The sequence below is a fragment of the Brachybacterium sillae genome (assembly GCF_025028335.1).
Classification (GTDB): Bacteria; Actinomycetota; Actinomycetes; order Actinomycetales; family Dermabacteraceae; genus Brachybacterium; species Brachybacterium sillae.
In genome coordinates this window covers 2,396,856-2,453,775 of sequence record NZ_JAFEUW010000001.1, presented here as the reverse complement: position 1 = coordinate 2,453,775, position 56,920 = coordinate 2,396,856, and the positions used below count along the sequence as shown (strand labels likewise).

The following is a 56,920-nucleotide window of genomic DNA, read 5'->3' as shown; positions in this document are numbered from 1 at the left end:
ACCGCATGGTGCTGCTGACCGGGGCGGGGCTGTCGGCCCGGGCGGGACTGGGGACGTTCCGCGGGCCCGATGGTCTCTGGGCGCTGGCCCCGGAGGCCGAGGAGGCGATGCACGCCGAGCGCCTGCCCGGATCCCTGCCGATGCTGTGGCGGATCTGGGGTGAGATGGCCAGCCGTGCCCGCGCCCATGGCCCCACGCCGGGGCATCTGGCGGCGGCCCGTCTGGGCGCCCGCATCATCACCCAGAACATCGACGGGCTGCATCAGCTGGCCGGGTCGAGGGAGGTCGCGGAACTGCACGGCAGTGCGCTGCGCGCCGTGTGCCTGACGGACTCCTGCCCCTGGTCGGCCGCGGTCACCCCGGGGCACGGCGACCATGCCCGAGACCACGGCGCCCCGGATTCCTGCCCCCTGTGCGGGGCGCCGACGCGCCCGGACGTGGTCCTGTTCGATGAGCTGCTGCCGACCGACGCCCTGGCGGCGGCCGAGCGCTGGACCGCTGACTGCGACCTGTTCGTCGCGGTCGGCACCAGCGGCACCGTGCACCCGGCGGCCCGACTGGTGCACCGGGCCGCCGCCCACGGCGCGACGACCGTGCTCATCGACGTGGCTCCCAGTGCCGCGGCGCTGGCCGCCGGATACGACCGCGTGATCGTCCGCGACGCCCATGAGGTCCTGCCGGAGTGGGAGGCGCGGGCCGCCGGCCGCCCCCGCAATCCGTTCCTGGAGCCTTTCGGACGGGAGGGCTGAGCCGCACAGCGCCGGCGGCGGCCTCAGATCCAGATCGCCGGATCGATATGGCTCTCCGGCGCCGCGGCATGCGGCCGCACCACCGCGGGCACTCCGACCGCCGTCGCGTCGTCCGGGACATCCCGCACCACGACGGCGTTCGCCCCGATCTGGGCGCCGCGCCCGATGAGCACCGGGCCGAGCACACGCGCCCCGGCCCCGATCGTGACGCCATCGGCGACGGTCGGGTGCCGCTTGACTCGCTCCATCGACCGGCCGCCGAGGGTGACCCCGTGGTACAGCATCACATCATCACCGATCTCCGCGGTCTCCCCGATCACCACGCCCATGCCGTGGTCGATGAAGAAGCGCCGACCGATCGAGGCCCCGGGATGGATCTCCACCCCGGTGATCGACCGCGCCGTCTGCGCCAGCAGCAGCGCCGGGAGCCTCCCCCGGCGCCGCTGCCACAGCGCATGCGCGGCCCGGTGGGTCCAGATGGCGTGCAGGCCCGGCGAGGTCAACGCGACCTGCACCGCCGACTGCGAGGCGGGATCCTTCTCGCAGGCGACGGCGAGGTCCTCGCGGACGCGCTCGGAGAGCTGCCGCGCCCTCTGCACCACACCCATGGCGGTCAGTCCATGTACTCGGCGTACAGCGGGGTGGTGAGGTACCGCTCACCGAAGGACGGGACGACCACGACGATCGTCTTCCCGGCCATCTCCTCGCGGGAGCCGACGCGCACGGCGGCCTCGATGGCCGCGCCGGAGGAGATCCCGACGAGCAGGCCCTCGGTGCGGGCGACGGTGCGCGCGCGCTCCATGGCGGTGTCGGCGTCGATGTCGAGGATCTCGTCGTAGACCTCGGTGTCCAGCAGCGGCGGCACGAAGTTCGCGCCGATGCCCTGGATCTTGTGCGGCCCGGGCTGACCACCGGTGAGGATCGCCGATTCGGCGGGCTCGACGCCGATGATCCGCACGCCGTCCTTGCGCTCCTTGAGCACCTGTCCCACACCGGTGATGGTGCCGCCGGTGCCGATGCCCGCCACCAGGGCGTCGACCTGACCGTCGGTGTCGTCCCAGATCTCCTGGGCGGTGGTGCGGCGGTGGATCTCGGCGTTGGCCTCGTTCTCGAACTGCTTGACCTGCACCCCGCCGGTCTCGGCGGCGATCTCCTCGGCCTTCGCGACGGCGCCCTTCATCCCCTGGGCCGCCTCGGTGAGGACCAGTTCGGCCCCGAAGGCGCGCAGCAGGGCCCGCCGCTCCTTCGACATGGACTCCGGCATGGTCAGCACCACTCGGTAGCCACGGGAGGCGCCGATCATCGCCAGGGCGATGCCGGTGTTGCCACTGGTGGCCTCGACGATGGTGCCGCCGGGCTGCAGCTGCCCCGAGGCCTCGGCGGCGTCGATCATGGCCACGCCGATGCGGTCCTTCACGGAGTGCGCCGGGTTGGTGAACTCGATCTTGGCGAGAACCGTGGCCTTCACGTCCTCACCCAGACGGTTCAGACGGACCAGCGGGGTGCCGCCGACCAGCTCGGAGACGCTGTCGTAGACGCGCATGCTGACTCCTTCCCTGCGGCAGGACCGGCCCACCGCCTCCATGGCGGGCCACCCCGCCAAGTTGTGCTTGGGGCCAGTATAAGGATAGACGATGAGTGGGCGCTGGAACGTCCACCGGTCATCGTGACGTCATCCCCAGCTCACCCCAGCGGTCGTCCGGATGCACCACGTAGGGTCGGGCACATGACGCGCGTCACGCCTGATCCCGCTTCCCGGACCACTCAGGAGACCGGGGCCCGCTCGATGGCGGAGACCCGCCCGGCATCGGCCGTCGCCCTCATGGAGACTCCGTCGAGGGCCCGGCGCCCGCTGACGACCCTTCTGGTGCTGCTGGTGCTCGCGGTGCTGATGCTCCTGCCGACCCCGTGGGCCCAGGCCGCCCCGCCCTCCCGCGTGGACGTCGTCGACACCACCGGCTCCCTCCACCCGGGCCCCCTGACGGAGCGGTTGCAGCAGATCGATTTCCGCGAGGACGTCCACGTGGTCGCCCTGTCGATCGACGTGCAGGACGAGGGGCGCGACCCGCAGGACGATCTCGCGTTGAACGATGCGGTGCTGCTCCACGCCCGTCGGGAGCACCCGGAGTGGATCACCTCCGGTGGGGCGTTCTGGGCGGATGGCCTGGTCATCCTCGCCCTTGACGAGCGCAATCGCTTGCTGGGGGTGTACGCCGGTGAGGACGTCGCCCTCGACGAAGGCGGCCAGCAGGCGGTGCGCGAGGCGATGACCGGACCGGCCCAGGAGGGTGACTGGGACGGGACGATGGTCGAGGGGGCCCGCCGGTACGCCGACCTGCTCGGCCGCCCGTGGTATCTCTCCCCGCTCGTCGGGGTCGGCGCCCTGGGAGCGGGTGTGCTGGGCCTGACCGGCGTCGGCGCGGCACTCGCCCGCCGCTCCTCTTCGCGGACGACGCTGCGTCGGGCCCGAGAGCGCTACACCGCCACGATGATGCTCGCCTCGGAGACGGAGCTCGCGGCACGGACGATCCCGCGGGAGTCGATGTACGGCGAACCGGTGCTGCGCGACTGGGAGTCCTTCACGCGCAGCGCCGCCGAGGCCACGCGCCTGGACGGCCAACTGCCGGCCTCTCCCGGTCCGCTGTGGGGCATCTCGCCGCCCAGCGCGCACCTGGTGTCGCAGTACGCCACGGCCGTCGCGCAGATCGATGACCTGGACGACCGCATCATCCGTGCCAACGACCTGTTGAGCATGAACCATCGTTGGCACCAGGCATGGCAGGTCGAGACCGAACCCCTGCGCGAGTCCCTGGCCCGGACCGATGAGGTGGTGCGGGCCCACCCGGTGCTGGCCGACTCCCCGACCGCTCTGGCGGTCCGCCGCACCGCCGCCGGGATCGCCGCCGCCCTGCCGCGGCTCGAACAGCAGCTCGATGCCCGGTCCATCACCCCCGATCAGGCGCTCGAGACCCTCGATCGCATGACCGGTGATCTGTCCTCCGCCGCGGTCGCCCACCAGGATGCCGTGATCGCCGCGACCGCCCGCTCCGCCGAGGAGGAACGGATCATGCGCTCCGCCACGGCGGGCGACGGTGATCAGTGGTCGCCCACGATCCGCTCACGCCGACGCCACTACTACCCCGCGTCCTACGGCGCCTTCTTTGCCTTCGACCCCCTGCTGTGGCTGTGGACCTGGGACGCGATCTCCCGGCAGAGCATCGAGACGCATCGCACGCCGCCGGTCACCAGCGGCTCGGGCGGCGGTTTCAGCGGCTACTCCGGCTCGATCGGCGGGGGCTTCTCCGGGTCCGGCAGTTCCAGCCGCTTCTGACGCGGGTCGGCACCGACGTGCGACGGGGCCGGGTCAGTACACCATCCCCATGATCTCCCGCACCCGCGCGAGGGTGCGGTCGGCCTCCTCGTTGGCCCGCGCATTGCCGGCACGCAGCACCTCGAAGAGGTGATCCGGTGCCTTCTCGAGCTCCGCGCGCCGCGCCCGAATCGGTGCCAGGTGCTCGTTGAGCGCCTCGGCACACATCACCTTCAGGGTGCCCGCGCCGCGGTCCTCGATCTCCTCGGCGATCGCCTCGGGGCTCCTCCCGATGCACAGCGAGGTGATGGTGAGCAGGTTCGCGATCTCGGGACGACCCTCCGGGTCGAAGGTGATCACGCGGTCGGAGTCGGTCTTCGCCTTGCGGATGCGCTTGGCGGTCTCGTCGGCCGTCATGGAGAGCATGACGCTGTTGCCGCGGGACTTGCTCATCTTGTCGCCGTCCAGGCCCAGGATGGTGGGCGCCTCCGAGAGCAGCGCGTCGGGCTCGCGGAAGTAGACCTCGCCATGGTTGTACCGCTCGTTGAAGCGTCGTGCGATCACCCGGGTCTGTTCGATGTGGGGCAGTTGGTCCTTGCCCACGGGCACCACCTGTCCGTGGCAGAAGAGGATGTCGGCCGCCTGGTGCACCGGGTAGGTGAGCATGAGACCGCCCATGGCGCTCTTCCCCGCCGCCGCGAGTTCGCTCTTGACGGTGGGGTTGCGCTCGAGCTCCGGCTGGGTCACCAGGGACAGGAACGGCAGCAGCAGCTGGTTCAGCGCCGGCACCGCGGAATGCGTGAAGATCGTGGTGCGCTCGGGATCGATGCCCACCGCGAGGTAGTCGGTGAGCAGCTCGCGGACGCTGCCGCGGATGTCACCGATGACGTCCCGGTCGGTGATCACCTGGTAGTCCGCCACGATCACCCAGGTCTCCACCCCGGACTCCTGCAGGCGCACGCGGTTGCGCAGGGTGCCGAAGTAATGGCCGATGTGCAGGGCACCGGTCGGCCGGTCACCGGTGAGCATCCGGACCGACGCCGGGTCCTCGGCGATCCGGCGCTCGACGGCGGCGGACCGCTCCTGCGCGGTGCGGTAGCTGCTGTGGGAGATCTCAGGCTGGTTCTCAGGGTGGTTCACCCCGTCATCGTAGCCAGGGGGGACGACCCCTCGACGGCGTCCGTCCCGGCATCCCGTGGCACCGCGGCCGACCGCGGCGCACAGCTGGAGGGGTCAGCGCCGCAGCGCGGCACCGGTCGACCCCCGCACCACCAGCTGCGGACGCACGGCGAACTCGCTGCGCGGGGCGCGCCGACTGCCGTCCCCTCCTTCCAGCACCGCCCTCACCGCGGCCCGGGAGATCTCGGGGATCGCCTGGCGCAGGGTCGTCAACGGCGGGGTGGTGAGCTGCGCCCAGGGGATGTCGTCGTATCCCACCACGGAGACATCGCCCGGCACGGTGAGACGCCGCGACTGCACGCCCTCCAGCGCCCCGGCGGCCATCACGTCACTGCCAAGGATCATGCCGGTGCATCCCTGGCCCACCAGCTCCCGTGCCGCCTGGTACCCCCCGGCGTAGGTGAAGTCGGTGTACGCCACAGGGGACGCCTCGAGGTCGAGATCGCCCGCCACCGCATGGAAGGCACGGACCTTCTGCTGCACCGGCCAGGTGTGCTCATCGCCGACACCCAGACCGATGCGCCGGTGCCCGAGGTCCACCAGGTGCGTCAGCGCCAGGCGCACGGCCTCCCCATCGTCGGTGGACAGGAAGGTCCCGTCGAGGTCGGGACGCACTCCGTTGACCATGCACAGCGGGACGCCGCGGGCCAGGACGGCGCGATAGTGATCGAGGCCGGTGGGACGCACGGCATGGAAGCCGGAGACGACGATGATGCCGCGGGCCCCGGCACGCAGGAAGCGGTCGAAGGCCTCGGCCTCCCGTTCCTCCGTCCGCACACGCGTGGCGACGATGCCCGAGGCGCCGCGCAGGAACAGTTCGGCCTCGATCCGTTCCACCCACGCCGGGAACACGGGGTTCTCGAGGTCCGGGACCATGATCCCGACCAGCGGGCGAGTGTCCGCCTCCGGGGCCGGATCCCGCCCCAGGCGGCGCGATTCCGCAAGAACTTTCTGGCGGGTCGCCTCCTGGACGCCGCCGCGCCCGTTGAGCACTCGGGACACCGTGGCCTCGCTGACGCCGGACGCCCGAGCGATGTCCACCAGTCGCGGTTTCACCCGCCCCCCCTTCGGTCCGTACCTCGTGAGCACCGCCACGCGGTGCAAGATCTTGCGCATTCTTGCACAGCAGATGCGCGGGGGTCTATCGTCCTTGGTACCGGGGGTGTCCGATGCCCCCGCCCCCGCACATGGTTCAAAGGAGACATCCGGTGCTGATCCGTCGTAAGTCCTTCCTCGCCCTCGGTGCCGCCAGCGCGTCCGCGGCCCTGCTCGCCGCCTGCGGCGGGTCCGACGACACCGCTGCCGGGGGCACCTCCGGTGGCACCGGCGCCTCCGACGCCGGTGGCGCCTCCGATGGCGGCGGTGAGGGCGGAGCCCCCGCCCGCGCCAATGCCGACCTCGTGATCTGGGCCGACGAGAAGAAGGCGCAGTCGCTGCAGGAGCCCGCGAAGGCCTGGGCCGACGCCAACGGTGTCACCGTGGCCGTGCAGACCGTCGCCAACGACCTCCAGGCCGCCTTCATCACGGCCAACCAGAACGGCAACGGCCCGGACATCGTCCTGGGCGCCCATGACTGGATCGGCAACCTCGTGCAGAACGGCGCCATCTCCCCCGTGCAGCTGCCGGCCGACGCCTCCACCGCCCTCGCGCCGATCGCCCTGAAGGCCGTGACCTTCAACGGTCAGACCTACGGCGTCCCGTACGCGGTGGAGACCCTGGCGCTGTTCGCCAACAACGCCCTCACCGATGTGCCCGAGCCGAAGACCATCGAGGAGCTCATCGAGGCCGGCAAGGCCAAGGGCGCCGAGAACGTGCTCGCGCTCCCGGTGGGCGAGGAGGGCGACGCCTACCACATGCAGCCCCTGTACACCTCCGGCGGTGGATACCTGTTCGGCCAGGATGCGGACGGCAACCACGACCCGAAGGACCTGGGCGTGGGCAAGGAGGGCTCCATCGCGGCCGGCGAGAAGATCAAGGAGCTCGGCGAGCAGGGGGTGCTGAAGACCTCCATCGACGGCACCAACGCGATCTCGCTGTTCACCGACGGCAAGGCCGCCTACCTGGTCTCCGGCCCCTGGGCCCTGGCCGACATCGAGAAGGCCGGCATGGACGTCACCCTGAGTGCCGTGCCCGGCTTCGAGGGCATGCAGCCGGCCAAGCCGTTCGCCGGCGTGAACGCCTTCTACGTGGCCTCCCAGGGGCAGAACGCCGCCTTCGCGCAGCAGTTCGTCAACGAGGTCGCCACCGCTCCGGAAATCCCCGAGGCGATGTTCGCGGTCAACCAGCTGCCGCCGGCTCACGCGGCGCTTCAGCAGTCCCTCGCGGGCGACAACCCGGAGATCGTGCAGATCGCCGAGTTCGCCGAAGGCGCGGACCCGATGCCGTCCATCCCCGAGATGGCCGCCATCTGGGGCCCGCTGGGCAAGGCCCAGTCCTCCATCGTCGGCGGCGCCGACCCGGCCTCCACCATGCAGGCCGCCGGTGAGGAGATCGCCTCCCAGATCGGCTGATGCCGTCCGCTGCGGCCGGGGTGCCCCTGAGGCGCCCCGGCCGCGGCATCCCGGCGCTGCTCCGTCCCGCGCCGACCCGCCGCCCCGGCCCCGTGTTCGAAAGGCACCGCCGCCATGACGTCCCTCAACGCCCCCGCGCACACCGGTCGCTCCACCTCGGTGACCGCTCTCCTGGCGCGCGCCCTCCTGCTCGGCCTGGTCCTGGCCCTGCTGATCTGGATCGTCCCGGTGATGATCCGACTGCAGACCTGGATGTGGCTCACGGTGACGCTGCTGGCGGCCGCCGCGATCTTCGTCATCTATTCGACGCGTCGGCTGGTCCCGCTGAAGTACATCTTCCCCGGCACGTTCTTCCTGCTGGTCTTCCTCATCACGCCGATCGTGCTGACCGTCGGTTACTCCTTCACGAACTTCGGTGACGGCACCCGCGGCACGAAGGAACAGGCGATCGAGTCGATCACCGGCAACTCGGTGCAGCAGACCCCGGATGCCCCGCGGTACAACCTCACCGTCGCGACCCAGGGCAGCGCCGCCGAGGGGCCCTTCACGTTCTTCCTGGTGGACCCCGCGACGCAGCAGGTGTTCCGCGGTGATGAGGAGACCCCGCTTGAGCCGGTCCCGGCGGACGAGGTGACCGTCACCGATGGCCGCGTGACCGAGGCCGACGGGTACACCGTGCTCACCCCGCGCGAGATCAACACCGCGTACAAGACCCTCCAGCAGATCGCGGTCCCGGTCGACGAGACCTCCGCGATCCGCATCCTCGGCGTGAACCAGGCCTTCGTGGGCACCAAGAGGCTGCAGTACGACGAGGCCACCGACACCATCACCGACACCGTCACCGGGAAGACCTACACCGTGGGCACCGTCGGCGACACGGAGTACTTCGTCGACGAGAACGGCCAGCGGGCCTTCAGCCAGTCGTGGCTCCAGGGCGTCGGCACCTCCAACTACGAGCGCCTGTTCACCAACCCGAAGATCGCCTCGCAGTTCGGCGCGGCCTTCGTGTGGACCGTCGTGTTCGCGGCGGGCAGCGTTTTGCTCACCTTCCTCGTCGGGTTCGCGCTGGCGCTGATCCTCAACGACGAGCGTCTGCGCGGGCGCAAGATCTACCGGTCGATCCTGCTCATGCCCTATGCAGTCCCCGGCTTCATCGCCCTGCTGGTGTGGTCGAACTTCTACAACCGCGACTTCGGCCTGATCAACCAGACCCTGGGTCTGCATCTGAACTGGTTCGGCGATCCGACCCTGGCGAAGGCCGCGGTGCTGCTGACGAACCTGTGGATGGGTTTCCCCTACATGTTCATCGTCTGCACCGGTGCGCTGCAGTCGATCCCCGAGGACATCAAGGAGGCCGCTCGCATCGACGGTGCCAGCCGCCTGCAGACCACGGTGAAGATCGTCATGCCGCTGCTGCTGGTGGCGGTGTCCCCCCTGCTGGTGGCGTCCTTCGCCTTCAACTTCAACAACTTCAACGCCATCGAGCTGCTCACCGGCGGCGGGCCCTTCGCCCCGGGTGAGTTCATCCGCGGAGGCACCGACATCCTCATCTCGATGGTGTACCGCATCGCCTTCGGCGGCTCCGGAGCCGACTTCGGCTTCGCCTCCGCGATGGCCGTGACACTGTTCGTGCTCACCGGTCTCATCGCCGCCGTGCAGTTCCGTTTCACCAACGTCCTCGAAGACGTCAACTGAGCCCGGGAAGGACCGCCATGACCTCCACCACTCCCTCCCGCCGCCGGATGCCCGTCGGACGCTGGTTCGCCGAGATCGGCTGGCGCCACCTCGTGGGCCTGGCCGCTGTGGCCTTCGCCGTGTTCCCGATCCTCTTCGTGATCTCGGCGTCCCTGAACCCGCTCGGCACGGTCGCCTCCACCAGCCTCATCCCGCGCGACGTCAGCCTGGTGCACTTCAGCACCCTGCTCTCCGGCGAGCGCGGCCCCTTCCTGCGCTGGTACCTGAACACCGCCATCGTCTGCGCAGTGGTCGCCTCCGCCCAGGTGTTCCTCTCCGTGCTCGCGTCCTACGCGTTCAGCCGGATGCGTTTCGCGGGCCGCCGGGTGGGCATGCTGGCGCTGTTGCTGATCATGATGTTCCCGGCGATCATCTCGATGATCGCGATCTTCACCATGATCTCCCGCCTCGGTGAGGTGATCCCCCTGCTGGGTCTGGATTCGCTGCCCGGGTACATCCTGGTGATGCTGGGCGGCTCTCTGGGGCAGGTGTGGCTGATCAAGGGCTTCTTCGACACCGTCCCGAAGGAGCTCGACGAGGCGGCGATCATCGACGGCGCCAGCCACTGGCAGGTCTTCAGCCGCGTGCTGCTGCCCGCCCTCACCCCGATCCTCGCCACCACGCTGCTGCTGTCCCTGGTGGGCGTGATGAGCGACTTCCTCCTCGGCGCGATCATGCTCACCAGTGACGAGAAGAAGACCCTGGCGGTGGGCCTGTACGGGATGCTCTCCGGCGACCGCTCCAACAACCTCGGGGTGTTCGCCGCCGGGTCCGTGATGGTCATGATCCCCGTGATCCTGCTGTACCAGTTCCTGCAGCGCTACATCGTCGGTGGCTCCACCGCCGGTGCGGTGAAGGGATGACGCTTCCCCCTCTCCTGCAGCAGCCTCATCACGACAGCGGCCCGGTCCACGTCCCGCAGCCGCCGCGGCATCTCGGCGACGAGGTGCTGCTGCGGTTGTGGGTGCCGGAGGGGTATCCGCTGTCGGCGGCCGCGGTGCGCACCGTGGTCGACGGGGAGATCTCCTCACGGGTGCTCGGCCCCGTCGAGCAGGTGCCGGGCGGCGCCTGGTGGGAGGCCCGTCTGACGCTCCACAACCCGGTCCAGCCGTACCGTTTCGTCCTCTCCTGTGACCCGCAGGAGGCGGCACGGGCGGACGTGCCGGCGTACGCCTGGCTGACCGCTGCCGGTCTGGTGCCGTGGGACGTCTCCGACGCCCGCGACTTCCGGCTGACGATCCATGAGCACCCCGAGTGGGTGGCCGACGCGGTGGTCTATCAGATCTTCCCGGACCGGTTCGCGCGCTCCACCGGCGCTCCGGTCGACCCCGACGGCCGCCCGCAGGTGGAGGACCTGCCCGAGTGGGCGGAGCCGCGGGCCTGGCACGAGGAGCCCGCGGTGCGCGGCGACATCACCGGCCGCCAGCTCTACGGCGGGGATCTCGACGGCATCATCGAGCACCTGGACCATGTGGCGTCCCTCGGTGCGGACACTGTCTACCTCACGCCGATCTTCCCGGCCGGGTCGGTGCACCGCTACGACGCCACCACCTTCGACCGGGTCGATCCGCTGCTCGGCGGGGACGAGGCCCTGGTGCGGCTCTCGCGGGCCCTGCATGAGCGCGGGATGCGCCTGATCCTGGACCTCACCACGAACCACACCGGGGCGGGGCACGAGTGGTTCCGCACCGCCCAGGCCGATCCCGCCTCCGTCGAGGCCGGTTTCTACCTGTTCACCCACCATCCGGACGGGTACGCCTCCTGGCTGGACGTCCCCTCGCTGCCGAAGCTGGATCACCGCAGTGCCCCGCTGCGCGCCCGGATGTACGAGGGCCCCGGCAGCGTCGTCGCCCGGTGGCTCGATGCCCCTGTCGAGGCCGATGGCTGGCGTATCGACGTGGCGAACATGACCGGCCGGCATGGGGCGGTGGATCTCGCCCATGAGGTGGCCCGGTCGGTGCGTCGCACCCTGGATGAGACGGCACGCCGCACCGGTCGCCCGACGTGGCTGGTGGCCGAGCACGGTCATGACGCCACTGGGGACCTGGTCGGCGACGGCTGGCACGGCACGATGAACTACGCGGGCATCACCCGTCCACTGTGGACGTGGCTGGCCGCCGACGGCTCCGACCTGAACTGGCTGGGGCTGCCGATGTCCGTGCCACGCCTGCCCGGTCAGGCCCTCGCCCACACCCTGTCGGAGTACAACGCCGAGTTGAGTTGGCCGGCGCGCCTGTGTTCCCAGAACCTGCTGAGCAGCCACGACACTCCGCGCCTTCGCACCCTCGCCGGTGACCGCGAGGTGCATCACGTGGGCCTCACCGCGCTGGCGGCCCTGCCCGGCGCGCCGACCCTCTTCGCCGGGGAGGAGCTCGGGGCGGAGGGCACCACCGGGGAGCATTCCCGCACCCCGATGCCGTGGAGCGCCCTGGCGGCGGCCGAACGCACCGGCCGCGACACCCCGGGGGTGGACACCGGCACTCTCGCCCACACCCGGACGATGCTGGGGCTGCGGCGACAGCTGCCGGCTTTGCGCCGTGGCGGTCTGCGCCTGATCCACGTGGAGGAGGACGCGGTGACGCTGCTGCGCACCCACCCCGAGGGTGACGTCCTGGTCCATCTCGCGCGCGCCGCCCACACGGCGGTGACCCTGGAGCTGTCGGCCCTGCCCGGTGCCCCCTCGGCCCGGCTCCTCCACGCCCACGGTGCCGTGACGGCCGATCCCGTGTCCGGGTCCGTCACCCTTCGGGCCGGCGGCCCCGGCGGGGCGGTGCTCTGCCTGGAACGGCCCCTGCCCTGACCCGCTGGCGCGGGGGCGGGGCTGCCCGCCGTGGCCCGCAGCCCGCGCGCTCGCTCCCCTCCGCCTCCCCGGATTCCTGCCCGATCCCCCTCACGGAAAGGATCCCCATGACCACCACCGACCTCACGCCCACCGGGGCCCGCCCCGACACCACAGACCCGCAGGGCGCCGACCATGCGCAGTGGTGGCGAGACGCGGTCGTGTACCAGGTCTACCCGCGGTCCTTCGCCGACTCCGACGGCGACGGCCTGGGCGACCTCGCCGGCATCACCGCACGGCTCGAGCATGTGCGGGACCTGGGTGCCGATGCGATCTGGCTGTCGCCCTTCTACACCTCGCCGCAGAACGACGGCGGGTACGACGTGGCCGACTACTGCGACGTCGATCCGCGGTTCGGCACCCTCGCCGACGCCGATGCGCTGATCTCTCGCGCCCATGAGCTGGGGCTGCGGGTGATCGTCGACATCGTCCCGAACCACTCCTCCAGCGAGCACGTGCTGTTCAAGCAGGCCCTGGCGGCTGCCCCCGGCTCCCCCGAGCGCGAGATGTACATGTTCCGCGAGGGGCGCGGGGAGCACGGCGAGCTGCCGCCCAACAACTGGCAGTCCATCTTCCACGGGGACGCCTGGACCCGGGTCACCGAGGCCGACGGCGCCCCCGGGCAGTGGTACCTGCACCTGTTCGACACCAGCCAGCCCGACTGGAACTGGGAGAACCCGAGGGTCCACGAGATGTTCGAGGGCATCCTGCGGTTCTGGCTGGACCGCGGGGTGGATGGTTTCCGGGTGGACGTCGCCCACGGGATGATCAAGCCGGAGGGCCTGCCGGATTCCGCGCTCGATGAGTCGGGCCGCATGGCGGTGCCGCCGGGGCGCTCCCCGATCTACTTCGACCAGGACCGCGTGGTGGACATCTACCGCGAATGGCGAGCGATCCTCGACTCCTACGAGGGCGACCGAATGATGGTGCTGGAGGCGTGGATCCCGGAGGACCGGATGCCCCGGTACATCGGCGCCGACCGCGCCCATCAGGCCTTCAACTTCGACTTCCTGCAGGCCCGCTGGACCGTCCCGGCGCTGACCCGGGCGATCCTCGAGCCGCTGCGGCTGGCCGACGCGGTCGACTCCCCCACCACCTGGGTGCTGTCGAACCACGATGTGATCCGCCACGCCACCCGCTACGGGTTCCCGCCGGACCATCAGTTCGGGGAGGGTCTGTCGCGCGAGGAGATCCCCGATGCGGCGCTCGGACTGCGTCGTGCCCGCGCCGCGACCCTGCTGATGCTCGCGCTGCCCGGTTCGGCCTACCTGTACCAGGGGGAGGAGCTGGGTCTGCCGGAGGTGGCGGACATCCCCGATGAGCTGCGGGAGGATCCGGCCCATCACCGGGCCGGTGTGCCGGGACGTGACGGCTGCCGCGTCCCGATCCCGTGGGAGGCCGACGCCCCCGCCCACGGGTACTCCCCCTCGGGCCGGTCCTGGCTGCCGCAGCCCGCGGTGTTCGGCACTCTCGCCGCGGATGCCCAGCGCGGGGTGGAGGGTTCCACCCTCGAGCTGTACCGGGCGGCACTTCGGCTGCGGCGCGAACTGGAGCTGGGTCGTCACCGGGACGGTGAGCAGGTCGAGGTGCTGTCCGGCGCCCCGGAGGGGGTGCTGCTGCTGGCCACCGGTGGGATCGTCGTCGCGGTGAACACCACTGCCGATCCGGTGCCGCTGGAGACGCTTCCGCTGCCGGAGGGCCTCGCCCCGGCGGTGGCCTCCGTCCCCGCCGAGGAGGGCGTTCTGCCCGCCGACGCCGCGGTCTGGCTGGTGCCCACCGCCGCGTGACCTGCACGTCGATCGATCGGACCGGGCGGCGCCTCCCCGGGGGCGCCGCCCGTCCTCGTTAGGATCGCCCCCATGGCCACCACGCCCCCTGCCGATCCCGGGTTCGACGTCGTCGTGCTCGGCGCCGGCCTCAACTCGCTGAACCTAACCATCGCCTTCCACCAGCAGTACGGGATGCGCTGCACCACCGTGGTGCGCACCCCGGTGGCGATGAACGAGCACACGGTGACCTCGGACCTGCTGGTCCTCGGCGCCGGGGCGAGCGACGAGGCCATGCGCGACGCCCTCCTCGAGCTGGCGGCGGCGCGACCACAGGGCCGCCCGGCGCTGCTGCTGACCAACGCCGATTCGCTGATCGCCTTCATCGACCGCTTCCGCGCCGACCTCGAGCCGCACTACCTGTTGGCGCAGGTACCCGCCGCCACCCTGGAGCGTCTGGCCGACAAGGCGGAGTTCGCACAGATCTGCGAGGAACTCGGCATCGCCACCCCGCCCACGGTCATCGTGGACTTCTCCCGAGCCGGGGAGCCCGGGTGGAACGGCGAGGAACCGCTGCCGTGGTCGTACCCGTGTGTCGGGAAGGCCGCGAACACCGCCGAGTACCACCACGTCAGGTTCACTGGGAAGAAGAAGGTGTTCTTCCTGGAGAACGCGGAGCAGAAGGACGCCCTGGTGCGGGATCTGCGCGCCGCCGGGTTCACCGGCCGCTTCCTGTTCCAGGAGCTGATCCCGGGCGACGACACCACCCTGCGCTCGGTGACGGCGTACCGTTCCAGCCGCGGCCGCGTCACCCTGCTGTGCGCCGCACAGGTGCTGCTCGGGGAGCACACCCCCGATGCGCTGGGGCGGCCGGCCGCCATGATGACCGGTTCCTTCCCCACCCTCACCGCGGCCGCCGAACGCTTCCTCGACCACGTGGACTACGTCGGCTTCGCGAACTTCGATGTCAAGGTGGATCCGCGCACCGGCGCCGAGTGCTTCTTCGAGATCAACCCGCGCATCGGCCGCAACAACTACTACGTGACCGGTGCCGGGGAGCCGGTGGCCCGGCATGTGGTGGAGGACCGGGTGCGCGGCCGCGACATCGCGCAGGTGGTGGTCACCCGCCCGGTGCTGTATTCGATCCTGCCCACGGCCCTGGTGCTGCGGTACCTGCGTGACCCGCAGCTGCGCGCCACCGTCCGGCGCCTGGCCCGTACCGCCCTGCGCAACCCCTTCCGGTACCGCCCGGAGGGCCTGTGGATGCGCACCTACGCGACGGTGTCCGGACTGAACTTCGTGCGGAAGTACCGCGCCGTCTACCCCCGCCCCACCGACACCGGTTTCTGACGCGGCCCGCCCCCGCGCACCCCAGCCCTCCCGAGGAGTCCCATGAGCATCTCCCCCCGCGACGTCGACCTGGTCCTGCTGGGCGGTGACATCGGTGTGTACGCCCTGGCCCGCGCCTTCCACGAGCAGTACGGCACGGTCTCCACGGTCGTCACCCGCAGCGTGTCCGGGCCGGTGGCGGATTCGCGGATCCTGCGCACCATCGAACTGGGCAAGGACGCCACCGAGGAGCAGATGGCGCAGGCGCTGCTGCGCGTGGGCGAGGAGCACACCGCGCGGCGTCGTGCCGCAGCGGGCGGCTCCCCCGACCCGCGCACCCGACCGGTGCTGCTGGCGAACGCCGACTGGCTGGTGGCACTGATCGGTGCCCACCGCGAGCAGCTCGCGCAGCACTACCACCTGCCGATCCTGTCGCAGCAGTTGTTCGACGCCGTCTCCGACAAGGCGACGTTCTCCCGTCTGTGCTCGGAGATCGACGTGCCGACCCCGCGCACCGTCGTCCTCGATTTCTCGCAGGGCGGGCCCACGGCGGTGCCGGAACTGGACCTCGGCTGGCCGGTGGTGGCGAAGGCCTCCCGGTCCTCCGCGTACACGCATGTGTCCTTCCCCGGGAAGCGGAAGGTGTTCGAGCTGGCCGACCGGGCGGAGCTGGAGGACCTGGTGCGCAGGCTCGACGCCGCCGGGTTCCGGGACCGTTTCGTGGTGCAGGAGATGATCCCCGGGGACGACACCGCCATGCGGTCGGTCACGGCGTACGTCGATTCCGCCGGGGAGGTGACGCTGCTGGGTGGTGCGCACGTGCTGCTGGAGGAGCACACCCCCGGGGCGCTGGGGAACCCGGCGGCGATGATCACCACGGATCTGGGTGAGGTGTTCGATGCGGCGGTGCGGTTCCTGGAGCACACCGGGTACCGCGGGTACGCCAACTTCGACGTGAAGGTGGATCCCCGCGACGGCGTCGCGAAGTTCTTCGAGGTGAATCCGCGGATCGGCCGCAACAACCAGTACATGACCAGCGCCGGGGCGAATGTGGCGCGCGCCGTGGTGGCCGACCTCCTGGAGGAGCGGCGGATGCCGCAGCTGCGACCGAGTGACGAGATCCTCTACTCGATCGTGCCGCGACCGCTGCTGTGGCGGTACGTGCGCGATCCGGAGCTGCGCCGCCGCGCCCGGCGGATCGCCCGCCACCGGACCGTGCACCCCCTGGCGTACGGACCCGAGGGAGTGAAGCGCCGGGCCTACGTCTCCGCGGCCATGGCCAACCAGGTGAAGAAGTTCCTCACTCACTACCCGCGGCCCACCGACGACGGGTTCTGATCCCCCGCGGTCACACCGGTCGGCGGCGAGGGTCTGAGCCGCCACTGCGGACGAGGTCCCGGCGTCCCTTCCCGCCCTCAGCGGCTCTTCCTACACTGGGCCGCATGAGCACCGATCAGAGCACCGCCCCGTCCTCGCTGACCGTCACCTCGCGGGCGGTCCCCGAGGGCTCCGTCATCGCTGCGCAGCAGCTGGTCGAGGACCTCGGCGGCGAGAACCTGTCGCCGGATCTGGCGTGGTCGGGAGCCCCGGAGGGCACGAAGTCCTTCGCGGTCACCTGCTACGACCCCGATGCCCCGACCGGCTCCGGGTTCTGGCACTGGATCGCCTGGGACATCCCCGCCGATGTGACCTCCCTGCCGCTCGGTGTCCCCCGGGATGCCGACACCCTGAAGCAGACCGCGAACGACTACGGCTCCACCGGTTACGACGGCCCGAACCCGCCGGAGGGCCCCGCCCACCGGTACGTGTTCACGGTGCATGCCCTGCCGGTCGAGTCCCTCGGCGTGGAGGCGGGCACCCCGCATGTGCAGGTGCGGTTCGCGATCCACACCCAGCAGCTGGCCTCCGGGTCGGTCACCGGGACCTACCAGGCCGGTTCCTGACCGCCCACTGCGCCCGCTCGGGGTGCGCGGCATCGGCGAACACCCGGGCGAACATCGTCGGAACAATCACCGTGCGTGTGCTGTGTCGCGGTGACGATCCGGGGCGCGGTTGGGCACGATGGTCCCTATGAGTCCCCACCTTCCGGTCACCGCCGAGGCCCCCGTCTCCGACTGCGGGCTGATGCGGTCGAGCCGTGGGGCGGATCCCCTCGGCGCCGGCCTCGGGCACAGTGGGCACATGACCGAAGATCGTCCCCTGCGCGTTCTGCTCACCACCGACTGGTGGGAGCCCGTCGTCAACGGTGTGGTGGCGAGCGTGACCACCCTGCGGCGGGAACTGGAGGCCGCGGGGTGTGAGGTGCGTGTGCTGACCCTCGCCGAGGGCCGCCATTCCTCGCGGGACGGCGACGTGTACCGCCTCGGCTCCCTGAGCGCCTCGATGGTGTACGACCGGGCACGCATCGGGGCGCTGCGCAGCGACCCGATCCGGCGGGAGATCCTGCAGTGGCGGCCGGACGTGATCCATTCCCACTGCGAGTTCTCCACCTATGTGTGGGCTCGCCGGCTGTCGGGCCTGCTCGGGGTGCCGCTGGTCCACACGTACCACACGATCTACGAGGACTACACCCACTACTACTCGCCCAGCCGCGTCATGGGGCGCAAGATGTGCGCGGCGTTCTCCCGGCGGGTGCTGGACCGCACCGACGCAGTGATCGTGCCGACGCAGAAGGTGGCGCGTCTGCTCACGGCGTACGGGGTGCGCACCCCCCTGCACGTGGTCCCCACGGGTTTGGACCTGCGCTCGTTCCGACCCGCCGTGACGGAGGCGGAACGGGCCGATGCTCGCGCGCTGCGCGCATCTCTGGGGATCTCCGAGGACCAGAAGGTGCTGCTGTCGGTGTGCCGGCTGGCGAAGGAGAAGAACCTCGAGGAGGTCATCGCGCACGTGGCCGCGGCCGACCGGGATGACGCCGTGCTGGTGGTCGTCGGGGACGGCCCCTACCGCGGCACCCTGGAGGCATGGGTGCAGGAGCTCGGGGTCGCCGATCGGGTGCGGTTCGTCGGTGTCGTGCCGCCGCAGGAGGTCGCCCGCTGGTATCGGATGGGCGACATCTTCGTCAGCGCCTCGCTGAGCGAGACCCAGGGCCTGACCTTCATCGAGGCCCTGGCCTGCGGACTGCCGCTGCTATGCCGTCGTGACCCGAGCCTGACGGGTGTGGTGCTGGAGGGCCGCACCGGCTGGCTGTACGAGGGCCCCGAGGAATTCCTCATCCGCCTGTCCAACCTGCTGCAGGACACCCGGGGCCGTGCGCAGATGGCGGACGCCGCCGTCGCCCACGCCCGCTCCACCTGTGGTGCCGAGGCCTTCGCTCAGGCCGCGCTCGCGGTCTACTGGTCGGCCCTGGCGCCGGCCGCACCCGCTGCTGCGCTTCCCGCCGGGGTCGCGGCGTGAGCGCGGGGCTGCCGGTGCGCCCCGAGAACCGTCCCGATCCCGTCACCGCACCGCGGTCCGCCGACCGCTCCGCCGACCGCCGCTCCGTCCCCGCCGCGGACGGCTCCGACGCTCTGCGCACCCGGACCCCCCGCCGCATCGACACCCCCCGCATCGAGCCCGATGCTGTGCGCCGTCTGGCCCGGCTGGTCCCGCTGGTCGGGCTTGCGGCGTGCATCGCCATCATCGTGTGGGGGATGGCCACGGGGGTCCTGGAGTCCTCCGATTCCCTGCGATCCTTCGTCGAGGGGCTCGGCATATGGGGCCCCCTGGTGTACGCCCTGGTGAGCGTGGCGGCCGTGGTCTTCCCGATCGTGCCGGGAGGGCTGCTGGTGATCGCGGCCCCGGTGCTGTTCGGGACGGTCGGCGGCACGGTGCTGAACTATGTCGCCGTATGTGCCGGGTCGATGCTGAACTTCGTGATCGCCCGTCACGTCGGCCTCAGCGTTATCGAGCGGTTCGTCGCCCCCGCCACGGTGGAGAAGTATCTCGGGTGGACCCGCAGCCCCCATGCCACGCGGGCGTTCGCCACTGCGATCGTGCTGCCTGTCGCCCCGGATGACCTGTTGTGCTACCTCGCCGGGACCACCCGGATGCGGTGTCGCACCTTCGCGGCGGTGATCCTGCTGGGCAAACCCTGGGCGCTGATCGCCTACGGGCTGGGGATGTCCGCGGTGCTGACCCGGGTGATCGGCTGGTGAGCGCCGGACCGTCCCTGACCGGGGCCCCGGTGCGCGTCCCCGGCGGGACGCTGCAACAGTGGGGGGCGCGAGTCGGCGCCTGGGGCGACCGGACCCTGGAGTCGCTGAGCCCGGGGCGCCGTCTGCGCCGGGATCTCGCCCCGCTTCCCCGCTCCTCAGGCTCCAGTGGGGACCCGACCGGGACGGTCCCGCCGCGCGTATGGTTCCCTCGGGGTCTGTCCCGCCTCGTGGGGCGCTCGGGCATCGGCGCGGCCGTGAGGCACCAGGAGGAGACGGTGCGGCGGCTCGGTGGAACGGTCGTGCATTCGCCCTTCGCCCCGGCGGATGTGGTGCACCTGAACACCCCACTGCCGGACACCCCGCTGATGGCGTGGTGGGCGCGGCGCCGTGGGATCCCGGTCCTGATGTGGGCACACTCCACCGAGGAGGACTTCCGTGGCTCCTTCCACGGCGCGGACCGACTGGCGCCGCTGTTCCGCCGCTGGATCGCCCACCTGTACCGCCTGGGGGACGCCGTGGTGACCCCCACCGCCTACTCCCGCGACATCATCCTGCGCCCCGAGTATCGTCTGCGCCGCAACGTGCACGTGTTGTCCAACGGGGTCGACACCCGCTTCTTCCGGCCCGACCCGACGGCGCGGGAACGCCTGCGGGAGAGCCTCGGATTGGTCCCCGACGCCCCCGTGGTCGTCAGCGTGGGCCTGCAGATCGTCCGCAAGGGCATCCTCGACTGGGTGGAGCTCGCCCGGAGCATGCCCGACGTGACCTTCGTCTGGTACGGCCGGACCGATCCGGCGCTGATCACCGCCCCGGTGCGAGAGGCCATCCAGACCGCTCCGCCGAACTGCCGCTTCCCCGGCCACGTTCCGGCTGAGGTGGTGCGCGAGGCGTACTGCGGCGCCGATGCCTTCGTGTTCCTCACCCACGAGGAGACCGAGGGCATCGTGCTGCTGGAGGCCCTGGCCTGCGCCGTGCCGGTGATCGTGCGGGACATCCCCATCTACCACGACTGGCTGCCCGACGGGCGGGTCACCCACATGGTGCGTGGCGACGGCCCTGCGGTCGTGGCTGACGCCCGTCGGCGCCTGACGGATCTCCTCGCGGGGCGACTGCCGGATCTCACGTCGGCCGGTCGGGCGGCAGCCGAGGCTGTGGACCTCGATCGTGTCGCCGAGGGGCTCAGCCGGATCCACCGTGTCACCGGGGTACGCCCCCGGCGCTGAGGGCTCCGCTCCGGCTCCACCCGGCCGGGTGGTCGTCAGCCCAACGGCCGACATGCCGATCAGCGCAGGCGCGGCCCCTCCACAGCACGAGAGCCCCGCCCGGACGCCGTTCGGGGCGCTCCCCGCGGCGCAGGGCACTGACCTGCCCACTGCTGTCGGCCGCGAAGATGCGGGAGCCGCTACCGCTCATCCGCTGCAGGGCCTCGTTCAGTGCGCGCAGCTCCTCCTGCTGCGCGGCCACCTGATCCTGCAGCTCGAAGATGCGCTTGATGCCTGCGAGGTTGATGCCCTCCTCCTGGGAGAGGTGCTGCACCTGGCGCAGGCGGGCGATGTCACGGGCGCTGTACCGGCGCCCGCGTCCCGAGGTGCGGCGCGGGGAGACCAGTCCCAACCGGTCGTACTGGCGCAGCGTCTGCGGATGCATCCCCGACAGCTCCGCCGCCACGGAGATCACGAAGACGGGCGCGCGTTCGTCGATGCCGTTCATGACTGCTCCTTCCCGTGATGGGCTCCATGACCCGTCGCCCGGTCTCCCCTGCTGGCTCCGGCCGGGCCGGTGGGGTCACCGGCCCGGGGCGCCGTCCGGTCGCATCAGCGCCCGGCCGCCTCCGCAAGCCCGCTGCGGGGATCCTCCCCCGCCAGGGCGTCGCGCAGCTCCTCCACGGCACGTCGTGCACGCCCCTCCACATGCGAGGGCACGGCGACCTGGACGGTCACGAGCAGATCACCCGTGCCCTTCGAGGTCGTGAGGCCCTTGCCCTTCACCCGCAGGATGCGGCCGGACGGGGTACCCGCGGGGATCTTCACCGACACCGTGCCGCCGTCCAGCAACGGCACCTGCACGGTGGCGCCGAGCACGGCCTCGTCGAAGGAGACCGGCACGGTCAGCCTCAAGGAGTTCCCGTCCGCGCTCCACACGGGATGGGACTCGACGTCGAGGGTGAGCAGCAGGTCCCCGGCTGGCGCCCCGTTCGGGCCGGGTTCTCCCTTCCCGCGCAGGCGGATCTTCTGCCCGTCGTGCACCCCGGCGGGGATGCGTGCGGTGACGGGGCGGCCACCGACCGTCAGACGGATCTCCGTGCCCAGAGCCGCCTCCCGGAACGACAGGCGAGTGCGGGCGCTGAGGTCGCGCCCCTTCGCCGGGGCGCCGCCGTACCCACCGGTGCCCTGGCCGAAGCCGCCGCCGTAACCGCCGGCGCCCTGGGGGAATCCACCCCCGGCACCCTGCCCGAACATGGAGAAGATGTCCTCCATGCGGGGGCCACCACCGTTGGTCTGGAAACGCACGTTGCTGCCACCGGGGCCGCCGAACACGGCGGAGAAGACGTCCTCGAACCCGCCAGCGGCGCCCCCGGGACCGGAGGCGAAGCGGGCACCACCGGCACCCATGGCGCGGATCGCGTCGTACTGCTTGCGCTGCTCGGGGTCGTTGAGGACCGCGTAGGCCTCACCGACCTTCTTGAACTGTTCCTCGGCGTTCTTGTCGCCGGGGTGGCGGTCCGGGTGCAGCTTCTTGGCCTTGCTGCGGTAGGCCTTCTTGATCTCCTCGGCGGAGGCGTCCTTCGCCACTCCGAGAGTCGCGTAGAAGTCCTTCTCGAACCAGTCCTGGCCGGTCATGGCGGCCTCCTTCCGATGGGGACGACAGGGGCGGTGGGGCGGGCACCCTCGCGGCGCCCGCCCCACCGATGCTGGACCTCCGGTCCGGCGACCGGGCCGGTCGTGACCGATCAGGGGTCACGGCCTCCGGTGCCCGGCCGGTCAGCGTCCGGTGGTCACTGCGGGCCTCGGGTGCCCACCCGCGCCGGGCGCAGCACGCGCCCGGAGAGCAGGTACCCCGGCTGCATGACGACGGCGAGGGTGGTGGTCTCGGCGTCGTCGGCGGTCTCGTGCATCAGGGCCTCGTGCCGGGTGGGGTCGAAGTCCTCCCCCACGGCGCCGAACCGCTCGAGCCCCTGACCGCGCAGGGCGTCCTCCAGCTTCTGGGTGATCGAGTGGAAGGGGGTGCCCTCGGCGATGTCGCCGTGCTGCCGTCCCAGCTCGATGTCATCCAGGACGCCGATGAGGCTCGTCAGCACCCGCGCGACGGCGGACTCGACGTTCGCCGCGGCGGTGGCCTCGATGCGGCGTCGGGAGTTCACGTACTCCGCCTGGGAGCGCTTGAGCTCCTCGGTGAGGTCCGCGACCTGCGCCTCCAGCTGGGCGACCCGCGGGTCCGGGCCGCTCTGGCCCTCGCCGGTCTGACCCTGGTCACCCTGGGCGGTGCGCTCCTTCTGCGCGGCGGCGAACAGCTCCGCCGCCTCCGCGTCGAGCGGATCACCCGTCTGACCGGCGGCCGCGGGCTGGTCACCCGTGGGCTGCGGGGCCGCGGACTGCTGTCCATCGGCGGCGGGGGCGGGCCCCGACGGACGGACGCTGCCGTCCGTCGGGTCCACCTTGCGCTTGTCGGTGAAGGAGAACCGCGGCTCGCCCTCGGGACGCGGGGCGTCCTCGGGAGTGCTGTGGTCCTCGGTCATCACTTCTTCTCCTCGTCGTCGTCCACGATCTCCGCGTCCACCACGTCGTCATCGGACGACCCGGTGGCCCCGCCCTGGGCGCCGGCGGTGCCGTCGAAGCCCTGGGCGCCGGCGGCGTCACCCTGCTGCGAGTAGATCGCGGTGCCCACCGCCTGCAGGGCGTTGTTGAGGGCGTCGCGCTTGGCCTCGAGGTCGCTGGTGGGGGCGTCCTCCTTGGCGAGGGTCTCCTTCGCGTCCTTGATGGCCGACTCCGCGGCGCTCTTCTCGGACTCCCCGACCTTGTCGCCGTTGTCCGCCAGGAGCTTCTCGCCCTGGTAGACGAGCTGCTCGAGGGTGTTGCGGGCGTCGGCGGTGCGACGGCGCTCCTCGTCCTCGGCGGCGTGGGCCTCGGCGTCCTTGATCATCCGGTCGATGTCCTCCTTGGAGAGGGCGGAGCCGCCGGTGATCTGGATGGACTGCTCGTTGCCGGTGCCGCGGTCCTTCGCGGTCACGTGCACGATGCCGTTGGAGTCGATGTCGAAGGTGACCTCGATCTGCGGGATGCCGCGCGGGGCCGGGGCGATGCCGGTGAGCTCGAAGGTGCCCAGCAGCTTGTTGTCCCGGGTGAACTGACGCTCACCCTGGAACACCTGGATCGCGACGGAGGGCTGGTTGTCCTCGGCGGTGGAGAACACCTCGGAGGTCTTGGTCGGGATGGCGGCGTTGCGCTCGATGAGCTTCGTCATCACCCCACCCTTGGTCTCGATGCCCAGGCTCAGCGGGGTCACGTCCATCAGCAGGACGTCCTTGCGCTCACCCTTGATGACCGCAGCCTGCAGGGCGGCGCCCACAGCCACGACCTCATCCGGGTTCACACCCTTGTTGGGCTCCTTGCCGCCGGTCAGGGACTTCACGACCTCCGTCACGGCGGGCATCCGGGTGGACCCGCCGACCAGGACGACATGGTCGATGTCGTTGACGGAGATGCCGGCGTCCTTGATGACCTGGTGGAACGGAGCCTTGGTGCGCTCCAGCAGATCGCTGGTCATGTCCTCGAACTGGGCGCGCGTGAGGCGCTCATCGAGGTGCAGCGGTCCGTTCTCGGTCATCGACAGGTACTGCAGGGAGATGTTGGTGGAGGTGGAGGAGCTCAGCTCCTTCTTCGCCTGCTCCGCGGCCTCCTTCAGACGCTGGAGGGCGATGCGGTCCTTCGACAGGTCCACCCCGTCCTTGCTCTTGACCTGCGAGATCAGCCAGTCGACGACCTTCTGGTCCCAGTCGTCACCACCGAGGCGGTTGTCACCGGCGGTCGCGACGACCTGGATGGTGGAGCCGTCCTCGTCCTTGCTCACCTCGAGCAGGGAGACGTCGAAGGTGCCGCCGCCGAGGTCGAAGACCAGGATGCGCTCGTCATCCTTGCCCTTCTCCAGACCGTAGGCGAGGGCCGCCGCGGTCGGCTCGTTGATGATGCGCAGTACGTTCAGGCCGGCGATCTGACCGGCGTCCTTCGTGGCCTGGCGCTGGGAGTCGGAGAAGTACGCCGGGACGGTGACCACCGCATCGGTGACGGTCTCGCCCAGGTAGGACTCGGCGTCACGCTTGAGCTTGCCGAGGATGCGGGCGGAGATCTCCTGCGGGGTGTACTTCTTGTCGTCGATCGTGATGGTCCAGTCGGTGCCCATGTGGCGCTTCACGGACGCGATGGTGCGGTCGACGTTGGTGACGGCCTGGCGCTTGGCGACCTCACCGACGAGCACCTCACCCTGCTTGGAGAAGGCGACGACAGACGGGGTGGTGCGGGAGCCCTCGGCGTTCGCAATCACCGTGGGCTGGCCGCCCTCGAGGACGGCGACGACGGAGTTGGTGGTGCCGAGATCGATTCCGACGACACGGGACATGTGTGCCTGCCTTCCTGCGGAGTCTCGCTCCGCGCTGGGTTTCGGAGGCGTCGGGGCGGAGTCCGGTCGATCCGGTGCTCTCGCCTCGACTCCGCCGGCCGCCGAGGCCGGCGGCAAGACTGAGTGATGCGGACTCAACTGTGGTGAGGGGTGGATCGGCTGTCAAACCGCCACGCACCCATGTTGAGCACATTCGACTCAACCTCAGTGGACGGGCGAGTATTCCTCCGCCGGGCGGGAGTGTCCGGCATCACAGCCGCCGGGTGCCGCACAACCCCCGTGCGGCACCCGGTGACCGGGGTTCCCGTCGCGGCATCAGAGTTCGGTGGTGGCGCTTCCACCCGCCGGACGGTCACCGGTGACCTTCGCCTTCACGATCCGGGCGAGGGCGCTGGCCTTGCCGCCCGGCATACCCCAGAACTGGGCGGACTCGGTGGTCACGAGGATCAGCCCGAGCGACGGGTCCTCAGGACCGTCGGCGTAGGCGCTCGCCTCGTCGTTCCACAGCTCGCGCAGGAGCTCGCGGTCCTCCACGAACTGGACGCGGCCGGCGACGGAGAGCCAGCTTCCGGCCTCGGAGACCGCGATGTTCACCTGCCGGTCCCCCCGCAGCGCCTCCACCTGCCCACCCTCGAGGCCCAGGAAGAAGTAGACGTCGGCATCATCGGTGACGCGCTGCGGCACCATCGGATGGGCGAGCAGCGAGCCGTCAGAGGCAGCAGTGGTCAGCATGACGAATCGTGCGTCGCGCAGGGTCGCGACGACCTGGTCCTGGGAGAGCGTCTCAGTGGTCATGCCGACACCGTAGGGGCCGCGTCTGCACACTCCCAGGGGACACCGCTGCGATAGCCCCCCACTCCAGCCCCCTCACCGACATCGAGCCCGGCAGACCTCCACCCTCTTGTTCGTCATTCCGGAGTTCCGATATTGTCGACGCATGGCCGACGTCTCCCGCCCCTCGCCTCCACCGTCACACCAGACTCCCTCCCTCTCGGCCTCCCAGCCCGAGCCGGCCCAGCCCCCCACCGACCCACCCAAGGCGGACCTCGTCGCGCGGATCGAGCGACTCGAAGCCCTCGTCACCCACCTGGCCGACCACTCCGGCACCACAGGGTCCGCGACGGCATCGGCCCGCGCCTCCGATCCGTCCATCGCGGATCCCGCAGGCAACGAGGGCCTGGACCTGTGGGCCGTCGACGGGTTGCGCGACCGTTCCCCGGAGGGTGGCGCCCTCTACGCGGGGTCCGTCACCACCCCGGCCGGGGCCTACGTCTACCAATGGGCGCGCCCCACTCGGGCCCTGCTCGACGCGGATTGGGCAGAGCGCGCCGAGCGCCTCGCGGCCCTGGGGCAGCCCCTGCGCCTGAGCATCCTGCGGCTCCTGCTCGACGGCCCCACGTCGGTGGCCCAGATCGTCGACCAGCTGCAGCTGGGTTCCACCGGGGTGGCCTACCACCATCTGCACGCCCTGCAGTCGGAAGGGTGGGTCACCTCGCCCCAGCGCGGTGTGTGGGAGATTCCCCCGGCACGCGTGGTCCCCCTGCTGGTCATCATGTTGGCGGTGGAACCGTGATCCGGCGCCGCACCGTCCTCGTCTCGACCGGTGCCGCCCTGGCCACCCTCGGCGTCTCCGCCGTCACCGCAGGCCCGCGACCGGCCCTGCTCGGCGATCCCCAGGGGGACGAGGGGCTCGCCACTGCCCTGCGCCCCCACCTGCGCGGGCAACGTCGGGTCGCCGTCGCCCTGATCGACCGGGATCCGGGCCGGGACCGGCTGGTGCGCTTCGGCGCGGAACCGGAGTTCGAGATCGGGTCGATCACCAAGACGGTGAGCGGCGCGGTCCTGCTGAGTGCGGTCGCGCAGGGCGCCCTCTCCCTCACCACCACCGTGGGTGAGCTCCTGCCGGAGGCACGGGGATCGGCCGTGGCGGATGTGCAGCTGCGGGAACTGGCCTCCCACAGCGCCGGGTTCCCCCGTCTCTTCGCGGACCTGCAGCGGGGCGCTCTGCCGGCGGTCCTGCTGCGCAAGGACCCATACACGATGAGCCCGCAGGAGGTCCTGGAGGCCGGGCTCGGGGTGATCCCCGAGGGTCGCGGAGTGGGCTCCTACTCCAATGCGGGAGCAGCCTTCTGCGGGCAGCTCGTGCTGCACACCCTGGGTCAAGACTGGGAGACAGCCGTCGCCGAGCACGTCACCGGCCCCCTCGGGATGGGAGCCACCCGCGCACCGACCACCCGCGACGCGCTGGGACCGGCCCCCCGCGGGGTGACGGCCGCCGGGCTCCCGGCGGAGCCGTGGACGATGGCCGGCCATGCCCCGACGGGGAACGTCCGATCCACCCTGGAGGACATGGTCCGGTACGTCCGAGGCATGCTCGAGGGATCGAACCCGGGGGCGCGGGGGCTCGATGCCGTGGCCTCGACCCGGGAGGGCGACCGGCACTATGCGATCGCCTGGGTGCGAGAACGGCTCCGCGACCGCGACCTCGTCTGGCACAACGGGGGCACCGGCGGGTACGCGAGCTTCGCGGGTTTCGACCCGGCTCGGCGCACCGGCGTGGTGATCCTCTCGGACACCGCCGGGGACCTGCCGACAGCCCTGGGGCGCGGCCTTCTCAGCGGGGAGGTGACCCTGTGAGCGTCTTCGGTGTCGTCGCGCTCTCGGTCCTGGTGGTGGCGACGGTTTCCGTCCTCCTCGTCGGAGGGCGCCTCGCGGTGGCCGGTGCGCATCCGCTGCGGCAACTGCTGGATCTGCTGTCCGCGGTCGCGCTCCTGCTGGTCTGTCAGCTCGCCGGGGTGATGCCCTGGTGGCTGTGGTGGGTGCTGTGGACTGCTCTCGTGATCGGTCTGGGTGTTGGTCTGCTGCGTGCTGTGCGGTCACCGGCCGCCTCTGCGTCACACCGCGTGTCCGGTGCCGCAGAGGAGCCCGCTCGTGTGAGCGACCGGACGCGACTCCCCGGGGTACGCCGCATGCTGACCGGACCCCTGTCACCCCCGCGGCTATGGCGCGTCGTGGTCTCCGCCATGGTGGTCGCCGCTCTCACGGCCCTCATCGTCGTCGGCGGATGAGCCGCGGCGGCGGTGGCCGATCCGTCCGCCCCCGGTCGCCCACACCCCGGGTGCGGCCGTCACGAGAGGGCGTGCTCTCGGATCGACCGGACGACGGCGTCCTGGTCGATCCGGGCCAGCGCCGGGGCCAATCGCGGGTCCCCCGCCAGCACCGCGGCCCAGATCGGAACCATCTCCTGGTGGTACGAGTGTCCGTGGCCACCGGGCAGCGTCACCGACAGCGGCATGTCGGCAGCCAGCTGCCAGAACGTGATCCAGGGGAACCAGCGGATCGCCCTGGTGACGTCCCGGCCCACGCGCTCCCGGATCCACTCCGGTTCCTCCCACAGCACTCTCCACCCCCACCAGACGACCGGGTCGGAGGCGTGCTGCGCATACACGATGCGAGGGTGCTCCCACGGCTCGTAGCGACCGCCCCAGAAGGTGCGCTCGAGCTCCGCGGGACGGGTCACCACCCGCACATGCCGGCCACCGTCCACCAGCGGCGCGATCTGCGGGGAGCCCGGGTCACGTTCCTGCGTCAGCCGACGATGGATCTCGGTGGAGGCCGGGGTTCCGGTCCATACCGCGCCGTCGACCAGACGCAGCATCTCCGGCAGGTCCCGGAAGGCCCCGTGGCCACCGAAGGCTCCGAGGGACTCCCCGGCCACGTACAGTGCGGGCCGCTCCCCCTGCGGCATCTGGTCGATCCGGCGACGCACCGCATGGAACAGAAGCGCTCCGGCACGTCGCGGCAGGGAGCGGTCGGCGAGGAACGCCATGGGGCTGGGGTAGACCGAGTACTGCAGGGACGCGGTGGCACAGTCGCCGCCGGTGAGGAACTCGATCGCCGAGAGGGACCATTCCTGCAACCACCCGGTGCCGGTCCCCGTGAACAGCACGATGGTGCCGCGCTCGAACGCACCGGTGCGTTCCAGCTCCCCCAGCACGGCTGCGACGGTGTCCTCGAGTCCTCGGGCCGGGGCTGTCCCGGCATACACCCGGATCGGTTCGATCGCCGGTCGGCCGTGGGCCGTACCGACCGCGCGGGTGATCGCCTCGGGGGGCGCCCCGGCGGCGACCACGCGGCGACCGGCCGCCCCCAATGACGTCCAGCTCTCGGACGACTGGCTGCTGCCCGACCTCAGGGGACTGGTCGGGCGTGTCAACCCGGGCTGGAACAGCGCGTTGGTCCGCCGTGCACTGGCCACGAGGTCATCGACCAGTCGGCCACAGCCCAGACGCAGGACCAGCAGGGAACCCGCGGTGGTCAGCGCCACCGCCACCGCGGCCGCCACTGACGGCGGCAGGACGGTGCGCAGCATCGAGCCGTAGACCTTCGCCGAGGCACGCGTGGCGCGCACCACCCCGAGAACACAGAGCGCACCGGTGAGGCCGGTGAGGGCCCCCGCCGCGTGGGCGGCCAGCGGCTTGCGCTCGGCGCCGACCAACGCCTCGATCTCCCGCTGCCGCAGCGCCCCGCGAACCCACGAGTAGGCCGTGAGACCGACGAGTCCCGCCCGCACCCATGAGCGCAGGCGATCCCGCCGTTCCGGGACGACCTCGAGACGGACCCCGGCCGATCGGCCGACGTACCGCACCAAGCGGGCGGCAGCCCACCCTGTGGCGTACCCGTAGATCTCGGACATCCCCGTGTTCACCGCCCACATCCACCACGTGCGGGGGATCAGACTCGGCGAGGTGGAGACCCACCCGGCGGCGGCCGCCCCCAGGAAGCCACTGGTGTCGAGCGGCCGCGTGATCTCCCGCAGCTGCAGCCTCCGCGCAACGGGACGCAGGGCGCGGAGGGCGGGCCGGGCGGCCGAGAGAGTGGGCCGCAGGGCGCGCAGAGTGGGTTGGAGGGTGGGGACGAGCGGACGGGGCACAGCCAGGCGCAGACTCATGGCGTCACAGTAGGGGGTGATCCTCAGTGCCCGGTGCGGAGCGATCGCCGGCGCAACGGCGACGACGGCCCACAGCTCTCGCCGAGGCCCCTGATGGCGGTTTACGATCGACGCCTCCCCCTCCCCACCCCACCAGGAGGAACGCCGTGACCACCTCTCAGGAGCTCCTCCCGAGCAACGCCGTCCGTCTCGACGTGCAGGCGGATGATCGCAACGCGGCGATCCGCGCCGCTGGAGATCTCCTCGTCGCCACCGGCGCCGCGGACGACACGTACACCCAGCGGATGATCGACGTGGTGGAGCAACACGGCCCCTACATCGTCATCACCCCGGGGGTGGCCCTCGCCCATGCCCGACCGGACGCATCCGTCCACCGCACGGGGATGTCGGCGGTGCGCCTTGCCCGACCAGTGCGCTTCGGGCATGAGACGAACGACCCGGTCACCCTGGTCCTGGCGCTCGCCGCCGCCGATGACACCGCGCACCAGCAGGCATTGGCGCATCTGGCCAGCCTGCTGGCCGACCCGCAACGTCGCGCGTCCCTCGACTCGGCGGGCTCCGCCGATCAGCTCCATCGCATCCTCTCCGGGGCGCTCGAGGACCGCTCACCGCACACGGCACGCCGCTCCGACGCCGGGCACCTGTTGCTGACGGTATGCGGGAACGGGTTGGGAACCAGCCTGTTCCTGAAGAGCACGCTGGAGCAGGTCCTGGACCGCTGGGGCTGGACCCCGCACGTTCGAGTCGAGGCCACAGACACCATCTCCGCACGGGGCCGCTCCCAGGAGGCCGCGGCCATCCTCACCTCCGGGGAGATCGCCCGCACCCTCGGCAGGCTCGACATCCCCGTCGAGGTCGTCTCCGACTTCACCTCAACACGTGAGGTCGACGCGGCCCTACGACGCATCTACGACGTCTGATCCCACCCGGGCCTGTCCCGGATCCCCTCACCGTCCGTCCCCCTCGTCCCTCTTCCCCACCTCTGCTCGGAGGCCCACATGAATCCCTTCGTCGCCCTCGCCCAATTCGTGGTGAACGAGATCCTGGCCGTCCCCGCCTTCCTCATCGGCCTCATCACCGCCGCAGGCCTGCTCGCCCTGCGCCGGCCCGCAGGCCAGGTCGTCGGCGGTGGCATCAAGGCGACTCTCGGGTTCCTGCTGGTCGGTGCCGGCGCCGGACTCGTCGTCGCCTCGCTCGGTCCGCTGGGGGTGATGATCCAGGGCGCGCTCGGCGCCCAGGGCGTGGTCCCGACGAATGAGGCGATCGTCGGCATCGCCCAAGAACAGCTCGGAGCCCGGGTGTCGTGGCTGATGATCCTCGGGTTCGTCGTGGCGCTGATGCTCGCCCGGTTCACCCCGCTGCGGTACGTGTTCCTCACCGGCCACCACCTGCTGTTCATGGCGACTCTGCTGACCATCGTGCTGTCCACGACGGGACTGTCGGCACTGCCGGTGGTGGGGATCGGAGCCCTGCTGCTCGGCGTGCTGATGGTCGCGACACCGGCGCTGGGGCACGTGTGGACGCGGAAGATCACCGGTGGGGATGCTATCGCCATCGGCCACTTCGGCACCGCGGGATATGTGACGGCGGGAGCCGTGGGGCGCCTGGTGGATCCCCGTGGGCGCAGCCGCTCCACGGAGGATCTGCGCGTGCCGGAGGGCCTGCGGTTCCTGCGGGACTCCATGGTCGCCACGGCCCTGTCGATGGTGCTGATGTATCTGGTCATCGCGATCCTGTTCCTGCTCCGCGCGGGGCAGGAGGAAGCCTTCGCGGCCTTCGCCGCCGCCGACGGTTCGGGGGGCGCCGCGAACGTGGGCAACTACCTCATGCGCAGCGTCACCCAAGGCCTGCAGTTCGGCATCGCGGTGGCCGTGATCCTCTTCGGGGTGCGCACCATCCTCGGGGAGCTGGTGCCCGCCTTCCAGGGCATCGCCGCGAAGGTCGTGCCCGGGGCGGTGCCGGCGCTGGATTGCCCGATCGTCTTCCCCTACGCACAGAACGCGGTGCTGATCGGCTTCCTGTCGAGCTTCGCCGGTGGCGTGGTCGGGTTGTTCGCGCTGGGTGCGCTGCTCGGCCCCGCCTTCGGGCTGGCGCTGATCCTGCCGGGCCTGGTGCCGCACTTCTTCACCGGTGGTGCGGCCGGGGTGTACGGCAATGCGACCGGTGGTCGTCGCGGGGCGGTGCTCGGCGCGTTCGCCAACGGTCTGCTGATCACGTTCCTGCCAGCGCTGCTGCTCCGGGCCCTGGGAAGCTTCGGCGAGGCGAACACCACCTTCGGTGACACCGACTTCGCCGTCATCGGCATCCTGCTGGGCGCGGGCGCCGGGTCGGGGGCGCTCATTGGAGCCCTCACGGCACTCGCGCTCGCAGCGGTCCTGCTCGGTCTCGCGGTATGGGTCCAGATGCGGCTGGTGGATCGCGGCTGGGATCCCGCGCCCGCGCGGCAGACCGTTACGGCCGGGACGACCGCCGATCTCGAGGAGACGGGGGCTGCCGCAGCTTCGACGACCGGCCCGACCGGTGGGACGCCCCGCCGTCGGATCGCTCCCCCGGCCGGCGCACCGACCCCGCCGCCCGCCGAGGGCTGACGCGCGGAGCCGCTGCGCGGATCTGTCGCGCGGAGTCAAGGGCCGTCAGGCCAGCCGGTCGCGCAGCAGCCGCAGGGCGGTACTGACCGGGCCGCCGCGCCCGGCGTCCTCGTCGATGCTCTCCGGGTGCTTCCACGTCGCGAAGTCGGTGGTCCCGTCCTGTTCGCGGGTGCCGAGCATGCCTCCGACGATCGTCGCCGCGTAGTACAGCCGCACGCCCTTCCACGGCCGACGCCCCGGGCCGGGCGCGGGGTCGGTCAGGGTGTCGGCGGCCAGGAGCGGCCCGACCATGACTTCGTACCCCGCTTCCTCGAGGACCTCCCGGGCGACGCCCTGCTCCGGGGTCTCGTCGTAGTCCACGCCGCCGCCGGGCAGTGACCAGGACGCCGGGCCCCAACCGGACCCGTTGTACCAGGTCACGAGCAGTCGGCCCTCCTCATCGGTGATCACGGCATAGGCGGCCAGTCGGGTGTCGTACTCGGTGAACTCCACCCCGGAATCGTAGGCCTCCATCGGGCCACAGGTGTCGGCGTCCTCGTCTGTCGGGGGGTGCCCGTAGCGTCCGGACCGTCCCCAGGAAGGAGGCGCCATGAGCGACCCGGTTCCATCCAGCACCCGTCCGCACCACCCCCGGCCCCGAAAGATTCCCGACCGCCGCCAGGGGGTCCCGGTCGATGCTGAGCATCAGGCGCAACAGGTGGCCGCTGCGCTGCAGCGCCTGCGTCCCGACCTCGCCCGCACCGTGCAGCGCGGGGTCGGAGGCTCCCTGCTGCTGCCCCTTCCAGGCGGGCGCGGGGTGGAGATCGGGAGGCTGCGGCACCATGGCCGGCTGCGGTGGGTGGTCGTCGCACCCCGCCCGACGGCACCGCGGTGTTCGACAGAGATCACTGGGCGGCCGGAGGTCGAGATCCGTACGGCCGCCGGTTCGGAACGACTCGCCCGCCTCGCGATCGAGCTGTGGGAGCGCGCCGCACTGACCGTCGTCGCCGACGGGTCTCCCGCGGCGTGGATGCGTCTCGACACTCGAGGCGGCCGCGTGGGAGCGTAGGCGCATGCCCCCCGTGCCCGGGAATCGCCCGGTGATCCGCCCCGCCCGCGCCGAGGACGTCCCCTTCCTGTGGGAGATGCTCGACCATGCCGCGAACTGGAACACGATGCGTGCGCGCTCGGATGTGCGCACAGTCCCCGAACTGTCCCACTACGTGGAGGGGTGGACCCCAGACCAGGGTGGAGTGGTCGCCTCCCTCGGGGGTCGCGACGTCGGAGCCGCGTGGCTGCGGTATCTGCCGTTCACCGACCCCGGGTACGGGTATCTGGAGGAGGACGTCCCCGAGCTGACCATCGGCCTGGATCCAGTGGCCCGCGGCCGCGGGATCGGTCGGGCGCTTCTGCAGGCGCTGACCGATCAGGCGATCGAGCGGGGCGTGGAGCGGGTCAGCCTCAGTGTCGAACCGCAGAACACCACCGCGATGGTGCTGTACCTCTCGGAGGGCTTCACCCGCACCGGCATCGTCGTCGGCGGCAGCGACATCCTCGTCAAACGCCTGCGCGGCGCACCGAGCTGATCGCTGACCCCTGACTCTCTGTCGTCTGCCCACCGCTTCTGCCCCGCCGGCGACGGGCGGGGCCGAGGGGCACGCGGATCAGAGTTTGCGGGCGAGCACCGTGATGATGTGCCAGTGCTTCTTGCCGACCCAGGAGCGGCCGTCCTCGTCGCGCACCTCCCGGTGCAGCACGGAGAATCCGCGGAACATCTCGTCGATCTGCCGCTGATCCAGTGTGGCGATGTCGTCGCGATCGGCCCAGGTGTCGCGATCACCGAACAGGTCCACCGCGGCGATCCCCCCGGGTCGCAGGGCGTCGACCAGCCGCGGCCAGGTCTGCGCCAGACCCTCCGGGCCCAACATCGGCAGGGCATGGCCGGAATAGAGCACGTCCGCGGTCGGGAAGCGCTCCACGGTGGTGGCGTCGGTGTGATGGAAGCGGAGGGTCCCCGCCATGCGCTCGTTCTCCACCAGACGCGAGGCGAGGGTGTCATCGATGTCGTAGGCGTGCACCGTCCAGCCGTGCCGCACGAACTCCAGGGCGTCCGATCCACCGCCGGCGCCGATGTCCAGGGCCACGCGACCCGGCCGGTCCCCACCGGCCGCGGCGATCGCGCGGGAGATGATGCGGCGCGGCGGGCGCCCCGAGGCCGTGGCGTTGAACACGTGCCAGTCGATGCCCTCGGTCATGGTTGTCATGCTGCTAGCATGCCCGCTTTTCTTTAAGTTTTCAACCGTTATGGGTGGCTGTCCGCAGTCGGCGAACGCGTCCCGCGCATCACGGTTGGCCCCGGGCCATCCGCTCGAGGGGGCGGTCGACCGCGGGATGCGGGGCGGATCGACCCCTCGACGTGGGGGGGAGGGTCAGATGTCGAGGTCGACCACTGTGCCCAGGTGATCCGAAGCGGTGCGCATCCGCGCCGCGGGAACTCCCGGGGCGGAGCGCAGTGCCCGCGCCGTCCGCACCCTCAGGCCGGGGGTGACCAGCACCGCATCGATGCGACGCCGCGGCCGGGTTGCGGGGAAGGTGTGCTCCGTCGGTTCCGCAGGATCGCGCAGCACCTCGTCGAGGATCCGGCGGGCGGGCCCGTCGGCGGTCTCATTGAGATCCCCGCCCATCACCACCGGGCAGCCTGCGCGGCGCACGCGCTCCACCGCCTCACGGGCGTGGGTCACCCGGTTGTCCTGCTGCAGCGCCAGATGGATCGTCGAGACCATGAGCTGCCCACCACCGGGCACCGACAGACGCACGGCCGCGATCCCCCGCGGGTAGACCGCCTGGGGATCCGACAGCACCTGCGCCACCGGTTCCATGCCGCGGCGGACCACCCGCGCGGCCACATCGTCGGTGGCGAGGATCGCCAGACCGCGGCCGAAACGTCCCCCTGCAGCACCCGCAGGCCGACGCGCCGCGCGAACCGCTCCAACCGCATCTGCGGCAGCACCAGGCGCGGGGCCTCCTGCAGAAGCAGCACATCCGGGCGGACCGCTCGGACTGCCTCGACCAGGGCGTCGACGTCACCGCGCAGTTCGCACACGTTCCAGCTCAGCACCCGCAGGTGCCAGGGCGTGCGGGTCATCTCCCGGCCTCCTCGCTCTCGGGACCTCCGGGCGATGTCCTCGAGGTGCGCCCGGGGATGTCCTCGGCGTCGGCGGGCAGAGCCCGTTGCACCAGCGCCACCAGATCATCGGCGTCGTACCCGGGCCACCCGTGCAGGTCGCGGCGCCACTCCGGCGGCACCGCACCGGGGCCCACCGCGGCCCCGGCGAGGGACCCTGCGATGCAGCTGACGGTGTCGGTGTCGAACCCCGAGCGCACCGCGGCGTCCAGCACGTCCACCAGCCAGGCGCGCTGCGCGAAACGTCCCTCGGGAACGGGGCCGGCGCGATGGATCGCGGACCAGGCCGCCTGCAGCGCCCGCACCACCCACCCATTGCGTCCGAGCTCCGCGGGATCGGAGGCCTCCGCGCGGGCCAGACGCTCGCACCACACGTCCCGACGTTCCTCGGGCAGCCTTTCCAGGCCGCTGCGCACATCCAGACGGCCCGTCAGGATGGCCTCGCGCACCGCGAAACCCCACAGCACACAGGCCTCCTGCGCCTCGGGATCGGTGTGCGTGAGGCGACACAGCGCCAGCACCGACTCCTCGAGCACGTCATCCTCCGCGGCGAGCGCGGGCAGCACCCCGGCGTGGACCCGCAGCAGGGCACCGTTGCCACCGGAGCGGTCGAGCTGCTCATGCACCTCCTGCGCCGCGCAGCGCAGATCCGTCGCCGCGGGCACGGCGCGCCCGGACGCCGCGGCGAGCTCCCCGGAGCGCCGCATCACCGCAGAGGTCAGCACGCCGATGTCGGCGGCGCCGATGGACCAGGTGAACCATCCAGCGGCGATCGCATCCAGGACCGTCTCGTCGGTCAGGGGCCGCCCCGGGGCGTCCACGGCCGCGCGCAGCACCACCACCGCCAGCGCGGTGTCGTCGGTCCACTCCCCTTCGGCCCACCCGAGCAGGCCACCTCCGACCATGTCGACGTCGTCCGTCGCCGGGATCGGCGCCAGGAACTCGTAGGGCGCTCCGAGGGCGTCCCCGACGGCGGCCGCCAGGGCGCTGCCGATCGCACGCTCTCGCACGCCCCTCACTGAGCGCAGCGCATCCCCCGGGGGCACCACCACATCCATGCCTCCCATCGTCCCACGCCGGTAGTCTGGCGGTCGACGAAGGAGACCGTGTGACGACCCCTGCCCCCGAGACGACCGCCGCCTGCTGCAGCAGCGGTGATCCCCACGACCACAGCGGTCATGACCATCCGCGCACCGGCGCCGAGGTGGTGCGCGGCCTGGTGCGCGCCCTCAGCGTGGTCGCTCTGGTGCTTCCCGCCCTAGTGCTGGTGACGATGATGGCGGCCCTCGCCGCCACGCCGTCTTCCCCCGCGGTGCTGTTCATCGGCATCGCGCTGGGGGCGTTGCAGATCGCGGCGCTGGGCCTGTCCGCGGCGCTGCTGACCCGCGCCCCCGGTGTCCGGCCCGACGGGCTGCGGGTGCTGGTCACCCGCTCTGTCGTCGACGAGGTGTTGCGGCTGGCGGCGGTTCTGTTGGCGCTGGTGCTGTGGCCGACGGACGCCCGTGGCCCCCTCGGCCTGTGGGTGGGTGTCGGTGCAGCGACCGTGTGGGGCATCCTCGCGACCATCCAGACGGTCCTCACCCGCAAGCGGTTGGCACGGCCCTCTGCCTGGGGGGAGGAGACGGTGATGGCGATGCTCGCCGACCGCACCGGTGTCGCCCGGGTCGCGGCGATGCGCGTGGTCGACGTGGTGGCGGTGATCTGCTTCCAGCTGGGTGCGAGCGTGCTGGTCGCGACGGCCCCGGTGATGACCGTCGCCACGATCGTGCTGTCCCTCGGCTCGGGGCTGGCCACCCTGATCCTCCATCGCCACGCCCCGGCCGAGCGACCCGCCTCCCCCTGGGCCTGGGCGCCCGCGGCCATCGGCCTCCTGCTGCTGGTCCTGGCGCTGACCCTGCCCGCCGCCGGCGCCGGCGCCCTCTGATCGACACCCTCCCGTCTGAAGGACCCCACGCATGATCACCTCCGTCCCGACCCCCCGCTCCGGCCTCGACCTGTCCTGGTCGGATCCCTCCATCCGTCCCCAGGACGACCTGTTCGGATTCGTGAACGGCCGCTGGCTGCAGGAGTACGTCATGCCCGGGGACCGCGCCGCCGACGGGGAGTTCCGTCGGCTGCGTGACCTCTCAGAAGACCAGGTGCGCGTGCTCACCGAGGAGGCCGCCACCGAGGTCGAGGAAGCCCCCGATCCCTCCCGGCTCTCCCGCGACACGCTGCTGATCGGCACCCTGTACCGCTTGTTCATGGACGCCGAGGCCGTCGAGAACGCCGGGGCGGAGCCCCTCGAGCCGGTTCTCGCGCCGCTCCTGGCGGCAGAGGACCTGCCCGCCCTGGTGGCGCGCAGCGCCCACCCGGAGAGCGGCACCGGTCCCCTGCTGGCGTACGTCTGGATGGACGACGCCGACTCCTCCCGCTACCAGGTGAAGCTCCATCAGGGGGGCTTGGGCCTGCCCGATGAGTCCTATTACCGGGAGGACCGCTACGCGGAGGTCCGCGTGGAGTACGTGAAGCACCTGGCGGCGCTGGCACGCCTGGCGTCCCTGGAGGGCCGCGCAGGGATGCTGCCCGGGGATGCGGAGACCATCGCCGAGGCGGTGATGGACTTCGAGACCCAGCTGGCGGCCTGCCATGTCGACGTGGTGCGTCAGCGCGACCGCGAGAAGTCATACAACCCGCTGGATTCCGCAGGGCGCCGTGAGCTCGCCCCGCAGTTCCCCTGGGACGCCTTCGAGGAGGGCACCGGAGCGCCCACGGAGGCACTCGAGGTGATGTGCGTGAGCCAGCCGGAGTTCGTCACCCGCATGGCCCCGCTGCTGGCGGGCACCGACCTGGCGGTGTTGCGCTCCTGGCTGGTGCTGCACACCGTCGCCTCGTACTGCCCGTACCTGTCCTCAGAGTTCGTCGACCAGGACTTCGCCTTCACCGGCCGAGTGCTCTCCGGCGCGGAGGAACTGCGGGAGCGGTGGAAGCGCGGCGTCGGACTGGTCGAGGGGTCGCTCGGGTTCGCCGTCGGCCGCCTGTATGTGGACCGCCACTTCCCCGCCGAGCACAAGGAGCGGGTGGAGGCCCTGGTGGATGCACTGATCGACGCCTACCGGGCGTCCATCTCCCGCCGTGACTGGATGACGCCCGCCACCCGCGACCGCGCCCTGGACAAGCTGGCACTGTTCACCCCGAAGATCGGCTACCCGGAGAATCCCCGCGACTACGCGGAGCTCGACCTCACGGGCCTGGACCTGGTGGAGGCCGTGCGCGCCAGCCGTCGGGCCGACGCCGAGCACGAGTACTCCAAGGCGGGCCACCCGGTGGATCCGGCCGAGTGGCATATGACCCCGCAGACCGTCAACGCCTACTACAACCCCAGCGCCAACGAGATCGTGTTCCCCGCCGCGATCCTGCAGCCGCCGTTCTTCGACGCGGAGGCCGACGACGCCGTGAACTTCGGCGGCATCGGCGCGGTGATCGGCCACGAGATCGGCCACGGTTTCGACGACCAGGGCAGCAAGTACGACGGCAGGGGCAACCTCGTGTCGTGGTGGACCGCGGTGGACCGGGCCGAGTTCGAGGCCCGTGCCGCGAAACTCATCGACCAGTTCTCCGCGCTCTCCCCCCGTGATCTGGATCCGACGCACCATGTCAACGGCGCCCTGACGATCGGGGAGAACATCGGTGACCTCGGGGGGCTGTCGATCGCGGTGTCGGCGTACCTCGCCACCGCTGAGGATCCGCAGGCGAAGATCGACGGCTGGACCGGCCTGCAGCGCCTGTTCCTGTCGTGGGCGACGGTGTGGCGGGGGCGTAATCGTCCCCAGGAGGCCATCCGCCGGCTGGCGACCGACCCGCACTCCCCCCGGAGTTCCGCTGCAACATCCCGCCGCAGCACGTCCCCGAGTTCTACGAGGCCTTCGGGGTGACGGAGAGCGACGCCCTGTTCCTGCCGCCCGAGGCGCGCGTGGAGATCTGGTGACGCGTCGCCCGCGGGCGTCCTCCGATCGGACCGCCCACCAGGACATGCCCTTCTACGTCGGCGCCACCCGCCCCGGCGCCGTCGGCTGGACCCGCATCCTGCTCACCCTGGTGATGGGGGCGGTGCTGGTGGTGCTGCTGCTGGTGCGGCCGCTCACCCCGGGTCCGCTGATGCCGGTGATGGCGGCGCTGCTGTTCGTGGGGTATGCGCTGTGGACGTGGATGCGTCTGGCCACCCGGTTCATCGTCGACGGCCACGGGGTGACGGTCTCCTGGGGCGGGATGCTGCCGCAGCCGGTGTGGCCGCTGGAGGAGATGCGCACCGTGCAGCTGCGGGAGATCCCCGCGGAGACCCTCGGCGTGACCGTCGGTGGGGTCGGCTGGCGCCGCGGCCGGGTGATGTCCGGCGATCCCGGTGAGCGCCGACCGGTCGGTGACCGTCGCGTCTGGACCACCGGGCACACCCAGGACCCGTACGTCAGCCTCGTCACCCGCCCCGGCACCGCGGTGGAGATCATGGGCCGCGAGAACCGTCATTTCCTAATCACCCCCGTGGACGTCGACGCCACCGCCGCGGCGATCGACCAGGCGCTGCGCGCGCGCCGCTGACCGCACCACCCTCCCCTGCGCGGTAGGATCGGACGGTCATCCGCAGACAGGGGAGCACCATCGGGTGCTGAGAGTGCGCACAGGGCGCAGACCCTTCGAACCTGACCCGGTCAGCACCGGCGTAGGGAGTCGGGATACCTCCGGTGGAGCCATGCGCCCCACCGCCCTTCCGAACGGAAGGAGAGACGGCATGACGACCACCACCACCCCCACCGGCCGCGGTGAGGAGCTCGCCTCCCGCCCCCTCGCCCGCCACCGCACCGTCGACCTGATGGTCACCGTCGCGATCGGCGTGGCCTTCGGCATCGCGTTCCTCGGTTACGGCGCGCTGTACACCCTCCTCACCCCGCTCACCACCCTGTTCCCGCCGTCGGTGGGGATCCTCGCCGGGATCTGGTTCCTTCCGGCGGTGCTCGCGGGCCTCATCGTCCGACGCCCCGGCGCCGCCCTCCTGGCGGAGGTCATCGCCGCCGTGGTGGAGATGATGCTCGGAGCCCAGTGGGGGTGGGCCACCGTCGTGTCGGGCCTGATCCAGGGCGGCGGCGTGGAGCTCGTGTTCGCACTGACGGCGTACCGCCGGTTCCGACTGCCGGTGGCGATCGCCGCGGGCATGGTGGCCGCCGCCTTCGAGTGGGTGTACGAGCGGTTCTTCTACTACCAGGAGTTCTCCACCGCCGCCGGGTTGTGGCTGCTGCTGCTATTCCTCGTCTCCGGCGCGCTGCTCGCAGGTCTGCTCGGCTGGGGGCTCACCCGGGCGCTCGCGGCCACCGGCGCGTTGAACGCCTTCCCCCCGGGGCGTGAGCACGCCCGCGCCCACCGCGTCTGATCGCGCGGTTCCTGCCTGTGACCTCTTCCGTGCCGCCCGCCTCCCCGGCCCCGGTCCCACCCGTGGGGGAGCCCGCGGACCCGCCCGCGGGGCCCCTGCTGTGTGTGGACCATCTGCGGTGGACGCCGCTGGGCCGCTCCGCACCGACGCTCGACGACGTCACCGTGCGGATCGGAGCCGGTGAGCGGGTGCTGCTGGTCGGCGCCAGCGGCAGCGGCAAGAGCACCCTGCTGCGGGCGCTCGCCGGTCTTCTCGACCCGGAGGCCGGTGAGCTGAGCGGGCACGTGACCCCGCCTGGCCGTTCCGGGGCGTGTGCGCTGCTGCTGCAGAACCCCGCCCATGCGATGGTCGGGGCGACCGCCGCGCGGGACACGGCCTTCGGGCCCGAGAACCTGGCGCTGGGCCGCGCGGCCATCCAACAGCGCGTCACCGCGGCGCATGACGCCGCGGCGGTGGACCTCCCCGCCGATCGGGCTCCGGTGGATGCCTCCGGCGGGCAGCAGCAACGGCTGGCGCTGGCGGGTGCGCTCAGTCTGGAACCGGAGGCGCTGCTGCTCGACGAACCCACCGCGATGCTCGATGCGCCGACCGCCACCGCGGTGCGGCAGGCGGTCCTGGAGACCGTCGGCCCCCGCACCCTGGTGGTCGCCGACCATCACGCCGAGGCGTGGCTGCCGCAGGTGCACCGGGTGATCGTGCTGGGGCCGCAGGGCCGGGTCCTCGCCGACACCGACCCGGACACCGCCCGGGACCGGTACCCCGAGCTGCTCGGTCTGTCCGCCGCCCCCGCCGCGGAGGCCCTCAGGCGTTCCCTCTGCTCCCCCGGGACCCGCCCGGACGCCGGCGCCGCTGCGGGCCCGGTGGTGCTGCGGGCCCGGGGGCTTCGGGTCGCCCGCACCGCCCTCGACGGCCTGGACCTGACGCTGCACGCCGGTACCCTCACCGCGGTCACGGGCCCCAGCGGCGCCGGCAAGACCAGCCTGCTGCGGGTGCTGCTGGGATTGTCGCGACCGGCTCTCGGGAGCGTGGAGCGACCCACCCGGGTGGCGTTCGTGCCGCAGGATCCGGAGTCGTCGTTCGTCGCCCGCACCGTCGACGAGGAGGCCCGCGCGTCCGTCGGCGCCGACCCGGAGCTCGCGCAGCGTCTGCTGCGCACCACGGGGCTGGACGCTCTCGCGGCCGCGAACCCCTACACCCTCTCCGGTGGGGAGCAGCGCCGCCTCGCGATCGTCGCGGCGCTCGCCTCCCGGCCGCAGCTGCTGGTGCTCGACGAACCGACGGTGGGGCTGGATGATGCCCGCGCCCGCGACATCCTCGACCTTGTGGAGGAGGCGAGGGATTCCGGTGCCGCGGTGATCGCCGGCAGCCACGACCCGCGGTTGATCGACCGTGCCGGGCAGCAGGTCACGGTCCCCGCCCCGCCCCCGACCCCCGGGGCCGCTGACACCACCCTCCGGCCGGTGTCCCACCAGCCGTCCGCGCCCAGCGACCGCCTGAACCCCCTCACGGCGATCGTCATCGCCACGCTCAGCGCGGTCGGCTCCCTCGCCGTGGACACCTGGCAGATCGGTCTGCTGTCGCTGCTGCCGATGCTGCTGCTGGCGCCGCTGACGATCCGGACCCTGCGCGGCACCCTGCTGCGTCTGCTGCCCGCCGCGGTCGGGGCGCTCGGCCTCGCCTGGTCGACGATGCTGCTCAGCGACGCGACGCTGTTCTCCCCGCAGGCGTGGGCGGTGTCCGCGAAGGAGGGGCTGCGGATCTGGCTGTTCGTCGCCCCCGGGGTGTTGGCCCTGACCGGGATCGACCCGACCGCACTCGGTGACGCCCTCGGTGGGCGGCTGCGGTTGCCCGCCCGGCCCATCGCGGCGATGGTGGTGGGCCTCGTGCGGATCAGTCAGGTGCAGCGGCACTGGCTGACGATCACCCAGACCCGGGAGCTGCGGGGTCTGGGACCGCAGGTGCGGTGGCGGCACCCGTGGCGGTCCCTGCGTTCGACGATCGCGGCGCTCAGCGGCTCCACCCTCGCACTGCTGGTGCAGGAGATCCGTGGCGCCGAGCAGAGCGCCACCGCGATGGACGCCCGCGGGTTCGCGACCGCGCAGCGCCGCACCTGGGCGCTGCCGAGTCGGTTCACGGGCGCCGACGGGATCGGCCTCGCCGCCGGGATGCTGCTGATGGCCTGGCCGTTCGCGATGCGGGCCATCCTGGGCGGCTGACCGCCCCGGCAACACCCCGGGGTGCGGCACCGGGCACAGCACTCGCGCCGACGCCCCTACGCTGGAGGGCATGACCGACGACGACCCGGCCCTCGCCCTCGCCCAGCAGATGATGGACGCCGCCCGTCAGGGCGCCACCGCGCAGCTCACCCCGGTGCTGGACCAGGGGGCGCCGCTGGAGATGCGCGACTCCGCCGGCAACACCATGCTGATGCTCGCCGCGTACCACGGGCACGCCGGGCTGGTGGCGGAACTCGCCCGCCGCGGCGCCGATGTGGACGCCCTCAACGACCGTGGTCAGTCCCCCCTGGCCGGTGCGGTGTTCAAGGGCTTCACCGATGTGGTGGAGACGCTGGTCGCCGCCGGAGCGGATCCCGACGCCGGCGCGCCCTCGGCCCGTGACAGCGCCCGGTTCTTCTGCCGTGAGGAGATGCTGCGGCTGCTGGAGACGCCCGGCGCCTGAGGGGTCAGCGCGGTGGCGTGCCGGGGTGCTGGTACGTCATTGCGACATGCTCCAGGCTCGCCTCGAGGAACACCTCGCCGTGGCGGACGAAACCCTGCGCTGCATACCAGTCCTCCAGATACGCCTGGGCGTCGATCTCCACCGGCCACTGCGGATGCCGTTCCCGGGCCCGCTCCAGCGCCAGCCCCATGAGGCGCCGCGCGAGACCCTGATGCCGGTGATCGGCGCGGGTCGCGACCCGGCCGATGCGCACCTGTTCGCCCGGGCCCTCCAGGATCCGCAGATGCGCCACGGGTTCTCCGCCGGCGCTGATCCACAGCAGCTCCGAGCCGTCCTCGAGGTCCCGTCCGTCGAGGTCCGGGTCGGTGACCTGCTGCTCGGTGACGAACACGTCCTGCCGCAGGCGCAGCAGCCTGTACAGGGTCACCGGGTCGATATCCCCCACCCGGGCCCGATGCTCGACCAGCGAAGGCTCCCCCGCCTCGGGCCGATCCGCGGCGGCGCGGTGCGAGCGGGGCGCGGGCGGTTCGGTGACGTCGTGCTCCGCAGCAGACCGGGCATCAGAGGTGTCAGGGGTGGTGGGCATGGCTCGACCGTACATACCCGGCCCCGGTGTGGCACCTGTCCACCTGTCCGGCGCGAGGGAGGGGCGGTCACCGGGCGGTGAGACGCTCCATCGCCTGCGCCCAGGCGCGGACCATGGCGGGACCGCCGTGCCCCTCGTCCTCCACCACCACGAGGTCACTGCCCGGCCAGGCCCGATGCAGCTCCCAGGCGGTCAGCAGGGGGCCGGAGATGTCCCGCCGCCCGTGGATCAGCACCCCGGGGATGCCCGCGAGGCGGCCCATCCCACCGAGCAGTCCACTGCCGGGTGCGGCACCATGGGGCACGGCCCAATCGGCGACGAACCCGTCGTGCGCCCAGTAGTGCGTCACCAACCGCGCGAGGCACCTCTCCTGCTCCGTCACCGTCGGATGGGCCCCGGGCAGCGGCACCGGGTGGGTCCCGCCACCGCCGAGGCGGATGTGCTCCTCCTCCCAGGCGCACCAGGTGGCGGCCGCGGTGTCCACGAGCTCTGGATCGTCACTGAACACCATCCGGCGGTAGGCCTCGACCAGGCGCAGGCGCCCGTCGGACCGATCGGTGCGGTCGAATCCGGTGTGCTGCTCGGCGAGGGTGGCCAGGGCATCCCAGGTCTCGGGGAAGACGGCGCCGATGTCCTCGGTGATCCAGTCGACCTCCCGCCGGAACGTGCTGGTGACGGCGAACAGGACGATGCCGAGCACACGCTCGGGATGCCGCTGGGCATAGGCGAGGGCGAGGGTGGAGCCCCAGGAGACCCCCTGGAGGATCCACGCCTCGATGTCCAGGTGCTCCCGCAGCGCCTCCAGGTCCGCCACCAGTGCTCCATGGTGAAGGCCGAGGGGTCCGGGGCGTGGGTCCGACCGGCCTCCGGGAGGCTCCCCGGGCTGCCGCGCTGGGCGAGGGCGATCATGCGGGTGCGCTCCGCGGGAGAGTTGCGCCGGTGCCCGGCGGTGAGGCGCCCGCCGGGGCCGCCGTGCAGATACACCGCGGGCACCCCGTCAGGCGCTCCGGCCTCCTCCCACAGGATGCGGTGGCCGTCCGACACGGGGAGCATGCCGCGGGCCGTCACCGGGGGTGGGTCCCCGATCCTCGGGGTTCCCCCGGCGGAGCCGACCGCGGAATGGGTACTCACTCCAGTGCCCAGGCGTCGGCGGGATGCTCGCGGGACCAGGGGGAACGGCGTGTGCGGACCCGCTGGCAGCGCGGACACCAGTAGACGGTGCGCCCCGCCATCGCTGACGAGCGGACGGGAGTGTGACACAGGCGGCACGGCAGCGTCTGCCGGTGGTACACGTAGAACGCCTGCTCGCGGGGGACGGCGGCGGGATCGTCATCGCCGTTCTGGCGGGCGCCACCGGGCCGCTCCATAAGGCGCGCCTCGAGGTGACGGTGCTCCACCTGGGTGGTGACGATCCGTCCGGTGCGCTCCCCGTACCGGATCAGCGGCACCAGGTCCTCCCACAGGCCCTCGACGAGGCCGGCGGTGAGGTCCCGGCCGGGCACCCACGGGTCCACGCGGGCGCGGAACAGCAGCTCGGCCCGGTAGATGTTGCCGATGCCCGCCACCACCGCCTGGTCCATCAGCAGTTGACCGATGGGGGTGCGGGAGCGACGCACCCGCTCCACGAACACCCTCGACTCCGCATCGCCCCGCAGGGGATCGGGGCCGAGGCGCTGGAGCAGGGCTGTGCGACCGGCCGCATCGATGACCTCGCAGGCCGTGGGGCCGGTCAGGTCCGCGAGCGCCCGTTCGCCGAGGATCCGCAGCCGCACCTGACCGCGCGGAGGGGTCTGCCGCCAGTCCCCCGGGGCGGAGGTGTCGGTGACGGCCTGCTCCCGCTCCCCGACCCGCACCCGCGGGGCACCGATCGCGTGCGCGAGCGCGGAGCCCTGCCCGCCGACGTCAGGATCTCCTGCGAAGGTCCACGAGCCGTACAGCCCGAGGTGCACGTGGATCATCAGCGCCGAGTCCGAGCCCTCGGGGGCGTCGGGGACGGGCGCCAGATGCAGCAGCAGGTGCTTGCCGGCCGCTTCGACATCGGTGAGCCACCATCCGTCCAGGCACGCGGCATCGGCGGCGAACCTCCCCTGGGGGCTGCTCAGCCGCACCCGCTGCCCGGCGAAGACCTCACGGAAGGTGCGGGCGAGGCGGTGGACGGTGTGGCCCTCCGGCATCAGGCGGGAGCGCCGGAGGCGTCGTCCGCCGCGTAGCCGCCGGTGCGCTCGTACCGCGCCACCAGATCGATGCGTCGCTGGTGCCGCTCGTCCCCGCTGAACGGCTCCGCCAGGAACACGTCGATGAGGTGCTCCAGCTCCTCCTCGGAGTGCTGGCGGGCGCCCACGGAGATGACGTTGGCATCGTTGTGCTCCCGGGCCAGGCGGGCGGTGTCCTCATTCCAGACCAGGGCGGCGCGCACCCCCGGCACCTTGTTCGCGGCGATCTGCTCGCCGTTGCCGCTGCCGCCGATGACGATCCCGAGGGACCCGGGCCGGGCGACGACGGCCTCCCCGACCGCGGTGCAGAACGGCGGGTAGTCATCCAGGGCGTCGTACTCGTGGGCACCGTGGTCGGTGACCTCATGGCCCTTCGCGGTGAGGGAGTCGACGAGGCGGTTCTTCAGCTCGAAACCGGCGTGATCGGTGCCGATATGGATCTGCACAGGAGCGTCCTTTCGCGGGGGTGCGGCACGGGGTCAGGAGAAGTCGATACCGCCGGTGCGGCTGCGCTTGATCTCGTAGAAGCCCTCGGTCTCGGCGAGGGTCGCGAGGGCATCGAGCAGCTTCCCCGCGGCCTCCCCCTTGGGGGCCGGGGAGATGACGGGGCCGAAATAGGCGGTGCCGGCACCGAAGGAGATGACCGGGGTACCGACCTCATCACCCACCAGGTCGATCGCCCCCTGGTGGGAGGCGCGCAGCGCGCGGTCCGTCTCATCACCGGCAACGTTCTCGTACACCTCGAGGGCCTCCGTGCCGACCCCGCTGGCGGCCACGGCATGCTCCGTGGCGGCGCGACGGTCGTGGGAGCCGCCGACGTGGTAGTGCTCACCGAAGGCGGTGTAGTAGGCGGAGAGGGCGTCCTGCCCTCCCAGCTGTTCCACCCGGATCGCCACCCGGGCCGGCCCCCAGGACTGGTCCATCGCCGCGCGGTACCCGGGGTCGAGATCGCGGCCCTCGTTGAGGACGGACAGCGACATCACGCGGAAACGGGGCTCCACGTCGCGCACCCGGGCGGCCTCCAGCAGCCAGCGACTGGTCATCCAGGCGAAGGGGCAGGTGGGGTCGAAGAACAGGTCGACACGGCGGGCGGTCATCTCTGGTGCTCTCCTTCTGTCCGGGTCCGGCTGTCAATGTCTGGTGGTCCCACGCGGCGGGGCCCGGGAGGTCCGGGACGCCACGGGGTGACGCTGCCATTCTGGCACCCCCGCCCGACACCGGACCCGGCCGGGGGCGCAGCTCCGCTGGCCCTCCCCCGTCGACCGCGGGCGGGGACCGGCTATGACGGGTGCGCACGGAAAACGCTTGCCCCGCCGGGTCGGGTGGGTTGGGATATGCGGGTGCCCTCCCCCGACTCCCCTGCGCTCCCCACCGCATCCCCCGCCGCGATCACCTCCCCCGACACCCCGCGCGGTGCACCTCCCGGCGTGCTGCGCGAACTGCTGCGCCGCCATCCGCGGATCCTCCTCGTGGCTCTTCCCGCCTCCGTGCTGTCCGAAGGCAACGAACTGCTGATCCCGATCCTGCTGGGGTACGTGATCGACGCCGGTATCGTCGCCGCCGATCCGCGCGCCCTGCTGTGGGGCATCGTGCTGCTGGTGGGGATGCGTCTGGTGGGGCTGGCGTGCTGGGCCACGGGGTTCCGCATCGTCCAGCGGGCGCGGATGACGGAGCGTCACCGACTGCGGGTGCAGGTCACCGCGGCGGTGCTGGATCCGAGCTCGCGCCCGCTGGAGCGACCCGCCGGTGAGGTGCTGTCGATCGCCACCTCCGATGCCGACAAGGCCTCCGACGTGTTCGAGGTGCTCGGTTGGGCCATCCCGGGGAGCCTCGCGGTGATCGGGGCGGGAGTGTGGCTGACCTGGGTGGACCCGGTGCTCGGCCTGACGCTGCTGGTGGGCCTGGCGGCGATGGTGGTCATGGTGCGGGTGGTCACACCGGTGCTGTCAGACCGTTACGACCGGCAGCAGTCCCGGGCAGCCGACGCCGCGGCGACCGCCACCGACCTGGTGCACGGCCTGCGGGTGCTGCAGGGCCTGGGGGTGCAGGCCCGCGCCCGCGCCCAGTACCGCGCCCGCTCCCGCACCGCCCTCGACGCCGCTCTGGTGAACGCCCGGTTCTCCGGAGTCGCCACCGGGCTCACGACGATCATCACCTCGGTGACGCTCGCGGCGGTGGTGCTGATCGCGGCGCAGCGCGCCCTCGACGGGCAGCTGTCCCTGGGCACGCTGATCGCGGTCGCCGCGGTGCTGCGCGCCATCATGGGTTTCCTCCACGGTCTGTCCGAGGTGCCGACATGGTGGGCGGGCGTGTCGACCTCGGCCCGTCGCGTGCGGGATCTGCTGGCGGATCTCGGCCGGCGCGTCGACGACCTCGGCGGCCTGGAGAGCGGCGCGAGCGCACCCGCCCCGCGACGCCCGGGAACCGGCGGTCTGACGATCCCGGTGGCCGGCCACCCGGTGCATATCGCCGACGGCGAGGTGGTCGCGCTGGTCGCCCCGGATCCCTCGGTGGTCGATGACGTCCTCGCGGCGCTGCAGGGCGGCGGCGGAGCGACCCTCGGTGACCGCCCGATCGCCGCGGTGGATCTGACCGAGCTGCGGAGGGACCTGCTCGTCGAACCCCATGCGGTGGACCTGTTCGACGGCACCCTGCGCGACCAGCTGGCCACGCGCGCCCCGGCCGGGACCGCCCGCGACGGCTCCGACGACGAGTGGGCCCGGCAGGCTCTGCATGCCGCCGGGGCCGAGGACCTGCTGGAGATCCTCCCCGACGGATTCGACACCCGCATCCTCGACCGCGGGGCGAATCTCTCCGGCGGTCAGCGCCAGCGCATCGCCCTGGCCCGCGCGGTCGCCGCGGACCCGCCGGTTCTGGTGCTGCAGGATCCGACCACCGCGGTCGACGCCGTCACCGAGGCCCATATCGCCGAGGCGCTGGTCGCGGTGCGACGCCGTCCCGACCGGGCGACCCTCCTGCTCACCCGCGCCCCGGCGCTGCTGCGCGCTGCCGACCGGGTGGTGCTGGCCACGCCCGCGGGCCCCCTCCCCGGCTCCCACACCGACCTGCTGGAACGACCCGACTACGCCGAGGCGGTGCACCGATGAGCGTGCAGCTCGACCGGGAACTCGACGAGATCCTCTCCGCAGACGCGACGGCGCAGCGCCAGTTGGATCAGCACGCCGCCCTGCTGCCGATCGCCGATGGTCGCACCACCTCCCACCACCTGCTGGGGGAGTTGCGACGCCGCTGGCTGCATGCGGTCGCGACGGTCCTGACGATGGCGGCGTCGGCCGCCTGCACCGCCATGCTGCCGCGGCTGATCGGCCGCAGTGTCGACACGGTCGTCGCCGGCGGGTCGGCGCGGGAGCTGTGGATGATCGCCGTCTGGACCGTCGTGTACGGCGTCCTCGGCGCGGCACTCGGTGCTCTCGGCTTCGCGCTGGTGAGCGCCCTGGGGCAGCGGATCCTCGCGGGCATGCGCGAGGAGGTCATCGACCGGGCCCTCGACCTGCCCGCCCAGACCCTGGAGCGCTCCGGGATCGGCGATGCCCTCTCCCGCGTCGCCGACGACGTGGATGTCACCGCCCGTGCTGTGAACAACATCGTGCCGTTCCTGGTGCAGACGGTGATCATGGTCGTGGTGACCCTGGCCTCGATGATCCTGCTCAGCCCCTGGCTGCTGCTGGTGCTCGTGCCGGTGCTGCCGATGTATGCCGTGGCGGGCCGCTGGTACCTGCGGCGCACCGGCCCGATCTATCGCACCGAACGCGTGGCGATGGGTGCCCGCGCGCAGGGTCTGCTGTCGGCGATCCACGGCACTCCCACCGTGCACGCCTACGGCATCGAACGGCGCGAGACCGAGCATGTGGCGGTGCTGTCGCAGGCCGCCGCCGCCCTGGGGTGGCGGGTGATGCGGCTGGTCGTGCGGGTGTGCCTGATCCTCGCGATCCCCGAGAACCTGGCGCTGGTGCTCGTGCTCCTGGCCGGGTACCTGCTGGTGAACGTCGCGGATCAGCCCGTCGGCACCGCGGCTGCGGCCGGGGTGTACCTGCTGAGCCTCATGTGGCCGATGCTGATGGTGATCTTCTCGCTGGACGATGTGCAGTCGGCCGCGGCGAGCCTCACCCGCATGGTCGGGGTGATCCGGTCGATCCCCACCGCCACCTCCCCCGGGTCCCTGGTCCCGGTGGATGGGTCCCTGCGCCTGGAAGGGGTCTCCCACGCCTACGGCACCCGTGCCGACGGTAGTGAGCACGTGGTGCTGCAACCGCTGGATCTGCACGTCCCCGAGGGTTCGACACTCGCCCTGGTGGGGGCCTCCGGCGCCGGGAAGTCGACCCTGGCGAGCATCCTCGCCGGGACCCTCACGCCCCGGCACGGTCGGGTGCTGCACGGCGGTGCCGACCTCACCCGGGGTGATCTGGAGGCCCTGCGGGCGAACGCCAGCATCGTCAACCAGGACGTCCACGTCTTCCGCGGCACCCTCGCCGAGGACCTGCGCCTGGCACGTCCCGACGCCACCGAGGACGAGCTGCTCGCGGCCCTCGACCTGGTGGGCGCGCGGGGCTGGGCGCAGCGCCTGCCGAAGGGCCTCGAGACGGAGGTCGGGGAGAAGGGCGAGAGGTTGACGGCCGAGCAGTCGCAGCAACTGGCGCTGGCCCGCATCGCCCTGCAGGATCCACGGGTGCTGGTGCTGGACGAGGCCACCGCCGACGAGGGCTCCGCGGGAGCACGGACCCTGGAACGGGCGGCGCTGGCGGTGTCGGCCGGACGGACCACGGTGATCGTGGCCCACCGCCTCTCGCAGGCGCGGCAGGCCGACCGGATCCTGGTGATGGAGCAGGGCCGCGTCGTCGAGGACGGCAGCCACGAGGAGCTGGTGGCACGCGGTGGCAGCTACGCCCGTCTGTGGTCGGCATGGGAGGGGTGAGGCCCCCGATGGTCGTGGGCCTGAACCGCGCCTGAGCGCCGGGCGGGACACCCCGGGGTATGGTCGAGGCATACACCTTGCCCCCCGCGGGAGCACTACCGTCCCCTGCCGGTCGGCCGGACGGCGCCGGGACGGCCGCGGGGCCTACCCCGGCCGGGACGAGACCATGCACAGCTCTGCGCGATGGTCACCTGGGGATCAGGTGACCTGGACCTACTACACCCCTCAACACTCCACCCGCACCGTCCGACCCGGCACGGTGGTGCTCGACGACGACCGCGGCATCGTGGTGTGGATCGCCCCCGGCACCGAGGTCCTGCTGCCGGTGCTCCCCAACGGCGCGGCCCTGCGACGCGCCGGGGACGAGGGCATGTTCACCGAACGCCGTGTCCAGTCCAAACAGCTGTGGACCGGCAACGGCATCCTCATGATCGGTCTGCCCGACACCCCGTACTCGGTGTGGCTGTTCTACAAGGACGACGGCTCCCTCGGTTGCTACTACGTCAACCTCGAGACACCGTACGAGCGCACGGAGGAGGGCGTGCGGACCCGCGATCACGTGCTCGACCTGGTGGTGCTGCCTCGGCGGGACTGGCACTACAAGGACGAGGACGAACTCGAGGGCGCCGAGCGCGTGGGGTACTTCGATGCCGAGGAGGTCGCCGCGATCCGTGAGGCCGGCCGCCTCGCCGTCGACCACATCTCCCGCTGGACCTACCCCTTCGGCGCCGGGTTCGAGCATTTCTTCCCGGACCCGTCCTGGGGCATCCCGCCACTGCCCGCGCACTACAGCTGGGACCTGGACCTGACGCACCGCTGATCCCGGGGCGGACCCGGCACTGCACCGGCGCTGATCCGGGTGTCGGGGACTCTGCTTGGATAGTGGCATGTCCACCGAGAACCTCACGCGCGACGAAGCCCGAGAGCGGGCGTCCTTCCTCAGCACCCAGGCCTACGACGTCCGACTGGACCTCACCACCGGCCCCACCACCTTCCGCACCGAGACCACGATCCGCTTCACCTCCACCGAGGCCCGCGGCACCTTCGTGGATCTGCTGGCCCCCGCGGTGCACGAGATCGAGCTCAACGGTGAGCTGCTGGAGGATCCGGCGTCCCGCTTCGACGGCGCCCGGGTGACGCTGCCCGAGCTGGTCGTCGGCCCGAACGAGGTGCGCATCCTCGCCGATGGCGCCTACACCAACACCGGTGAGGGCCTGCACCGCTTCGTCGACCCCGTCGACGACGAGGTCTACCTGTACACCCAGTTCGAGGTCTCCGACGCCCGCCGCATGTTCGCGTGCTTCGAGCAGCCCGACCTCAAGGCCACCTTCCAGTTCACCGTCACCGCACCGGAGCACTGGCGCGTCATCTCCAACTCCCCCACCCCGCAGCCCGTGCCGGTCGAGGGTCGCGACGGCGTCGCCACCTGGGAGTTCGCCCCCACGGAGACGCTCTCCACGTACCTCACCGCCCTGATCGCCGGGAAGTACGAGGGCGGGGAGGGCACCATCCGCACCCGCGACGGCCGCGACATCCCCGCCGGGGTGTACGCCCGCGCCTCCCTCGCACAGCACCTCGATGTGGAGCCGATCCTCGCCGTCACCCGCGCCGGTTTCGAGTTCTACGAGAAGGCCTTCGACTGCGACTACCCGTTCCCCAAGTACGACCAGGTGTTCGTGCCGGAGTACAACATGGGCGCGATGGAGCACCCGGGGGCCGTCACCTTCGTCGAGTCGTACGTCTTCCGCTCCGATGTCTCCGACGCCGTGCGGGAGCGCCGCGACCTCACGATCCTCCACGAGCTCGCCCACATGTGGTTCGGCGATCTGGTCACCATGCGCTGGTGGGACGACCTGTGGCTGAACGAGTCCTTCGCGGAGTACGCCTCCACCCTGTGCTCGGCCGAGGCGACCCGCTGGACCAACGCGTGGACCACCTTCGCCGGATCCGAGAAGGCCTGGGCGTACCGCCAGGACCAGCTGCCCTCCACCCACCCGATCGTCGCGGACATGGTCGACTTCGACGCCGTGGAGACGAACTTCGACGGCATCACCTACGCCAAGGGCGCCTCCGTGCTGCGGCAGCTCGTCGCGTACGTCGGCCAGGACGCGTTCTTCGAGGGCCTGCGGGCGTACTTCCGCAAGCATGCCTGGGGGAACACGGAGCTGGGTGACCTGCTCACCGAGCTGGAGGCCACCAGCGGTCGCGACCTGCGGACCTGGTCGGCCCTGTGGCTGGAGAAGGCCGGCGTGACGCTGCTGCGCCCGATCGTCGAGAAGGACGGTGACGGTGCCATCACCCGGTTCGCCATCGCCCAGGAGGCCCCGGCCGATTACCCGACGCTGCGCCCGCACCGTCTGCGCGTGGGCGGGTTCCGTCTGCAGGACGGTGCCCTGCGCCGCACCACCCAGGTGGAGATCGACGTCGACGGTGACCTCACGGAGGTCCCGCAGCTGCAGGGTGAGAGCGCCGACCTGTGGCTGGTCAACGACGACGACCTCACCTACGCGAAGGTCCGCCTGGATGAGGACTCGCTGCGCGTGGCGATGGAACACCTGCGTGACCTGGACGACTCCCTGGCCCGCACCCTGCTGTGGTCGGCCGCGTGGGACATGACCCGTGACGGTGAGATGCCCAGCCGCGACTTCCACGCGCTGCTACTGGCGAACCTCACCGGGGAGCACGAGTCCAGCGTCGTGCGGAACCTGCTCTCCCAGCTGCTTGCCGTCACGACCCGCTTCGCCGCCCCGCAGGATCGGGCCGAGCGCACCCGTGCCACCGCCGATGCCCTGTGGTCCCTCACCCAGGGGGCCGAGGCCGGATCCGATACCCAGCTGCAGCTGGTGGAGGCCTTCGCGCGCCTGGCGAGCACCCCGGACCATGCCCGCACGCTGCAGGGCCTGCTCGACGGCACTCAGGAGCTGGCCGGCCGCAGCATCGACACCGATCTGCGCTGGAAGCTGGTGACGGCACTGGCGTCCCTCGGGGAGGCCGACGACGCCGCGATCGCCGCGACCCTCGCGCAGGACGACACCCAGTCCGGCCGCAAGGCCGCCCTCACGGCCCGCGCGGCCCGTCCCACCGCAGACGCGAAGGCCGAGGCATGGCGCGTGACCGTCGAGGAGGACACCCTCGCCAACGAGTCCATCACCGCCGTGGTGCAGGGTTTCTGGCGGGTCCAGGACCGCGAGCTCGTCGGCCGGTACGAGGAGACGTACTTCGCGATGCTCGACCAGGTGTGGGCGAACCGCTCCAATGAGATCGCGAACCGGCTGATCCAGGGGTACTTCCCGATGGAGTTCCCGAGTCAGGAGGTCGTGGAGCGCGCTGACCGCTGGCTGGCGGAGCACCCGCAGGCCCCGCTGGGCCTGCGCCGCCCGGTGATGGAGGGCCGCGACGACACCGCCCGCGCCCTGCGCGTCCAGGAGGCCGACGTCACCCGCTGACGGTGAGGGCGCCCCCGGCTGGTTAGCCTCGACGCATGCAAGGTTCCGAGATCCTCGATTCCATGCTCGCGTGGCTGCTGTCCGGGGGCGTCCGCATTCTGCTGATCCTGCTGCTGGCGGTGGTGGCCCGGGCCGCCGGTGCGTGGCTGATCCGCCGCGTCGTGCGGGGGGTGGTCGACTCCGGGACCGCGCTGTCCAGCGTCACCCAGCATGTGGTCCGCCGCAGTCGTCGCGACGCGGAGGCCGCGGCGAAGCGGCGTGAGCAGCGCGCCGCGACCCTCGGCACCGTGGCGGTGAACATCCTCTCCGCCGGGGTCTTCATCGTCACGGTGATCATGATCCTCTCGGAGATCGGCGTCGACGTCGGCCCGCTGCTGGCCTCCCTCGGGGTGGTGGGTCTGGCCGCCGGCATCGGCGCTCAGACCATCATCAAGGACGTCATCGCCGGGATGGTGCTGCTGCTGGAGGACATCGTCGCCGTGGGCGACTGGGTGGATCTGGAGCATGCCGAGGGCACCGTCACCAACATCAACCTGCGCGTGACGCAGGTGCGGGGCCTGGACGGCACCCTGTGGACCGTCCGCAACGGAGAGATCATCCGCATCGGCAACAAGTCCCGCGGTTACTCCACCGCGGTGGTGCTGCTGGACATCGACTCCCAGGCCGACAATGCCGTGGTCTCCCAGGTGTTGGATCAGGTGGCGCAGGAGATCTCCGCTGATGAGGAGTGGGCCCCGCTGCTCCGCGACGACGTGCAGATCTCCGGGATCCTCGGTGTGGACGGCACCCGCTTCCGGCGCCGGGTGATGGTCAAGACCGACCCCGGGGAGCAGTGGAGCGTGGAGATGGAATTGCGGCGCCGCATCCGGGTGGCGTTCCAGCGGGCCGACATCCCCTTCGCGCTGCCGAAGTACGCCGAGACCCAGCAGGGCTGACGCCCTCCGCCGCGCTCCGACCCCTGAGAGGATGACGCCATGACGATTCCCCTGCACCCCGAGGGCCCCGGGACGGCCGGGCCCCAGCAGACGTTCTACGAGGCCGTCGGGGGCCACGACACCTTCGTGCGCCTGGTCGACGCCTTCTATGCCGGTGTGGCCGCGGATCCGCTGCTGCGGCCGATGTACCCGGAGGAGGACCTCCAACCGGCGAAGGACCGCCTGCGGATGTTCCTGGAGCAGTACTGGGGCGGCCCGAAGACGTACGGTGAGCAGCGCGGCCACCCGCGATTGCGGATGCGCCACGCCCCGTTCCCCGTCTCCCCCGCCGCCCGCGACGCCTGGCTGCGGCACATGCGCGCGGCGGTCGAGTCGCTGGACCTGCCGCCGCTGCTCGAGGGCACGCTGTGGGACTACCTGGAGCGAGCCGCGCATTCGCTGGTGAACACCGTCGACGGTGGCGAGGCCCCGATGCCGGGCGCGCAGCTGCCCGGCCGCATGGCCTGAGCGCCGGGCCCGGGTTCAGCCGCGGAAGCTGAGCGGCTCCCCCTCGTACTCCGCGACCGCGGCACGCGCCTCGTCACCCAGTCGCACCGGACGCTGCGTCTCACGATCCACGATCACCACGGTGGTCCGGGCCTTCACGTACGGGGCAGCGGCCTCGGCATCGTCGCGCTGCAGGATGAGGTAGTCCACGTCGAAGCTGGCCCCACCCAGCCGCGACAGCCACAGCCGCACCACCACGCCGTCCCGGCGGTGCTCGATCGGCCGAAGGTACTCCAGGCGCTGGGAGGCCACCAGGGTGATCACCGGCGAGTCGGTGGTGCCGAATCCCGCCAGGGCCGTCGGCGGCACGTCCA

Annotated in this window: 51 protein-coding genes, 1 pseudogene and 1 riboswitch (2 of these 53 only partly in view); of the genes and pseudogenes, 32 read left to right on the top strand and 20 right to left on the bottom strand. The window is 71.7% G+C overall.

Going from position 1 to position 56,920, the window contains the following annotated elements; genetic code table 11:
• Positions 1-749, top strand: partial view of an SIR2 family NAD-dependent protein deacylase gene (locus JSY14_RS11305; protein ID WP_259559182.1) — the 3' portion only. Its footprint begins 34 nt before the window's first position; the window shows 749 of its 783 coding nt (coding positions 35-783); its start codon lies off the left edge, out of view; it ends in the stop codon at positions 747-749.
• Between the two features lie 23 nt (positions 750-772).
• Here JSY14_RS11305 and epsC read toward each other — a convergent pair whose 3' ends face one another.
• Both epsC and cysK read right to left on the bottom strand, forming a co-directional pair.
• Positions 773-1,357, bottom strand: a complete 585-nt coding sequence (gene epsC / locus JSY14_RS11300) for a serine O-acetyltransferase EpsC (RefSeq protein WP_259559180.1) — start codon at positions 1,355-1,357, stop codon at positions 773-775.
• A gap of 5 nt (positions 1,358-1,362) precedes the next feature.
• The gene (gene cysK / locus JSY14_RS11295; protein ID WP_259559178.1) at positions 1,363-2,292 is read right to left on the bottom strand and encodes a cysteine synthase A; all 930 of its coding nucleotides are present in this window, start codon (positions 2,290-2,292) and stop codon (positions 1,363-1,365) included.
• Between the two features lie 183 nt (positions 2,293-2,475).
• On the opposite strand from cysK, the gene JSY14_RS11290 reads away from it, so the two are divergent.
• Positions 2,476-4,080 carry a DUF5129 domain-containing protein gene (locus tag JSY14_RS11290; RefSeq protein ID WP_259559175.1) on the top strand — a complete coding sequence of 535 codons (1,605 nt, stop codon included), beginning with the start codon at positions 2,476-2,478 and terminating at the stop codon, positions 4,078-4,080.
• Positions 4,081-4,113: 33 nt separating this feature from the next.
• Here the strand turns inward: JSY14_RS11290 and trpS are convergent, their stop codons facing one another.
• Complete coding sequence (gene trpS / locus JSY14_RS11285) at positions 4,114-5,199, bottom strand: tryptophan--tRNA ligase (protein WP_259559173.1); 1,086 nt, start codon at positions 5,197-5,199, stop codon at positions 4,114-4,116.
• A 93-nt stretch (positions 5,200-5,292) separates the two neighbouring features.
• A complete protein-coding gene (locus JSY14_RS11280; protein WP_259559171.1) occupies positions 5,293-6,294 on the bottom strand; it encodes a LacI family DNA-binding transcriptional regulator in 1,002 nt (333 codons plus the stop codon).
• A gap of 152 nt (positions 6,295-6,446) precedes the next feature.
• Between JSY14_RS11280 and JSY14_RS11275 the strand changes: the two genes are divergently transcribed.
• The 11 genes from JSY14_RS11275 to JSY14_RS11225 all read left to right on the top strand — a co-directional run bounded on the left by JSY14_RS11275 (position 6,447) and on the right by JSY14_RS11225 (position 20,775).
• Positions 6,447-7,748, top strand: a complete 1,302-nt coding sequence (locus tag JSY14_RS11275) for a sugar ABC transporter substrate-binding protein (protein WP_259559169.1) — start codon at positions 6,447-6,449, stop codon at positions 7,746-7,748.
• Between the two features lie 114 nt (positions 7,749-7,862).
• Entirely contained in the window at positions 7,863-9,443 is a 1,581-nt protein-coding gene (locus tag JSY14_RS11270; protein ID WP_259559167.1) for an ABC transporter permease subunit, read from the top strand.
• A 17-nt stretch (positions 9,444-9,460) separates the two neighbouring features.
• Positions 9,461-10,345: a sugar ABC transporter permease gene (locus JSY14_RS11265; protein WP_259559166.1), complete on the top strand. Its 885-nt coding sequence runs from the start codon at positions 9,461-9,463 to the stop codon at positions 10,343-10,345.
• Entirely contained in the window at positions 10,342-12,282 is a 1,941-nt protein-coding gene (locus JSY14_RS11260; RefSeq protein ID WP_259559164.1) for a glycoside hydrolase family 13 protein, read from the top strand. Before JSY14_RS11265 ends, JSY14_RS11260 begins: the two co-directional genes overlap by 4 nt.
• 107 nt (positions 12,283-12,389) lie before the next feature.
• Positions 12,390-14,108, top strand: a complete 1,719-nt coding sequence (locus JSY14_RS11255) for a glycoside hydrolase family 13 protein (RefSeq protein ID WP_259559161.1) — start codon at positions 12,390-12,392, stop codon at positions 14,106-14,108.
• Between the two features lie 72 nt (positions 14,109-14,180).
• Complete coding sequence (locus JSY14_RS11250) at positions 14,181-15,437, top strand: carboxylate--amine ligase (RefSeq protein WP_259559159.1); 1,257 nt, start codon at positions 14,181-14,183, stop codon at positions 15,435-15,437.
• A 42-nt stretch (positions 15,438-15,479) separates the two neighbouring features.
• Positions 15,480-16,754 carry a carboxylate--amine ligase gene (locus JSY14_RS11245; protein ID WP_259559157.1) on the top strand — a complete coding sequence of 425 codons (1,275 nt, stop codon included), beginning with the start codon at positions 15,480-15,482 and terminating at the stop codon, positions 16,752-16,754.
• A gap of 104 nt (positions 16,755-16,858) precedes the next feature.
• The gene (locus tag JSY14_RS11240; RefSeq protein WP_259559155.1) at positions 16,859-17,359 is read left to right on the top strand and encodes a YbhB/YbcL family Raf kinase inhibitor-like protein; all 501 of its coding nucleotides are present in this window, start codon (positions 16,859-16,861) and stop codon (positions 17,357-17,359) included.
• Between the two features lie 238 nt (positions 17,360-17,597).
• Entirely contained in the window at positions 17,598-18,812 is a 1,215-nt protein-coding gene (locus JSY14_RS11235) for a glycosyltransferase (RefSeq protein ID WP_259559153.1), read from the top strand.
• Positions 18,809-19,552 carry a TVP38/TMEM64 family protein gene (locus JSY14_RS11230; protein WP_259559150.1) on the top strand — a complete coding sequence of 248 codons (744 nt, stop codon included), beginning with the start codon at positions 18,809-18,811 and terminating at the stop codon, positions 19,550-19,552. Before JSY14_RS11235 ends, JSY14_RS11230 begins: the two co-directional genes overlap by 4 nt.
• Entirely contained in the window at positions 19,549-20,775 is a 1,227-nt protein-coding gene (locus JSY14_RS11225) for a glycosyltransferase family 4 protein (protein ID WP_259559149.1), read from the top strand. Before JSY14_RS11230 ends, JSY14_RS11225 begins: the two co-directional genes overlap by 4 nt.
• Here the strand turns inward: JSY14_RS11225 and JSY14_RS11220 are convergent.
• From JSY14_RS11220 to JSY14_RS11200, 5 genes are all read right to left on the bottom strand, one after another.
• On the bottom strand, positions 20,750-21,262 hold the full coding sequence (locus JSY14_RS11220; RefSeq protein WP_349773613.1) for a heat shock protein transcriptional repressor HspR: 513 nt from the start codon (positions 21,260-21,262) through the stop codon (positions 20,750-20,752). The two genes, JSY14_RS11225 and JSY14_RS11220, sit on opposite strands and share 26 nt — an antisense overlap.
• Positions 21,263-21,366: 104 nt before the next feature.
• A complete protein-coding gene (locus JSY14_RS11215) occupies positions 21,367-22,392 on the bottom strand; it encodes a DnaJ C-terminal domain-containing protein (protein ID WP_259559147.1) in 1,026 nt (341 codons plus the stop codon).
• Positions 22,393-22,547: 155 nt separating this feature from the next.
• Positions 22,548-23,288, bottom strand: a complete 741-nt coding sequence (locus tag JSY14_RS11210; protein WP_259559146.1) for a nucleotide exchange factor GrpE — start codon at positions 23,286-23,288, stop codon at positions 22,548-22,550.
• Entirely contained in the window at positions 23,288-25,165 is a 1,878-nt protein-coding gene (dnaK, locus tag JSY14_RS11205) for a molecular chaperone DnaK (RefSeq protein WP_259559143.1), read from the bottom strand. The genes JSY14_RS11210 and dnaK overlap by 1 nt, the downstream gene beginning before the upstream one ends.
• 315 nt (positions 25,166-25,480) lie before the next feature.
• Positions 25,481-25,960: a pyridoxamine 5'-phosphate oxidase family protein gene (locus JSY14_RS11200; RefSeq protein WP_259559142.1), complete on the bottom strand. Its 480-nt coding sequence runs from the start codon at positions 25,958-25,960 to the stop codon at positions 25,481-25,483.
• 142 nt (positions 25,961-26,102) lie between these two features.
• Here JSY14_RS11200 and JSY14_RS11195 point away from each other — a divergent pair, with 142 nt between their 5' ends.
• From JSY14_RS11195 to JSY14_RS11185, 3 genes are read left to right on the top strand one after another with little or no spacing between them, the layout of a single operon-like run.
• Positions 26,103-26,738: an ArsR family transcriptional regulator gene (locus tag JSY14_RS11195; RefSeq protein WP_259559141.1), complete on the top strand. Its 636-nt coding sequence runs from the start codon at positions 26,103-26,105 to the stop codon at positions 26,736-26,738.
• A complete protein-coding gene (locus tag JSY14_RS11190; RefSeq protein WP_259559140.1) occupies positions 26,735-27,802 on the top strand; it encodes a serine hydrolase domain-containing protein in 1,068 nt (355 codons plus the stop codon). The genes JSY14_RS11195 and JSY14_RS11190 overlap by 4 nt, the downstream gene beginning before the upstream one ends.
• Positions 27,799-28,233, top strand: coding sequence for a hypothetical protein (locus JSY14_RS11185; protein WP_259559138.1), 435 nt, complete (start codon positions 27,799-27,801; stop codon positions 28,231-28,233). The genes JSY14_RS11190 and JSY14_RS11185 overlap by 4 nt, the downstream gene beginning before the upstream one ends.
• Before the next feature lie 59 nt (positions 28,234-28,292).
• Here the strand turns inward: JSY14_RS11185 and JSY14_RS11180 are convergent, their stop codons facing one another.
• Entirely contained in the window at positions 28,293-30,116 is a 1,824-nt protein-coding gene (locus JSY14_RS11180; RefSeq protein WP_259559136.1) for an alpha/beta hydrolase, read from the bottom strand.
• A 146-nt stretch (positions 30,117-30,262) separates the two neighbouring features.
• Here JSY14_RS11180 and JSY14_RS11175 point away from each other — a divergent pair, with 146 nt between their 5' ends.
• Together JSY14_RS11175 and ulaA are read left to right on the top strand one after the other, a co-directional pair.
• Positions 30,263-31,036 carry a PTS sugar transporter subunit IIA gene (locus tag JSY14_RS11175; RefSeq protein ID WP_259559133.1) on the top strand — a complete coding sequence of 258 codons (774 nt, stop codon included), beginning with the start codon at positions 30,263-30,265 and terminating at the stop codon, positions 31,034-31,036.
• 78 nt (positions 31,037-31,114) lie between these two features.
• Positions 31,115-32,704: a PTS ascorbate transporter subunit IIC gene (gene ulaA / locus JSY14_RS11170; RefSeq protein ID WP_259559132.1), complete on the top strand. Its 1,590-nt coding sequence runs from the start codon at positions 31,115-31,117 to the stop codon at positions 32,702-32,704.
• Between the two features lie 45 nt (positions 32,705-32,749).
• On the opposite strand, the gene JSY14_RS11165 is transcribed toward ulaA, so the two are convergent.
• A complete protein-coding gene (locus JSY14_RS11165) occupies positions 32,750-33,196 on the bottom strand; it encodes an NUDIX hydrolase (RefSeq protein ID WP_259559131.1) in 447 nt (148 codons plus the stop codon).
• A 97-nt stretch (positions 33,197-33,293) separates the two neighbouring features.
• On the opposite strand from JSY14_RS11165, the gene JSY14_RS11160 reads away from it, so the two are divergent.
• Both JSY14_RS11160 and JSY14_RS11155 read left to right on the top strand, forming a co-directional pair.
• A complete protein-coding gene (locus JSY14_RS11160; RefSeq protein ID WP_259559130.1) occupies positions 33,294-33,752 on the top strand; it encodes a hypothetical protein in 459 nt (152 codons plus the stop codon).
• Positions 33,753-33,756: 4 nt separating this feature from the next.
• Entirely contained in the window at positions 33,757-34,269 is a 513-nt protein-coding gene (locus JSY14_RS11155; protein ID WP_259559124.1) for a GNAT family N-acetyltransferase, read from the top strand.
• A gap of 78 nt (positions 34,270-34,347) precedes the next feature.
• Here the strand turns inward: JSY14_RS11155 and JSY14_RS11150 are convergent, their stop codons facing one another.
• From JSY14_RS11150 to JSY14_RS11140, 3 genes are all read right to left on the bottom strand, one after another.
• Entirely contained in the window at positions 34,348-34,938 is a 591-nt protein-coding gene (locus JSY14_RS11150) for a class I SAM-dependent methyltransferase (RefSeq protein ID WP_259559122.1), read from the bottom strand.
• Between the two features lie 174 nt (positions 34,939-35,112).
• Positions 35,113-35,589: an endonuclease/exonuclease/phosphatase family protein gene (locus JSY14_RS11145; protein WP_259559119.1), complete on the bottom strand. Its 477-nt coding sequence runs from the start codon at positions 35,587-35,589 to the stop codon at positions 35,113-35,115.
• A gap of 235 nt (positions 35,590-35,824) precedes the next feature.
• On the bottom strand, positions 35,825-36,934 hold the full coding sequence (locus JSY14_RS11140) for an ADP-ribosylglycohydrolase family protein (protein WP_259559116.1): 1,110 nt from the start codon (positions 36,932-36,934) through the stop codon (positions 35,825-35,827).
• 41 nt (positions 36,935-36,975) lie between these two features.
• On the opposite strand from JSY14_RS11140, the gene JSY14_RS11135 reads away from it, so the two are divergent.
• The 6 genes and pseudogenes from JSY14_RS11135 (at position 36,976) to JSY14_RS11110 (ending at position 43,947) form a co-directional block, all read left to right on the top strand.
• Positions 36,976-37,791, top strand: coding sequence for a hypothetical protein (locus JSY14_RS11135; RefSeq protein WP_259559115.1), 816 nt, complete (start codon positions 36,976-36,978; stop codon positions 37,789-37,791).
• A gap of 31 nt (positions 37,792-37,822) precedes the next feature.
• Positions 37,823-39,834 (top strand): annotated as a pseudogene (locus JSY14_RS11130) (M13 family metallopeptidase).
• Positions 39,831-40,442, top strand: a complete 612-nt coding sequence (locus tag JSY14_RS11125; RefSeq protein WP_259559113.1) for a hypothetical protein — start codon at positions 39,831-39,833, stop codon at positions 40,440-40,442. The pseudogene JSY14_RS11130 and the gene JSY14_RS11125 overlap by 4 nt, the downstream one beginning before the upstream one ends.
• 38 nt (positions 40,443-40,480) lie before the next feature.
• Positions 40,481-40,587: riboswitch (TPP riboswitch) on the top strand.
• 45 nt (positions 40,588-40,632) lie between these two features.
• A complete protein-coding gene (locus JSY14_RS11120) occupies positions 40,633-41,268 on the top strand; it encodes an ECF transporter S component (RefSeq protein ID WP_259559111.1) in 636 nt (211 codons plus the stop codon).
• Between the two features lie 17 nt (positions 41,269-41,285).
• The gene (locus JSY14_RS11115) at positions 41,286-43,484 is read left to right on the top strand and encodes an ATP-binding cassette domain-containing protein (protein ID WP_259559109.1); all 2,199 of its coding nucleotides are present in this window, start codon (positions 41,286-41,288) and stop codon (positions 43,482-43,484) included.
• A gap of 70 nt (positions 43,485-43,554) precedes the next feature.
• Positions 43,555-43,947, top strand: a complete 393-nt coding sequence (locus JSY14_RS11110; RefSeq protein WP_259559106.1) for an ankyrin repeat domain-containing protein — start codon at positions 43,555-43,557, stop codon at positions 43,945-43,947.
• 4 nt (positions 43,948-43,951) lie between these two features.
• Here JSY14_RS11110 and JSY14_RS11105 read toward each other — a convergent pair whose 3' ends face one another.
• From JSY14_RS11105 to JSY14_RS11085, 5 genes are all read right to left on the bottom strand, one after another.
• Entirely contained in the window at positions 43,952-44,533 is a 582-nt protein-coding gene (locus JSY14_RS11105) for a GNAT family N-acetyltransferase (protein ID WP_259559104.1), read from the bottom strand.
• 67 nt (positions 44,534-44,600) lie between these two features.
• Entirely contained in the window at positions 44,601-45,347 is a 747-nt protein-coding gene (locus tag JSY14_RS11100; protein ID WP_259559101.1) for an alpha/beta fold hydrolase, read from the bottom strand.
• A gap of 313 nt (positions 45,348-45,660) precedes the next feature.
• Positions 45,661-46,707, bottom strand: coding sequence for an Fpg/Nei family DNA glycosylase (locus tag JSY14_RS11095; protein ID WP_259559099.1), 1,047 nt, complete (start codon positions 46,705-46,707; stop codon positions 45,661-45,663).
• Positions 46,707-47,192 (bottom strand): ribose-5-phosphate isomerase, encoded by a 486-nt coding sequence (locus tag JSY14_RS11090; RefSeq protein ID WP_259559096.1) that lies wholly within the window; start codon positions 47,190-47,192, stop codon positions 46,707-46,709. Before JSY14_RS11090 ends, JSY14_RS11095 begins: the two co-directional genes overlap by 1 nt.
• 33 nt (positions 47,193-47,225) lie before the next feature.
• Positions 47,226-47,843 (bottom strand): DsbA family protein, encoded by a 618-nt coding sequence (locus tag JSY14_RS11085; protein WP_259559093.1) that lies wholly within the window; start codon positions 47,841-47,843, stop codon positions 47,226-47,228.
• A 243-nt stretch (positions 47,844-48,086) separates the two neighbouring features.
• Between JSY14_RS11085 and JSY14_RS11080 the strand changes: the two genes are divergently transcribed.
• The 6 genes from JSY14_RS11080 to JSY14_RS11055 all read left to right on the top strand — a co-directional run bounded on the left by JSY14_RS11080 (position 48,087) and on the right by JSY14_RS11055 (position 56,567).
• Positions 48,087-49,853, top strand: coding sequence for an ABC transporter transmembrane domain-containing protein (locus JSY14_RS11080; RefSeq protein ID WP_259559091.1), 1,767 nt, complete (start codon positions 48,087-48,089; stop codon positions 49,851-49,853).
• On the top strand, positions 49,850-51,679 hold the full coding sequence (locus tag JSY14_RS11075) for an ABC transporter ATP-binding protein (protein ID WP_259559083.1): 1,830 nt from the start codon (positions 49,850-49,852) through the stop codon (positions 51,677-51,679). Before JSY14_RS11080 ends, JSY14_RS11075 begins: the two co-directional genes overlap by 4 nt.
• A 202-nt stretch (positions 51,680-51,881) precedes the next feature.
• Positions 51,882-52,499 (top strand): ribonuclease FAU-1 family protein, encoded by a 618-nt coding sequence (locus JSY14_RS11070; protein ID WP_259559082.1) that lies wholly within the window; start codon positions 51,882-51,884, stop codon positions 52,497-52,499.
• A 67-nt stretch (positions 52,500-52,566) separates the two neighbouring features.
• The gene (gene pepN / locus JSY14_RS11065; RefSeq protein ID WP_259559081.1) at positions 52,567-55,125 is read left to right on the top strand and encodes an aminopeptidase N; all 2,559 of its coding nucleotides are present in this window, start codon (positions 52,567-52,569) and stop codon (positions 55,123-55,125) included.
• A gap of 35 nt (positions 55,126-55,160) precedes the next feature.
• Entirely contained in the window at positions 55,161-56,060 is a 900-nt protein-coding gene (locus JSY14_RS11060) for a mechanosensitive ion channel family protein (RefSeq protein WP_259559080.1), read from the top strand.
• 39 nt (positions 56,061-56,099) lie between these two features.
• Positions 56,100-56,567, top strand: coding sequence for a globin (locus JSY14_RS11055; RefSeq protein WP_259559078.1), 468 nt, complete (start codon positions 56,100-56,102; stop codon positions 56,565-56,567).
• Between the two features lie 15 nt (positions 56,568-56,582).
• Here the strand turns inward: JSY14_RS11055 and JSY14_RS11050 are convergent, their stop codons facing one another.
• Positions 56,583-56,920, bottom strand: partial view of an acyl-CoA thioesterase gene (locus JSY14_RS11050; RefSeq protein WP_259559077.1) — the 3' portion only. The gene runs 148 nt beyond the window's last position; only the last 338 of its 486 coding nucleotides appear in the window; the start codon falls outside the window, past its right edge; it ends in the stop codon at positions 56,583-56,585.

What these genes read in the sequence shown, in the direction of transcription:
- epsC (WP_259559180.1), bottom strand. Translation starts at nt 1,357, where the DNA reads ATGGGTGTGGTGCAGAGGGCGCGGCAGCTCTCCGAGCGCGTCCGCGAG.
- cysK (WP_259559178.1), bottom strand. Translation starts at nt 2,292, where the DNA reads ATGCGCGTCTACGACAGCGTCTCCGAGCTGGTCGGCGGCACCCCGCTG.
- JSY14_RS11290 (WP_259559175.1), top strand. Translation starts at nt 2,476, where the DNA reads ATGACGCGCGTCACGCCTGATCCCGCTTCCCGGACCACTCAGGAGACC.
- JSY14_RS11270 (WP_259559167.1), top strand. Translation starts at nt 7,863, where the DNA reads ATGACGTCCCTCAACGCCCCCGCGCACACCGGTCGCTCCACCTCGGTG.
- JSY14_RS11265 (WP_259559166.1), top strand. Translation starts at nt 9,461, where the DNA reads ATGACCTCCACCACTCCCTCCCGCCGCCGGATGCCCGTCGGACGCTGG.
- JSY14_RS11260 (WP_259559164.1), top strand. Translation starts at nt 10,342, where the DNA reads ATGACGCTTCCCCCTCTCCTGCAGCAGCCTCATCACGACAGCGGCCCG.
- JSY14_RS11255 (WP_259559161.1), top strand. Translation starts at nt 12,390, where the DNA reads ATGACCACCACCGACCTCACGCCCACCGGGGCCCGCCCCGACACCACA.
- JSY14_RS11250 (WP_259559159.1), top strand. Translation starts at nt 14,181, where the DNA reads ATGGCCACCACGCCCCCTGCCGATCCCGGGTTCGACGTCGTCGTGCTC.
- JSY14_RS11245 (WP_259559157.1), top strand. Translation starts at nt 15,480, where the DNA reads ATGAGCATCTCCCCCCGCGACGTCGACCTGGTCCTGCTGGGCGGTGAC.
- JSY14_RS11240 (WP_259559155.1), top strand. Translation starts at nt 16,859, where the DNA reads ATGAGCACCGATCAGAGCACCGCCCCGTCCTCGCTGACCGTCACCTCG.
- JSY14_RS11235 (WP_259559153.1), top strand. Translation starts at nt 17,598, where the DNA reads ATGACCGAAGATCGTCCCCTGCGCGTTCTGCTCACCACCGACTGGTGG.
- JSY14_RS11220 (WP_349773613.1), bottom strand. Translation starts at nt 21,262, where the DNA reads ATGAACGGCATCGACGAACGCGCGCCCGTCTTCGTGATCTCCGTGGCG.
- JSY14_RS11215 (WP_259559147.1), bottom strand. Translation starts at nt 22,392, where the DNA reads ATGACCGGCCAGGACTGGTTCGAGAAGGACTTCTACGCGACTCTCGGA.
- JSY14_RS11210 (WP_259559146.1), bottom strand. Translation starts at nt 23,288, where the DNA reads ATGACCGAGGACCACAGCACTCCCGAGGACGCCCCGCGTCCCGAGGGC.
- dnaK (WP_259559143.1), bottom strand. Translation starts at nt 25,165, where the DNA reads ATGTCCCGTGTCGTCGGAATCGATCTCGGCACCACCAACTCCGTCGTC.
- JSY14_RS11200 (WP_259559142.1), bottom strand. Translation starts at nt 25,960, where the DNA reads ATGACCACTGAGACGCTCTCCCAGGACCAGGTCGTCGCGACCCTGCGC.
- JSY14_RS11195 (WP_259559141.1), top strand. Translation starts at nt 26,103, where the DNA reads ATGGCCGACGTCTCCCGCCCCTCGCCTCCACCGTCACACCAGACTCCC.
- JSY14_RS11180 (WP_259559136.1), bottom strand. Translation starts at nt 30,116, where the DNA reads ATGAGTCTGCGCCTGGCTGTGCCCCGTCCGCTCGTCCCCACCCTCCAA.
- ulaA (WP_259559132.1), top strand. Translation starts at nt 31,115, where the DNA reads ATGAATCCCTTCGTCGCCCTCGCCCAATTCGTGGTGAACGAGATCCTG.
- JSY14_RS11160 (WP_259559130.1), top strand. Translation starts at nt 33,294, where the DNA reads ATGAGCGACCCGGTTCCATCCAGCACCCGTCCGCACCACCCCCGGCCC.
- JSY14_RS11155 (WP_259559124.1), top strand. Translation starts at nt 33,757, where the DNA reads ATGCCCCCCGTGCCCGGGAATCGCCCGGTGATCCGCCCCGCCCGCGCC.
- JSY14_RS11150 (WP_259559122.1), bottom strand. Translation starts at nt 34,938, where the DNA reads ATGACCGAGGGCATCGACTGGCACGTGTTCAACGCCACGGCCTCGGGG.
- JSY14_RS11140 (WP_259559116.1), bottom strand. Translation starts at nt 36,934, where the DNA reads ATGGGAGGCATGGATGTGGTGGTGCCCCCGGGGGATGCGCTGCGCTCA.
- JSY14_RS11120 (WP_259559111.1), top strand. Translation starts at nt 40,633, where the DNA reads ATGACGACCACCACCACCCCCACCGGCCGCGGTGAGGAGCTCGCCTCC.
- JSY14_RS11110 (WP_259559106.1), top strand. Translation starts at nt 43,555, where the DNA reads ATGACCGACGACGACCCGGCCCTCGCCCTCGCCCAGCAGATGATGGAC.
- JSY14_RS11105 (WP_259559104.1), bottom strand. Translation starts at nt 44,533, where the DNA reads ATGCCCACCACCCCTGACACCTCTGATGCCCGGTCTGCTGCGGAGCAC.
- JSY14_RS11095 (WP_259559099.1), bottom strand. Translation starts at nt 46,707, where the DNA reads ATGCCGGAGGGCCACACCGTCCACCGCCTCGCCCGCACCTTCCGTGAG.
- JSY14_RS11085 (WP_259559093.1), bottom strand. Translation starts at nt 47,843, where the DNA reads ATGACCGCCCGCCGTGTCGACCTGTTCTTCGACCCCACCTGCCCCTTC.
- JSY14_RS11075 (WP_259559083.1), top strand. Translation starts at nt 49,850, where the DNA reads ATGAGCGTGCAGCTCGACCGGGAACTCGACGAGATCCTCTCCGCAGAC.
- pepN (WP_259559081.1), top strand. Translation starts at nt 52,567, where the DNA reads ATGTCCACCGAGAACCTCACGCGCGACGAAGCCCGAGAGCGGGCGTCC.
- JSY14_RS11060 (WP_259559080.1), top strand. Translation starts at nt 55,161, where the DNA reads ATGCAAGGTTCCGAGATCCTCGATTCCATGCTCGCGTGGCTGCTGTCC.
- JSY14_RS11055 (WP_259559078.1), top strand. Translation starts at nt 56,100, where the DNA reads ATGACGATTCCCCTGCACCCCGAGGGCCCCGGGACGGCCGGGCCCCAG.